The sequence below is a fragment of the Rhodococcus sp. IEGM 1330 genome, assembly GCF_033142445.1.
Lineage (GTDB): Bacteria > Actinomycetota > Actinomycetes > Mycobacteriales > Mycobacteriaceae > Rhodococcoides.
Window position 1 is genome coordinate 130653 of record NZ_JAWLSB010000012.1, and the last position, 46372, is coordinate 177024.

The 46372-nt window shown below is 64.7% G+C and carries 41 protein-coding genes and 1 tRNA gene; 16 read left to right on the forward strand and 26 right to left on the reverse strand.

From position 1 onward, the window contains the following. Positions 1-130: 130 nt before the first annotated feature. Together R4P57_RS23640 and R4P57_RS23645 are read left to right on the forward strand one after the other, a co-directional pair. Entirely contained in the window at positions 131-1306 is a 1176-nt protein-coding gene (locus tag R4P57_RS23640; RefSeq protein ID WP_317805290.1) for a glycoside hydrolase family 3 N-terminal domain-containing protein, read from the forward strand. 62 nt (positions 1307-1368) lie between these two features. Continuing rightward, positions 1369-1971 (forward strand): TetR/AcrR family transcriptional regulator, encoded by a 603-nt coding sequence (locus tag R4P57_RS23645; protein WP_032377568.1) that lies wholly within the window; start codon positions 1369-1371, stop codon positions 1969-1971. A 70-nt stretch (positions 1972-2041) separates the two neighbouring features. Here R4P57_RS23645 and R4P57_RS23650 read toward each other — a convergent pair whose 3' ends face one another. Further along, positions 2042-2899: a MaoC/PaaZ C-terminal domain-containing protein gene (locus tag R4P57_RS23650; RefSeq protein WP_037195924.1), complete on the reverse strand. Its 858-nt coding sequence runs from the start codon at positions 2897-2899 to the stop codon at positions 2042-2044. Next, a complete protein-coding gene (locus R4P57_RS23655; protein ID WP_317805291.1) occupies positions 2896-4242 on the reverse strand; it encodes a 3-oxoacyl-ACP reductase in 1347 nt (448 codons plus the stop codon). Before R4P57_RS23655 ends, R4P57_RS23650 begins: the two co-directional genes overlap by 4 nt. Positions 4243-4325: 83 nt before the next feature. Between R4P57_RS23655 and R4P57_RS23660 the strand changes: the two genes are divergently transcribed. Continuing rightward, positions 4326-5669: an acetyl-CoA C-acetyltransferase gene (locus tag R4P57_RS23660; RefSeq protein WP_317805292.1), complete on the forward strand. Its 1344-nt coding sequence runs from the start codon at positions 4326-4328 to the stop codon at positions 5667-5669. A gap of 150 nt (positions 5670-5819) precedes the next feature. Here the strand turns inward: R4P57_RS23660 and R4P57_RS23665 are convergent, their stop codons facing one another. Genes R4P57_RS23665 through R4P57_RS23685 form a run of 5 tightly spaced genes read right to left on the reverse strand, consistent with a single transcriptional unit; the run spans position 5820 to position 10604 of the window. After that, the gene (locus tag R4P57_RS23665) at positions 5820-7139 is read right to left on the reverse strand and encodes an ABC transporter substrate-binding protein (RefSeq protein WP_317805293.1); all 1320 of its coding nucleotides are present in this window, start codon (positions 7137-7139) and stop codon (positions 5820-5822) included. After that, on the reverse strand, positions 7136-8179 hold the full coding sequence (locus R4P57_RS23670; RefSeq protein WP_317805294.1) for a branched-chain amino acid ABC transporter permease: 1044 nt from the start codon (positions 8177-8179) through the stop codon (positions 7136-7138). The genes R4P57_RS23665 and R4P57_RS23670 overlap by 4 nt, the downstream gene beginning before the upstream one ends. Position 8180: 1 nt before the next feature. Further along, the gene (locus R4P57_RS23675) at positions 8181-9059 is read right to left on the reverse strand and encodes a branched-chain amino acid ABC transporter permease (RefSeq protein WP_094612991.1); all 879 of its coding nucleotides are present in this window, start codon (positions 9057-9059) and stop codon (positions 8181-8183) included. Positions 9060-9085: 26 nt separating this feature from the next. Beyond that, positions 9086-9808, reverse strand: coding sequence for an ABC transporter ATP-binding protein (locus tag R4P57_RS23680; RefSeq protein WP_317805295.1), 723 nt, complete (start codon positions 9806-9808; stop codon positions 9086-9088). After that, positions 9798-10604 carry an ABC transporter ATP-binding protein gene (locus tag R4P57_RS23685; protein WP_317805297.1) on the reverse strand — a complete coding sequence of 269 codons (807 nt, stop codon included), beginning with the start codon at positions 10602-10604 and terminating at the stop codon, positions 9798-9800. Before R4P57_RS23685 ends, R4P57_RS23680 begins: the two co-directional genes overlap by 11 nt. 163 nt (positions 10605-10767) lie before the next feature. On the opposite strand from R4P57_RS23685, the gene R4P57_RS23690 reads away from it, so the two are divergent. The 3 genes from R4P57_RS23690 (at position 10768) to R4P57_RS23700 (ending at position 15234) form a co-directional block, all read left to right on the forward strand. Next, on the forward strand, positions 10768-12072 hold the full coding sequence (locus R4P57_RS23690) for a helix-turn-helix domain-containing protein (RefSeq protein ID WP_317805298.1): 1305 nt from the start codon (positions 10768-10770) through the stop codon (positions 12070-12072). Between the two features lie 231 nt (positions 12073-12303). Next, positions 12304-14592, forward strand: a complete 2289-nt coding sequence (locus R4P57_RS23695) for a VanW family protein (protein WP_317805299.1) — start codon at positions 12304-12306, stop codon at positions 14590-14592. Between the two features lie 150 nt (positions 14593-14742). Further along, on the forward strand, positions 14743-15234 hold the full coding sequence (locus tag R4P57_RS23700; protein WP_317805300.1) for a flavin reductase family protein: 492 nt from the start codon (positions 14743-14745) through the stop codon (positions 15232-15234). Between the two features lie 207 nt (positions 15235-15441). Here the strand turns inward: R4P57_RS23700 and R4P57_RS23705 are convergent, their stop codons facing one another. The 3 genes from R4P57_RS23705 to R4P57_RS23715 form a co-directional block, all read right to left on the reverse strand. Then, complete coding sequence (locus R4P57_RS23705) at positions 15442-17277, reverse strand: acyl-CoA dehydrogenase (protein ID WP_317805301.1); 1836 nt, start codon at positions 17275-17277, stop codon at positions 15442-15444. Positions 17278-17356: 79 nt separating this feature from the next. After that, the gene (locus tag R4P57_RS23710) at positions 17357-17980 is read right to left on the reverse strand and encodes a class I SAM-dependent methyltransferase (protein ID WP_317805303.1); all 624 of its coding nucleotides are present in this window, start codon (positions 17978-17980) and stop codon (positions 17357-17359) included. A gap of 23 nt (positions 17981-18003) precedes the next feature. Next, positions 18004-19074 (reverse strand): DUF4185 domain-containing protein, encoded by a 1071-nt coding sequence (locus tag R4P57_RS23715; RefSeq protein ID WP_317805345.1) that lies wholly within the window; start codon positions 19072-19074, stop codon positions 18004-18006. A 177-nt stretch (positions 19075-19251) separates the two neighbouring features. On the opposite strand from R4P57_RS23715, the gene R4P57_RS23720 reads away from it, so the two are divergent. Further along, the gene (locus R4P57_RS23720) at positions 19252-19686 is read left to right on the forward strand and encodes a MarR family winged helix-turn-helix transcriptional regulator (protein WP_317805304.1); all 435 of its coding nucleotides are present in this window, start codon (positions 19252-19254) and stop codon (positions 19684-19686) included. Between the two features lie 6 nt (positions 19687-19692). Here the strand turns inward: R4P57_RS23720 and R4P57_RS23725 are convergent, their stop codons facing one another. From R4P57_RS23725 to R4P57_RS23745, 5 genes are all read right to left on the reverse strand, one after another. Next, positions 19693-19854 carry a hypothetical protein gene (locus R4P57_RS23725; protein ID WP_317805305.1) on the reverse strand — a complete coding sequence of 54 codons (162 nt, stop codon included), beginning with the start codon at positions 19852-19854 and terminating at the stop codon, positions 19693-19695. Between the two features lie 196 nt (positions 19855-20050). Further along, a complete protein-coding gene (locus R4P57_RS23730; protein WP_317805306.1) occupies positions 20051-20701 on the reverse strand; it encodes a DUF2064 domain-containing protein in 651 nt (216 codons plus the stop codon). Further along, the gene (locus R4P57_RS23735; protein WP_317805307.1) at positions 20698-21351 is read right to left on the reverse strand and encodes a glycosyltransferase; all 654 of its coding nucleotides are present in this window, start codon (positions 21349-21351) and stop codon (positions 20698-20700) included. Before R4P57_RS23735 ends, R4P57_RS23730 begins: the two co-directional genes overlap by 4 nt. After that, positions 21344-22402, reverse strand: coding sequence for an NAD-dependent epimerase/dehydratase family protein (locus R4P57_RS23740; protein ID WP_317805308.1), 1059 nt, complete (start codon positions 22400-22402; stop codon positions 21344-21346). Before R4P57_RS23740 ends, R4P57_RS23735 begins: the two co-directional genes overlap by 8 nt. After that, a complete protein-coding gene (locus R4P57_RS23745) occupies positions 22399-23196 on the reverse strand; it encodes an S-methyl-5'-thioadenosine phosphorylase (protein ID WP_317805309.1) in 798 nt (265 codons plus the stop codon). Before R4P57_RS23745 ends, R4P57_RS23740 begins: the two co-directional genes overlap by 4 nt. Positions 23197-23308: 112 nt before the next feature. Between R4P57_RS23745 and R4P57_RS23750 the strand changes: the two genes are divergently transcribed. Beyond that, entirely contained in the window at positions 23309-24592 is a 1284-nt protein-coding gene (locus R4P57_RS23750) for a hypothetical protein (protein ID WP_411742428.1), read from the forward strand. On the opposite strand, the gene R4P57_RS23755 is transcribed toward R4P57_RS23750, so the two are convergent. The 5 genes from R4P57_RS23755 to R4P57_RS23775 all read right to left on the reverse strand — a co-directional run bounded on the left by R4P57_RS23755 (position 24579) and on the right by R4P57_RS23775 (position 29992). Beyond that, complete coding sequence (locus R4P57_RS23755) at positions 24579-25244, reverse strand: methyltransferase domain-containing protein (RefSeq protein ID WP_317805310.1); 666 nt, start codon at positions 25242-25244, stop codon at positions 24579-24581. The genes R4P57_RS23750 and R4P57_RS23755 overlap by 14 nt on opposite strands. Then, the gene (locus R4P57_RS23760) at positions 25241-25711 is read right to left on the reverse strand and encodes a hypothetical protein (protein WP_317805311.1); all 471 of its coding nucleotides are present in this window, start codon (positions 25709-25711) and stop codon (positions 25241-25243) included. The genes R4P57_RS23755 and R4P57_RS23760 overlap by 4 nt, the downstream gene beginning before the upstream one ends. Before the next feature lie 90 nt (positions 25712-25801). Beyond that, positions 25802-26491 (reverse strand): hypothetical protein, encoded by a 690-nt coding sequence (locus R4P57_RS23765; protein WP_317805312.1) that lies wholly within the window; start codon positions 26489-26491, stop codon positions 25802-25804. 163 nt (positions 26492-26654) lie between these two features. Beyond that, the gene (locus R4P57_RS23770; RefSeq protein WP_317805313.1) at positions 26655-28241 is read right to left on the reverse strand and encodes a GMC family oxidoreductase; all 1587 of its coding nucleotides are present in this window, start codon (positions 28239-28241) and stop codon (positions 26655-26657) included. 32 nt (positions 28242-28273) lie between these two features. Continuing rightward, complete coding sequence (locus R4P57_RS23775; protein WP_411742430.1) at positions 28274-29992, reverse strand: aldehyde dehydrogenase family protein; 1719 nt, start codon at positions 29990-29992, stop codon at positions 28274-28276. Positions 29993-30181: 189 nt separating this feature from the next. On the opposite strand from R4P57_RS23775, the gene R4P57_RS23780 reads away from it, so the two are divergent. After that, the gene (locus R4P57_RS23780) at positions 30182-31369 is read left to right on the forward strand and encodes a helix-turn-helix domain-containing protein (RefSeq protein ID WP_317805315.1); all 1188 of its coding nucleotides are present in this window, start codon (positions 30182-30184) and stop codon (positions 31367-31369) included. Between the two features lie 3 nt (positions 31370-31372). Here the strand turns inward: R4P57_RS23780 and R4P57_RS23785 are convergent, their stop codons facing one another. The 6 genes from R4P57_RS23785 to R4P57_RS23810 all read right to left on the reverse strand — a co-directional run bounded on the left by R4P57_RS23785 (position 31373) and on the right by R4P57_RS23810 (position 38493). After that, positions 31373-32329, reverse strand: a complete 957-nt coding sequence (locus R4P57_RS23785) for an esterase/lipase family protein (RefSeq protein ID WP_317805317.1) — start codon at positions 32327-32329, stop codon at positions 31373-31375. A gap of 168 nt (positions 32330-32497) precedes the next feature. Continuing rightward, positions 32498-33349, reverse strand: a complete 852-nt coding sequence (locus R4P57_RS23790; RefSeq protein WP_317805318.1) for a glycoside hydrolase family 16 protein — start codon at positions 33347-33349, stop codon at positions 32498-32500. 301 nt (positions 33350-33650) lie between these two features. After that, a tRNA-Gly gene (locus R4P57_RS23795) sits at positions 33651-33724 on the reverse strand. A gap of 30 nt (positions 33725-33754) precedes the next feature. Beyond that, on the reverse strand, positions 33755-35536 hold the full coding sequence (locus R4P57_RS23800) for a bifunctional diguanylate cyclase/phosphodiesterase (protein WP_317805319.1): 1782 nt from the start codon (positions 35534-35536) through the stop codon (positions 33755-33757). A 117-nt stretch (positions 35537-35653) separates the two neighbouring features. Continuing rightward, positions 35654-37783, reverse strand: coding sequence for an Rv1355c family protein (locus tag R4P57_RS23805; protein WP_317805320.1), 2130 nt, complete (start codon positions 37781-37783; stop codon positions 35654-35656). Next, positions 37780-38493, reverse strand: a complete 714-nt coding sequence (locus R4P57_RS23810; protein ID WP_317805321.1) for a hypothetical protein — start codon at positions 38491-38493, stop codon at positions 37780-37782. The genes R4P57_RS23805 and R4P57_RS23810 overlap by 4 nt, the downstream gene beginning before the upstream one ends. Before the next feature lie 140 nt (positions 38494-38633). On the opposite strand from R4P57_RS23810, the gene dcd reads away from it, so the two are divergent. The 7 genes from dcd to R4P57_RS23845 all read left to right on the forward strand — a co-directional run bounded on the left by dcd (position 38634) and on the right by R4P57_RS23845 (position 46286). Then, positions 38634-39212 carry a dCTP deaminase gene (gene dcd / locus R4P57_RS23815; RefSeq protein WP_032396620.1) on the forward strand — a complete coding sequence of 193 codons (579 nt, stop codon included), beginning with the start codon at positions 38634-38636 and terminating at the stop codon, positions 39210-39212. Positions 39213-39381: 169 nt separating this feature from the next. After that, a complete protein-coding gene (locus tag R4P57_RS23820) occupies positions 39382-40899 on the forward strand; it encodes an Hsp70 family protein (protein ID WP_317805322.1) in 1518 nt (505 codons plus the stop codon). A gap of 55 nt (positions 40900-40954) precedes the next feature. Continuing rightward, positions 40955-42397 (forward strand): CYTH and CHAD domain-containing protein, encoded by a 1443-nt coding sequence (locus R4P57_RS23825; protein ID WP_317805323.1) that lies wholly within the window; start codon positions 40955-40957, stop codon positions 42395-42397. 80 nt (positions 42398-42477) lie between these two features. Beyond that, positions 42478-43572, forward strand: coding sequence for a hypothetical protein (locus tag R4P57_RS23830; RefSeq protein WP_317805324.1), 1095 nt, complete (start codon positions 42478-42480; stop codon positions 43570-43572). Positions 43573-43723: 151 nt separating this feature from the next. After that, positions 43724-44011 (forward strand): ANTAR domain-containing protein, encoded by a 288-nt coding sequence (locus tag R4P57_RS23835; protein WP_317805325.1) that lies wholly within the window; start codon positions 43724-43726, stop codon positions 44009-44011. Positions 44012-44151: 140 nt separating this feature from the next. Beyond that, positions 44152-45120 carry an Hsp70 family protein gene (locus tag R4P57_RS23840; protein WP_317805326.1) on the forward strand — a complete coding sequence of 323 codons (969 nt, stop codon included), beginning with the start codon at positions 44152-44154 and terminating at the stop codon, positions 45118-45120. Positions 45121-45170: 50 nt separating this feature from the next. Beyond that, positions 45171-46286, forward strand: coding sequence for a fused (3R)-hydroxyacyl-ACP dehydratase subunits HadA/HadB (locus tag R4P57_RS23845; protein ID WP_317805327.1), 1116 nt, complete (start codon positions 45171-45173; stop codon positions 46284-46286). Positions 46287-46372: the final 86 nt, after the last annotated feature.

Genomic DNA, 46372 nt, shown 5'->3' on the forward strand with positions numbered 1-46372 from the left:
CTTTGGTCCAGATTAGCGCCCCAGGGTTGGGATCAATGTGGCTTCCAGTCGGTCAGAGTGCAACAAAGCCACATTGATCCGGACCCCGGGGCGAAACCAGGACCCCGGATCTCGACTACCGTCGTATTCCATGCGACTTCGGTTTTCGGTTCGGTCCGCTGCGGTGATGACGGTCGGAGTCGGCCTGTTGGTCTCGTGCTCCACCGAGTCTGCGCAGGTCGCGTCCACGCAGTCGGCGACCCCTGCGCCGACGACCACCCCCATCGAAACGACGGTGCCGCAATCGGTACCGCCCGTCGACGGCTGCGTTGCGTTCGTCGATGGATTGTCGGAGCGTCAGCGCCTGGCTCAGTTGCTCACCGTCGGAGTCACCGGAACTGCGGACGCGGTGCAGATCATGTCCACCGAGCAGGTCGGCGGCATCTTCGTCGGCAGTTGGACCGACGAGTCGATGCTCGGCAATCGGGAAGTACCGCAGGTGCTCGACGCCTCCGTGGTGGCACCGATGGTGACGATCGACGAGGAGGGCGGGCGGGTTTCGCGGGTCGCGGATCTGTTGGGCGCTGCCCCGTCGGCGCGGGAGTTGGCGCAGACGGTGTCGGTGGACGAGGCGTATTCGATGGCGTTGACACGCGGCCAGGGGTTGAAGGATCTCGGGGTCACCGTCGACTTCGCTCCGGTGGTCGATGTGAGCAGTCAGCCCGATGATTCCGTCATCGGTGATCGGTCGTTCTCCGACGATCCGCAGGTCGTCATCGAGTACGCGGGGGCGTACGCGCGGGGTCTGGAAGACGCGGGCGTGAAGCCCGTCATCAAGCATTTCCCCGGGCACGGCTCGGGTTCGGGCGACTCGCACACCGGCGCGGTGACGACGCCGTCGCTCGACGAGTTGAAGACCAAGGATCTGTTGCCGTTCGCGGCGCTGAACAACACCGGCGTCGGCGTCATGGTCGGGCACCTCGATGTGCCCGGACTGACCGAGCCGGGTGTGCCGGCGAGCATCAGCCCGGCGACGATGGCGTTGTTGCGCGATGGCGTCGGATACGGTGCCGCGCCGTTCGACGGCCCGATCTTCACCGACGACCTCAGTGGCATGGCGGCGATCACGGCGCGACTCGGAATCGTCGACGCGGTCGAGGCGGCGTTGGTGGCGGGAGCCGATGTGGCGCTGTGGCTCACCACCGATCAGGTGCCCGCGGTGTTGGACAATCTCGAAGACGCGGTGGCGACGGGACGCCTCGCGGCGGCTCAGGTGGACGAGGCCGCAGCGACGGTGGCTCGGTTCAAGGGGGCGTGCGGGGCCTGATTGTGCGGTATTGGACCTTACTGTGGAGTAACGTCTAGTACTTCGTACGTATTGGAGGGTCCATGGCTGGCGGCACCAAGAGATTGCCCCGCGCCGTCCGCGAGCAGCAGATGCTCGACGCGGCGGTGGATGTGTTCTCCGACAACGGGTTTCACGAGACATCGATGGATTCGATCGCCAAGAAGGCGGCCATCTCCAAGCCGATGCTCTATCTGTACTACGGGTCGAAGGACGAGTTGTTCGCTGCGTGCATCCACCGTGAGGGCGTCAAATTCGTCGAGGCTCTGACTCCCGCTGCAGATCCGACGCTGACGCCGCGCGAGCAGTTGCGCAAAGCCCTGATCGGTTTCCTCGGATTCGTCGGTGAGAACCGGAAGTCTTGGATGGTGCTCTACCGTCAGGCCATCGGTCAGCAGGCGTTCGCCTCGCAGGTGCAGAGCAGCCGAGATCGGTTGATCGAGCTGACGGCAGGCTTGCTCGCGATGAGCACCAGGGACCCGGAGCAGTCGCAGAATTTCGGGCTGATGGCCGTCGCGTTGGTCGGTGCAGGCGAGGCCGTGGCCGACAGGGTGGCAGGCGGCGAAATCGAGGTCGACGCGGCCGCGGACCTACTGGAGAATCTGGCGTGGCGCGGTCTGGCCGGCAAGAAAACCGCCGCAACCTAAAGCTGCTGTCGAACTCGAAGTTATGGACGAAAATCCGGGGAAATCCGTCCACAACTTCGAGTTCGAGCAATCAGCGCAGGGTTCCCGTCAGATGCGGGTAGCCCTTCTTCGGATTCTTCAGCGACAGGTCCCAGCCGGTACCGACGGCCTCGGCGTAGGCGTTCACCGTCGCGGGCAGGACGATCGGCTTGCCGAAGCGGATGCTGTAGTTCACAGCTTCCGGGATTCGACCCTCGACGGTCTGCAGGACGGCTGCCGCGCTCCACATTCCGTGCGCGATGGTCTTCGGAAAACCGAATGCCTTTGCGCCCAGCGAGGACACGTGAATCGGGTTGCGGTCTCCGGAGATGGCCGCGTACCGGCTGATGATCCGCTGGTCGACGCGCAGGGTGCGGGTCGGGGGCGGCGGAACTTCGTCGGCGGGCGGTGCCTCGCGAGGTCCACCGGACAATGACGTCTTCTGCAGGCTCAGGAAGCTCGAGGTCTGCTTCCAGACCAGTTCGCGTCCTACCTTGACCTCACTGATCAGGTCGACGAGTAACCCCTTGCGGTGCTCGCGCAGGTTCTCCGCGTGCACTCGCACGTCCAGCGGCTCGGAGGACGAGATGCCACGGAACTGCTCGATGACGTTCTCGGCGTGTACCGAACCGATGGCGGCGAACGGAAAGCCCTTGGACACCATCAGTTTCATCACCGTCGGAAAGACGAGGGTGAAGGGGTAGGTCACCGGGAGCTGATCGCCGAAGCGCAGCCCCGTCGCGCGGCAGTACCCGGCGAGGTTGTCGGGGTCCACTCGCAGACCCTTGAGCTCGTACACCGTGCTGGGAACCGAAGACGACCTGGATCCGAAGAACGGCAACGCGCCGAGTGCGGCCGAGGTGTAGATGTCGGACGTCTTCGGCTGCGCGGTGAGCGTGACGGTGCTCATGCGCCGAGCAGGCTCTGGCCGCACACGCGCACGACCTGGCCGGTGACGGCGTTCGATGCGGGAGAGGCGAAGTACGAGACCAACTCTGCGACGTCGACGGTCTCGCCGCCCTGCAGCAGCGAGCTCATGCGTCGCCCGGCCTCGCGGGTGGCGAACGGAATCGCAGCCGTCATCGCGGTCTCGATGAAGCCGGGAGCAACGGCGTTGATGGTGATGTTCTTCTTCGCCAGCACCGGTGCGGACGCGTGCACCAGGCCGATGACGCCGGCCTTGGACGTGCCGTAGTTGGTCTGGCCGCGGTTGCCCGCGATACCTGCGATGGAGGAGACGTCGACGACGCGGCCACCTTCCTTCAGTGCACCCGACTTGACGAGCTCATCGGTGATGCGCTGCGGGGCAGCGAGATTGACGCCGATGACCGAGTTCCAGCGGGCGTCGTCCATGTTGGCGAGGGTCTTGTCGCGGGTGATGCCTGCGTTGTGCACGATGATGTCGGCACCGCCGTGACGTTCGAGGAGGTGCTTGCTCAGTACCTCGCCCGCGTCGGGCGAGGTGACGTCGAGTGCGAGCGAGGTGCCGCCGACCTTGTTGGCCGTCTGCGAGAGTGCTTCTCCGGCAGCGGGAATGTCGGCTGCGATGACGGTGGCTCCGTCGCGGGCGAGGACCTCGGCGATGGTGGCACCGATACCGCGGGCGGCTCCGGTGACGACGGCTACCTTGCCTGCGAGCGGCTTGTCCCACGAGGCCGGTGCCTGCGAGTCCGCGTCACCGACGGCGATGACCTGGCCGTCGACGAATGCGGACTTGGCCGAGAGCAGGAAGCGGAGGGTGGATTCGAGACCGGACAGGCCGGTCGACGCCGTGGGGGAGATGTAGACGAGCTGCGCCGTGGCACCGCGCTTGACCTCTTTGCCGACGCTGCGGGTGAAGCCTTCGAGCGCGCGCTGAGCGATGTGCTCGTCGACGCTCGACGTCTCCTCCGGCGTCGTACCGATGACGACGACGCGTGCGGACGGTGCCAGGTTGCGGATGACCGGCTGGAAGAACTTGAAGAGCTGCTCGAGCTCGGCGACGTTGCCGATGCCGGTGGCGTCGAACACCAGTCCGCCGTGCTTGTCGTCGTGCGGCTGCGACTGCGGGTAGTCCGAGAGCAGCTCACGCAGCGGCTCGACGAGGCGACCGCTGCCGCCGATCAGGACCGGTCCGGCCAGCGGCGGCTCGCCTGCCTTGTAGCGACGCAGCTTCTCGGGCTGCGGCAGGCCTGCTTGCTTGGCGATGAAGGCTCCCGGCGCGGACGCGAGGAACGTTGAGTAGAGATCTGGGGCTCCCTTGGAGGCTGCCACTGTCGTACCTTTCATTCAGCGCTGCTCGCTCGAGGAGCGAGGCGCACGACCGGGTGTCGACAACCAACTTACTCGCCAGTAAGATGAAACTCCACCAGGGCCTTTTTCCACGATGTTTGGAGACGTCAGTGACAAGCAAGCAGCTACGACCGGTCGCAATTGTCGGTGGCAACCGCATTCCTTTCGCGCGTTCGGACAAGAAGTACGCGCTGGCGTCCAACCAGGACATGCTCACCGCGACCATCGACGGGCTGGTCTCGCGATTCGGACTGCAGGGCGAACGGCTGGGCCTCGTCGCCGCCGGTGCCGTGCTCAAGCACTCACGCGATTTCAACCTCACTCGCGAGGTCGTACTGGGCAGCACATTGAGCCCGTACACCCCGGCCTTCGACATCCAGCAGGCCTGCGGCACCGGCCTTCAGTCGATCATCGCCGTCGGCGACGCCATCGCATCGGGCCGTATCGATGCCGGCATCGGTGGCGGTGTCGACACCACCTCCGACGCCCCGATCGGTGTCAACGACGAACTGCGCGAGTTCCTGCTCTCCCTGAACCGGGCCAAGAGCACCGGCGATCGCATCAAGCTCCTCGGCAACGTCCGTCCCGGCATGCTCGGCATCGAGATCCCGCGCAACGGCGAGCCGCGTACCGGCCTGTCGATGGGTGACCACGCCGCCATCACCGCCAAGGAATTCGGTGTCCGCCGCGAGGACCAGGACGAGCTGGCCGCAGCGAGCCACCACAACATGGCTGCTGCGTACGATCGCGGCTTCTTCGACGATCTGGTGACGCCGTTCCTCGGCCTGACTCGCGACGACAACCTGCGTCCGGGATCGACCGTGGAGAAGCTCGCGACCCTCAAGCCGGTCTTCGGAACCAAGCTGGGCGACGCCACCATGACGGCAGGCAACTCGACGCCGCTGACCGACGGTGCGTCGGCTGCCCTGCTGTCGAGTGACGAGTGGGCTGCCGAGCGCAACCTGCCGGTGCTCGCGCATCTGGTCGATTCCGAAACCGCAGCAGTCGATTACGTCCACGGCAACGGATCGTTCAAGGACGGTCTGCTGATGGCTCCGACCTACGCGATTCCGCGTCTGCTCGCGCGCAACGGCCTGACGCTGCAGGACTTCGATTACTACGAGATCCACGAGGCGTTCGCTTCGGTGGTGCTCGCCACTCTGCAGGCCTTCGAGAGCGACGAGTACTGCAAGGAGCGGCTCGGCCTCGACGGTGCGCTCGGTTCCATCGACCGCAGCAAGCTCAACGTCAACGGCTCCTCGCTCGCCGCAGGTCACCCGTTCGCCGCGACCGGCGGACGCATCGTGGCCTCGCTGGCGAAGATGCTGGCAGAGAAGGGATCGGGCCGTGGCCTGATCTCGATCTGCGCGGCCGGTGGCCAGGGCGTCACGGCGATCATCGAGCGCTGATCGACTGCAGCTTCGGCTGCACGCTGTCCAGGGGGACACAGTCCGGGGGACAGAAGGGTCGGCAGATCCGGTAATCGAGGGGTTTCCGGATCTGCCGGCCACCACGTGAAAAAGGGGCACGCATGCGCTGCGTGCCCCTTTTTCGTGTGATCAGCCGGGTATGCCGCTCTCCGGTGGTGTGGACTCCTCGCCGGTGTATTCCTCCACTGCAGAATCCCCGATGTCGGTCTGCAGCACCGGAGTCAGGTACTCGGGTACGCCGCCTCGGATCTGGAAGACACTGGCACCGGAGATTCCGAGGTGGCTCGAATCCGAATATCGGAACGGGGCCAACTGCGGTCCCTCGAAGTCCATTCCGCCGTCCTGGATGGCTGCGACGATGCCCTCACGTGTGGGGTTCTCGCCTGCCGCCTGAAGGGCTTGCACGAACGCGTATGCCTGGCTCAGTCCGTAGATGCGGTAGTTGGTCAAGGGGTCGCCGGTTCCGTTCTCGGCCCAGACCTTCTGCCACAGTTGGGTCCACGGATTCTCCGGAGAGTCGACGCCCGGGATGTACTCCAGCGAGATCATCCCTTCGAGCGACTGCGCGCCGTCGGTGACCGCACCCTGGGAGAAGCGTCCGAGCAGGGAGCCGACGAGGTCGACGTCGGAACCGATCGAGCTGTAGAACCACTCGGGGTCGTAGTTGAGCCGCATGGCTGTCAGCTGGCTCAGTGCGGTGTACGAGGGAACGTTGAAGCCGAGGATCAGATCTGCTCCTGCACCTTGCAAGGCCGCGATCTGAGGTGCGACGTCGGTGTTGCCCGAGGTGTACCGCACGACCTCGACGATCTGGTCGTCGAGATACTGGCGCACCGCCTCTTCGCTGTCTCGGCCGAGGTCGTCGTCCTGGAGGAACAGACCGACCTTGGCATCGGGTCGGTTCTTTGTGACCCAGTCACCGATGATCTTGCCCTCGACCTGGTAATCAGGCTGCCAGCCAAAGGTATTCGGGTATTTCTCGGGATCGTTGCCCCACATGATCGCGCCGGAGGAGACGAACAGGTCCGGCACACCCTCCTCGTTGAGGAAGTCGATGACAGCGCTGTGGGTCGCCGTGCCGAGTCCACCGACGACGGCGAACACCTCGTCCTGGAGAACCAGTTCGTTGACGACCTGGGTGGTGGTCGTCGGATCGTAGGAGTCGTCCCGAACCACGTACTCGATCTGTCGGCCGTTGATGCCTCCTGCGGCGTTGACGTAGTCGAAGTAGGCCTGTGCGCCCGTGGGGATTTCGCTGTATCCGGGCGCTGCGACCCCGGTCAACGGAAAGTGGGCACCGATCTTCACCGAAGTGTCGGTGATGCCGACCGTCGACCCTTCCGAGGATTCCGTCGTCTCTTCTCGGCCACCTGCACCGCACGCCGCGGCCAACGAGACCACGGCGACGAGCGCGGTCGTTCTGAACGCCACCGATCCGAACTTTTTCATTTCATTCCTTTTCTGGTTGTACGTAACTTGCGATACGTGCCCACCAATCCCAGTGGGGCGAACAGGATGACGAGGACGGTGAAGATTCCGGTCACCAGTGGCGCGAGTTCGGCCGATTGCAGACTGCTCAGGCCCAGATCGAGCCCGAAGTTGGTGACCACCGGTGGGATGTAGGTCAGCAGAACTGCCCCGATCAAGGCTCCGGAGAGGGTTCCCAGCCCGCCGATGACGACGGCGGAGAGCAGGGTCAGCGAGAGGGTCAGCGTGAATCCGCTCGGCGCCGCGATTCGTGCCGACATCGCCAGGACTGCACCGCCCGCGCCCGCACAGGCCGCACTGACCACGAACGCGAGAATGCGTGCGCGCCCGAGATCGATACCGGACAACTCGGCGGCAACTTCGTCGTCCCGAACGGCCCGCCAGCGACGTCCGATTCGGCTCGACGAGACGTTCGCCAACAGGAAGAACACGATAACCAGCAGTATCCAGCTGACATAGGCGACGAATTTCGTTCCGCTGAGCTCGTTTCCGGTGACGAAGAACATCATGTCGTCGATCAGCTCGGGCACCTTCGGTGCCGGGACGACGAGTCCTTGTTCGCCGCCGAGGTAGTCCGAGAAGTACAGGGCAAGACCCGGTACCGCGACGGCGAGCGCAAGCGTCGCACCGGCCAGGTACGGCCCGTGCAGCCGGGCGGCGGCCACACCGACCACGACACCCACCACCGCCGAGATCACGGTGGCGGCAAGCAGAACGAGGGGTACCGACCATCCCGAATCGTTGGCCCGCAACATCAATGCCGCGGTGTACGCACCGACCGCCATGAACGCACCGTGCCCCAGCGACAGCTGGCCGCTCAGCCCGGTCAGCACCGTCAGTCCGCCGGCCGCGATGGCCAGGTAGGCCACCGAGGTGAGTTGGCTCTGACGGAAGGTGCTCAGAGATTCGAGGGCGAGCACGATGACGACCAGTCCGATGACGGCACCGAGGACGTGGCGTCGAACCGGCGTTGCGGTGAGGCGAGTGAGAGTTGTGTTCATGTCACACCCTCCTGGCCGCGGAGCTGGCGAACAACCCGCTCGGTCGCAGCAGTAGCACGACGATCAGGATCACCAATGCCGCGCTGGAGACCAGATCCTGACCGAGATAGCCACTGACGAAACTGAGCCCGACGCCCATCAGCAGGCCGCCGACCACTGCGCCTGCGGGACTGTCCAGTCCGCCGAGAACCGCTGCAACGAAACCGAATACGACGATCGAGTCCATATAGCCGGGATGTACCAGCGAGCCACCTGCGATGAGCAGTCCGGCCAGCGAACCGACCACTGCGGCCAGAGCCCAACCGAGAGTGAGCATTCGACTCACGCGCACGCCGAGGAGTTTGGCTACCTCCTGCTCGAAGGCGCTCGCGCGCATCTTCAGGCCCAGATCGGTGAACCGGAAGAGCAGGATCAGCAACCCCAGGACCACGAGGACGGCGACGATCTTGAAGATGTCGTATCCGGTCAACGCCACGTTCACGTCGCCGATCCGCTGGCCGGTGAGGCCGAACGGTGCAGGGAAGGAACGGAATTGGTTGCCGAAGACGATGGCGGCCACCGCATGGATGATGATGAACAACCCGAGCGTGAGAATGACCGGGTTGATGTGCGACGAGCTGTCGACGAATCGGATGACGAGTCGCTCCGTCAAGGCTCCCAGCAGCAGACCGCACAGGAGCGCGACTCCGAATCCGATCCAGTACGAGTAGCCGGCGTCGATGACGACCAGTGCCACGTACGTGGTGATCATGGCCATCGGGGCCTGTGCGAAGTTGACGATGCGGGTCGATCGCCAGATGAGTACGAGGGCGAGCGCGAACGCGGCGTAGATCATGCCTGTGGTCACGCCGTTGATGAGGATGGTGAGCAGTTGTTGCACTGTGGCTGGCGTCCTTTCGGCTTGCTCTAGAACCCGAGATAGGCGTGTCGGAGGGCGTCGTCCCCGGCCAAGGTGTCGGCGGGACCTTCCACCGCGACCTTGCCCAGATCCAGGACGACGGCATGTTCGGCGATCGACAGCGCGCTGCGGGCGTTCTGTTCGACGAGCACGACGGTCATCGACTCGGAGTCGACGAGTCCGCGCAACGTCTCGAATATCTGCGCGGCGACTTTCGGTGCGAGTCCGAGAGACGGCTCGTCGAGCAGAAGTACCGACGGTGTCGCCATCAGCGCTCGGCCGATCACCAGCATCTGCCGCTCTCCGCCGGACAGGGTGTGTGCGGAGGATGCTCGACGACCGGTCAGGGGCGGAAACATGTCGTAGATGCGGTCGAGGGTGACGGCGTCGTGACTTCGGTTGCGGCCCATCGCGCCGAGTCGAAGATTCTCGTCGACGGTCAACTCGGCTATCACGCCCCGCCCCTCGGGAACGTGCGCAAGACCTTTGCGGGACATGCGATCCGGTGCCACGCCGACGATGTCGGCCCCCGCGAGCTCGATCCTCCCCGATACCGGTTTCAGTAATCCCGAGATGGTGCGCAGCAGAGTCGTCTTCCCTGCTCCGTTCGCGCCGAGTACGGCCGTGACAGCTCCGGCCGTGACGGTCATCGACACCGAGTCGAGGGCGGTGACCGGTCCGTATCGAACAGTCAGATCGGTGATCGTCAGGTGCGCCGCGTCAGTCCTCATGTGCCACTTCGTTTCCGAGATATGCAGCGAGTACGGCCGGATTCTCGCGAATCTCGTCGGGCGTTCCCTGAGCGATGACCTTGCCGAAATCCAGCACGTAGATCCGGTCGCACACACTCATGACGAGATCCATGTGATGCTCGACGAGCATGACCGATGTTGCAGGTCTTTCCGGTTCGGAATCGAGTGAAGGGGCTGCGAGAGAGCGGATCTCGTCGCCGAGTTCACTCATTTCGTCACTGGACAGACCTGAGGCGGGTTCGTCCAGCAGAAGCAGTGTCGGTTCGCTCACCAGGGCGCGTGCGAGTGCGACGCGTTTGCGCACCGCGTACGGCAGGCTCGGTGGCAATCGGTGCGCATAGCCGTCGATCCGCAAGCGTTCGAGGGTGGCCATCGCGGTGGAGCGGACCGCGGCATCGTCGGAGGCACTCGACGGTAGGCCGAGCAGGCCCGCGAGGATTCCGGTGTGCGCTGTTCGGTCGGCACCGACCATGACGTTGTCCAGAACTGTCATGCGATCGAACAGCCCGAGTCCCTGCAGTGTTCGGCTCATGCCGAGCCGGGGAAGGTCGTGCGGTCGTAGACGGGTCAACGGTTCGCCGTGTCGTCCGAGTGTTCCCGATTGGGGACGAACGAGTCCGCACGCAACGTTGAACAGAGTCGTCTTGCCTGCACCGTTGGGCCCGATGACGCCGAGGACTTCGCCGGGTCGCACCTCGAGACTGACTCCGGACAGCGCGACGATTCCGCCGAAGGACACCTCGACGTCCGTCAGGGTGAGGACCGGGTCCTTCATGTCGAGAGAGTTCAAGTGATCCACCTCACAATCTGTTGCGTTCACTATGGTGCGTTTCGCACAACGGGCGATATGGGCGCTGCGCACAGAATGTTTGGGTCCCTGGGCACCAGTAACGGTCAAATCGACCTGCCATGTGGGCTCAGTGCGCAAAACTGTGCAGGTGGGTGCTCCCGATGGTCGACGCGCATCGGCGCGTTCCGCTGCCCGTGGAGCGGTGACGGACTCCGACCAGGAACAGATCCGGCGCGCATGGGCAGCACTGACGTCACGAGCGGATTCGATCGCGGACTCCATCACGCTGGCGTTGATCGAGCAGGAGCCCGCCTACCTAGCCAGCTCCACTCCGGACATCGCTGGCGAGATTCGTCGCAGCACTCGCGAGCACATCAATCAAGGTCTCCGTACCCTCTCGGGGCTGCCTGCCGCGGGTGACAACGCGCGCGAGGTGTGGCGTCGTACCGGCAGGGAGCGTGCACGCCAAGGGATTCCGATGGAGCTGGTACTCAAGGCGTACACGCTGGGGAGTCGGACGCTGTGGGAGGAGCTGATGCTCGAGCGCGAGCAGTGCCGAACCAGCATCGACGAGCATCTGCTGCTCGTGGCGGGTCAACAGCTGTGGCGCGCGCTCGACAGCCAGTACGAAACCCTCGTCGAGGCATACCGGCAGGAAAGCGCCCGGATGCAGCAGCGCGATCTCGCCAACGTTCTGGTGATACTCGACGGCCTTCGATCGGGGCGAGGCGGTGATCCGGCGTTCGTCATGGAAGCACGCGCCACCCTTGGTCTTTCGGCATCGCAGCAGATCGCGTGTGTTGTCGGTCCGCTCGATGATCAAGGGTCGCCGCCGCTCCCGGCGCCCGAGGACGCATTGGATCAGATCGGTGCGGTCTCGCATTGGAACACCAGGGACGGCCACCAGTTCGCGCTCGTCGCACTCGGAACGGGATCGTGGAACTCCGTCGTCGACGCCCTCGCTGCTCGGGCCGTCGGGCCTGTGGGGGTCGCGCATTCGCCGGAGGGTCTGTCGTCGTTCGCTGCGGCGTATCGCCTCGCGGCTTTGACGGCCGAGACCATCACCGAAGACAGCGGCGTGGCCTTGGCGACGGACCGACTGCCCCGCGTGATCATGGCGGCCGATGATCGATCGTCGGAGTTGCTGGTGCGCCACGCTCTGGGAAAACTGTGGACGCACCCGGAGCCGCATCGAGGAACGCTGCTCGACACCCTGGCGCACATGCTCGCGTCGGACGGCTCGCCCACCAACGCCGCCAAGGCGCTTTACTGCCACCGGAACACCGTGATCTACCGGGTCCACCGAATCGAGGAGTTGACCGGGCATGATCTGACCGATCCGCGAGATCGGCTTTTGCTCACTCTCGCGCTGGTCAGGACGGGACATTGGACCCGAGCCGTCGGACAAGGGGACAGTTCGACGCCCCGTGAATCATTCAACCGAATGAATTGACGAGACAATTTCGCAGTCGGTGTAACGGCGTGGCGCAGTCTGCCTATATTCCCAGTGGCTCCGTGCTGCTGCCTGACCCCCGACCCGGCAGCAGCACGGAGCCTTTCCCGTTTCTGAGCCGATGGTCTCCGAGTGAGCGTCACCGTTCGGTTTGCGTAAGCTCGTGCGAGGGGTACGCCGTGCAGAAGGGCGCAACAACAACAACCAACGGTGGTCCTGGAAGGGTCGAACGTGAGCGAGGGCAACAGTAGGTCGGGTGACGCGCCCAACGGTGCCGAACCGAAACCCGACGTACCGCCGTACGACGCTCCCACCGAGGTCTTCGGTGCGATTCGCGACGAAACGGCCGATCCGAAGCATGCATCCGAGGCCGAGCAGGTCCCGAAAGCGGAGGCCGAGCAGCCTTCCGACGCGGAAACCGATGTCGATGAGCTGGGGTCGGTCGATGCAGAGGCGGTTGATGAAGATCCGGTGGCCGCAGATCCGGTCGTCGATGATGTAGAGGCCACCGAGGCCTACGACGCAGCCGTCGTGCCGGGGGACGCCGAGCCCGATCCGATCCCGGCCCCGCAGCAGCCGCCCGCAGCCGACGAATCGCCGACCGTCGCGCAGCCTGTTGTTCCCACGCAGCCTGTTGTTCTCGCGCAGCCCGTCGTCCCCGCGCAGCATGCAGCTGCTGCCGAGCCGGTTACTCCTGCTGAGACAGTTGTTTCGCCTCAATCCGAGTCGCCGGTCGAACCACCCGTGATTCCGCCAGAGGACGGCTCGCCGCAGCCCGCCGGCGGGTCCGGGTTCGTGCCGCCGTGGCGGAAGATCGCGATCGGAACCGGCGCGGTGGTTGCAGTTCTCACGCTGCTGTACGCGGCGGATTGGATCACCTCCAGCGACCGAGTGCCCCGCGGCGTCACCGTTGCCGGGATCGAGGTCGGTGGCAAGAGCCACTCCGACGCCGAAGCCCTCTTGCGCTCGGAGCTGGGTGCCCGCGCCGAGCAGCCCGTGTCGGTCGACGTCGGCGATCGACAGGTCGAGGTACTGCCTGCCGCTGCCGGTCTCGGTGTGGACTGGAACGCGACGCTCGACCGCGCCGGATCGCAGCCGATCAATCCGATCACTCGGCTGACGTCGTTGTTCGGGAGCCGCGAGATCGGCGTCGTGTCGACCACGGACGAGCAAGCGCTCACTGCTGCCGTCGACGGACTGCGCGTCGAGACCGACCGTGATCCCGTCGAAGGTGATGTCGTGTTCGACGGCGGCGCACCGATTGCCGTCGCGCCGCTGTCCGGCCGGGTACTCGACGCCGACGGGACGCGTCGAAACCTGCAGGCCGAATGGGCCTCGGGAGCAACGGAAGCCGTCTACGAAACGACACCCGTCACGGTGACTCAGGACGCCGTGGATCGAGCCTTCGCCGACATCGCCGTTCCTGCGGTCGAGGCACCGGTGACCGTAGCGGGCCGGCAGAACGTCGACGCGGTCCTTCCGACGGATCGGGTGGGCGAGGTTCTGCGCTTCGACCCGGACGGCCAGGGCGGACTGACCCCGATCTACGACACCGACATCGCCACAGGGATTCTCGCGCCGCAACTCGTGCGCACCGAGATACCGCCGACGGACGCGTCGTTCACCTTCTCCGGGGGTGCCCCGACCGTCGTCCCCGGTGAGATGGGCGAGCTGGTGGAGTGGCGCAAGACTCTCGAGCAACTGCCCGCGCTGCTGTCCGCGGACGGACCCCGCACCGCCGAGGCGATCTACGAACCTGCCCCGCCCGCTCTCACCACCGAAGCCGCGCAGAATCTCGGTGTGCGAGAAGTGATCGCCGAGTACACCACCGGCGGGTTCGAGTACGCGTCGGGCGTCAATATCGGGCTGACGGCGCAGATCGTGAACGGTGCGCTCGTGAAGCCGAAAGAAACGTTCTCGCTCAACGGGTACACCGGTCCCCGAGGCAGCGGGCAGGGCTTCGTGGAGTCGGGGATCATCGACAACGGTCGACCCGATCGCGCCGTCGGTGGCGGCATCAGCCAGTTCGCGACGACGCTCTACAACGCGTCGTACTTCGCCGGCATGGAAGACACCGACCACACCGAACACAGCTACTACATCAGCCGATACCCCGAGGCGCGCGAAGCGACGGTCTTCGAAGGTGCCATCGACCTGAAGTTCACCAACCCGAACGACACCGGCGTGGTCATCGAATCGTTCGCCGACTCGTCCAGCGTCACCGTCCGACTGTGGGGAACGAAAACGGTCGACGTCGAATCGATCACCGGTTCGCGAACCAATTTCACCTCACCGAACACGGTGACACTGCCCGCAGGCACAGACTGCGTCGCGTCCGGCGGAGGTCAAGGATTCACCGCCAGCGACACCAAGGTGATCAGCGATGCCGCGTCGGGCAGGGAGATTTCGCGGAACACCAGAACGGTGAAGTACGACCCGATCCCTATCGTGCGGTGCGTTCAGCCCGATCGCCCGGCCCCTGCAGCGGACCCCGCCCCGGAACCGGACGAAGACGAGTGATGCCGCAACCGCGAGAGGGCCATTCGAATCACGTCGATTCGGACTGTGGCGTCACCGCCCGATCGGGTGTTTGCTTGCTCTAGGTGTTCACTCGACAGAACTGCGCCCACGCGGGGGGTGCACCACGAGATCGAAAGGGGAGCTTCGTCCATGACGCTCACACGTACCGTCCTCGATCAGCAGACGCTTCGTGAGGCGTACGGGCAGTTCCCGAGCGGCGTCGTCGCGATCGCCGCGAAAATCGACGGCGTCCTGGTGGGCTTGGCGGCCAGCAGCTTCGTTTCGGTGTCCATCGACCCGCCACTCGTAGCGGTATGCATTCAGAACACGTCGACGACATGGCCGAAACTCGAGTTGGCACCCAACATCGGCGTCAGCGTTCTCGGCGAGGCACACAACGACGCCGTCCGTACCCTGGCCGCCAAAACCGGTGACCGGTTCGCCGGCCTCGATCTCACCGTCACCGACGGGGGAGCGGCCTTCATCGTCGGTGCCACCGCATGGCTGGACACCACCATCGAGCAGCAAATCCCCGCGGGTGACCACGCAATTGTGTTGCTGCGCATACATTCCCTGGACGTGCAAAGCGAAGTGAACCCAATCGTGTTCCACGGCAGCAAGTTCCGCAAACTTCAGCAATAGCGGCTGTTCGGTCCCGTCGCCCCTGCTCGGTTCTGCCCGGCCCCGGGCAGCTTGGGGACTCGCAACTCCGCACCCCAAACAAACGCGCGCGCGTTTGCGGCAGCCCGGGACCGACAACTCCGCGCCCGCGGCGACGCACCCCAGCGTTCCCGACACACGACAACGGCCGCACCCGAGAACAGGTGCGGCCGTTGCGAACTCAGAGAATCAGAATGCTGCTTCGTCGAGTTCCATGATGTCGTTGTCGATGTTGGTGAGGATTGCGCGGGTGGAGGTGAGCTGCGGGAGGATGTTCTTGGCGAAGAACGAGGCCACTGCGACCTTGCCTTCGTAGAACGCCTTGTCCTTGCCCTCTGCACCGTTGTCGAGCGCGGCGATAGCGATTTCGGACTGACGCAGCAGCAGCCAGCCGATGAGCAGGTCGCCGAAGCCCATCAGGAAGCGCACCGATGCCAGGCCGACCTTGTACAGCTCGGTGGGCTGGTCCTGTGCGCCCATGAGGTGCTGGGTCATCGAGGTGACGATGGCCTGCACGTCTTCGAGTGCGGTAGCCAGCAGTGCGCGCTCGGCCTTGAGGCGACCGTTGCCTGCTTCGCTGTCGATGAACGACTTGATCTGTCCGGCAACGTGAGCGAGTGCTACGCCGCGGTCGCGGGCGATCTTCCGGAAGAAGAAGTCCTGCGCCTGGATGGCGGTGGTTCCTTCGTACAGCGAGTCGATCTTGGCGTCGCGGATGTACTGCTCGAGGGGGTAGTCCTGCAGGAATCCGGAGCCGCCGAGGGTCTGCAGGGATTCTGCGAGTACCTGGTAGGCGATTTCGGAGCCGACGCCCTTGACGATGGGCAGCAGGAGGTCGTTGACGCGGTACGCGATGTCTGCGTCTGCGTCCGAGACCTGCTTGGCAGTGACCGGATCCTGGTGTGCGGCGGTGTAGAGGTACACCGCGCGCAGGCCCTCCGAGTAGGCCTTCTGCATCATCAGGCTGCGGCGCACGTCGGGGTGGTGGGTGATGGTGACGCGGGGTGCGGCCTTGTCGGTCATCTGCGTCAGGTCTGCGCCCTGGACGCGCTCCTTGGCGTACCCGAGTGCGTTGAGGTAGCCGGTGGAGAGGGTGCCGATTGCCTTGGTGCCGACCATCATTCGAGCGTGCTCGATGACGTCGAACATCTGCGCGATGCCCTTGTGAACCTCGCCGACGAGCCAGCCCTTGGCAGGGACGCCGTGGCCACCGAAGGTGAGCTCACAGGTGGCCGAGGCCTTGAGACCCATCTTGTGCTCGACGCCGGTGACGAAGACGCCATTGCGCTCGCCCGGTTCGCCCTTCTCGAAGTCGAAGTGGGTGGCGGGGACGAAGAACAGGCTCAGGCCCTTGGTTCCCGGTCCGGCACCCTCGGGACGCGCGAGTACGAGGTGGAAGATGTTCTCGAACAGGTCGTCCGAAACGGCGGAGGTGATGAAGCGTTTGACGCCTTCGATGTGCCAGGAGCCGTCGTCCTGCTTGATCGCTTTGGTACGGCCTGCGCCGACGTCGGATCCGGCGTCGGGCTCGGTGAGCACCATCGTGGCACCCCAGCCGCGCTGGACGATGACCTTCGCCCATTCCTTCTGCTCATCGGTTCCGTTGTGGAACAAGATGTTTGCGAAGCCGGGCCCCGCGTTGTACATGAATGCTGCGGGCTGAGAACCGAGGAGCATCTCGTTGATACCCCACAGGAGGTTGCGAGGCGCTGCCATGCCGCCGAGTTCTTCGTCGAGGCCGACGCGCCACCACTCACCGTCGTAGAGCGCCTTGAACGACTTCTTGAAGGAGTCGGGCAGCTTCAGGCTGTGGGTTTCGGGATCGAAGACGGGCGGATTGCGGTCCGTGTCCGCGAAGGACTCGGCCAGCGGTCCCTCGGCCAAGCGAACGACCTCGCGCAACATGTCGCGGGCCACCTCACCGTCCATGTCGCCGAAATTGTCGCCTTCGAGTGTCTCGTCGAGTCCGAAAAGCTCGAAGAGGTTGAACTCCAGGTCCCGAAGGTTGCTCTTGTAATGGCCCATTGCTCGTTCGCTCTCCAGTCGGTGGTGCGGTCTCGTGAGTACCGCCCAAGTTAGCTACTCGTCGGTAACTTAAGCGATATTACCCCCGATCCGGTGTGCTGCCAAGGGGAGACCTACTCGCCAGTAGCAGTGCATCGATCGCTGTGCCGCCGGTCACGTCTCGATAGCGGTTCTCGGCGGTGAGAATGCTCAACCGAGAGCCGATATCCGACGCCAAATCCTCTGGTGTGTACAGGATTTCGGCTTCCTGCGGACCGCCGACGCCGGACTCGATGTTCGCGGTGTGGTGTCCGAGAATCATGAGGATTCCGTCAGGTTTCAGCGCCGAAACTGCCGTCGATACGGCTGTGCGCCGCTCTTCCGGGGGCAGGTGGAGGTAGAACATGAGAACCAGGTCATAGTTCGGTTCTGTCGACAACTGCGTCACATCGGCGTGGACCCAGGTCAGGCGCTCGCGCACCGACCGCGGTGCCGAGGCGGCAACACGACTCGCCTTCGTCAGTGCGACCGAGGAGAAATCGACGGCGTCGACGGTCCAGCCGCGGGTTGCCAACCAGATGGCATTTCGGCCTTGACCGGCCGCGAGATCAAGTGCCCGACCACGTTTCAGCGTTGTCGCGACTTCCACCAACGTTGCGTTCGGTGCCTCGCCGTAGACGAGTTCTCGGCCTTCGTATTTGCGATCCCAGTCTGCGGCGTCCACCCGGGGAAGCCTAGTGGGGGTTCCTACAGCGTCGCGCGCAGCAGTAGCACGTTGTAGTTCTGGTAGACGGTGGCCAGGAAGTACAGGTCACGGCCGGTCGAGTAGGGGTGGATGTACGGCGCGTAGATGGAGCTGAGCTCGCGGGTGTCGACCAGAACCTCCGGCGGGCTCCACGGCCCGACGGGCGACGGCGAGCGCCGCAGCACGATCGAGTTGGCGTTGTCGGTTGTCATCATCAGGTACTGACCGAGTGTCGCGTTGTATGCGACGGAGAGTTCGCCGACGCCGCCGACGATGGGTGCGGCCGCGGCCGGGTCGCCTTTCTTCCAGTCCTGGCCGGTCCAGTACTCGTATTCGCCGAGCCGGGCGATGTCCTGTTCCTTGACGCGGGCGATGTGGCCGAGGTTGAAGCGGCCGGGCGGTGTGCCGTACTGGTAGACGTAGCCGCCGTCCTTCAGGTACGCGCTCTGCTGGAAGTTGCGGTCGCCGCCGACGCTGGGCCGCTGGGTGTCGGGAAGTGCTGCCCAGTTCTCCCCGTTGTCGTTCGACACTGCCAGGCCGGAGAAGTTGGTTTCCCAGGTTCCCGCGGGTCCCCAGTTCTTCACGGACATCAGGTTCAGGTACTGACTGTCGCCGACGGCCACGCCTGCCGTCGGGATTCGGCTGATCTCGACGAACGGGATCTTGGGGCTGGGGACGACCTCTTTGGTCTGGCCGAGAGGGTCGCGAACGATGCTGTCGAAGTTCATGCCGTCGGCGAGATCGCGGTCGTTGCTCCGCACGATGGCGTTGCTGCGCCACGACCACAGGCTGCCCTGCAGCAGGTTGGGTACGCCGAACCCGGCGGTATCGCCGAAAGCCGTCAACACCTCGCCGCGGCCGTTGTCCCACATGATGCCGAGATCGGTGCCGATCATGTTGACGTTCTGCGTGTTGTTGGGGCTCGACATCCCGGTCACCTGGGCGACGGCTTGGGCGCGACCGTTGAGCTGCGGCAGCCCGAATGTGCCGTTGAGTCCGGCAATGGGATTGACCGCGTTGGGATTGGCGAGTGCGTTGGGCCCGGTGACCAGCAGCGACGCCGCTACGGCCATGGTGGCAACGGTCAATATTTTGGAACCCACGCGACTCACGACGTTCTCCCGATTTTCGTTTTCACTCCCCGGTAATCCGAGAACCATATCAGCGGTTTGTTCTCGGCGAAATACAATGAGTGATCCGCTGTTTCGAGAAATCGAGGGAACGGGTCCGGGTGTCGTAATCTGGACAGCGTGAGTGATCTGCCCGATTCCCGGCTGGCGAGGGATTTGTCCGTCAGTGCGATGCGATTGAATCGGAGACTTCGTCTGCGCCATTCCAGCGACAGATTGCCCGTCGCTCACCTGTCGATTCTGACGACGTTGCTCCGTGAGGGGCCGATGACGACGGGGGAGTTGGCGGCACGGGAGCGGATAAAGCCGCCGTCGGTTTCCAGGTCGTCGCACGCCTTGGTCGAGTCGGGGCTGATGTGCCGGGAGCCGCATCCGACGGACGGCAGGCAGGTGGTTCTGCGGCTGACCGACGCGGGGACGGCCACTGCACGTCAGGAGGTCGCCGCTCGGGAAATCGCGCTCGCGGGACAATTGGACGAGTTGACGCCGAAGCAGCGGGAGACACTGGCCGCAGCGGCTCGTATTCTGACCGAGATCGTCGAACGGGTCGACTGATCACCGTCAGGTCTCGTGGTGGATTTCGTGATCGAGAGTGTCGACGTCCCACTCGATGGTGGATCCCAATTCTTCGGAGTCACCCCGGCGCGCGACGCGGCCGAGGACGGTGGCGACGACTGTCGCGAACACCATCCACACGGCTACGCCTATCAACAACCCGGTCATGTCACACTTTCTAGCACCTGTGTCTGTGAAACCGCCGTGAAACGGTGGTTCGGCTTTGTTGCGATTCGATATTGGTCGTGTGCGGTCCGGCAATTCGGGCAGATCGAAGCCGCTGCTCCGCAACAGGTGTGGAGGTTTCGAGCACAAAGCCGAGTTTCGACGAAAACAGACCTGTCGGAACGGACCGAAACTCCGATCAATTACCCATTTGCCTGACGGCAATACGGAATCGGCTGGTCTCCGCGCACAATTGCGCCACCGCGTCGAGATCGGACTCGAAATCGACATCGCGCAAATCGGGGAGCATCGTGATCGACGCTCCGGCAGCGGTCAGAGCATCGAGTGTGTCGGTACCCGTCGACGGCGTAGACATGGGCACGTCGAGCAAGGACCGCGCGAGGTCGGGGTTGCGCAGCCCCAGCGCCCACCAGCCACCGTCCTCGGCCGGTCCCAGTACGTCGCTGCTGCCGAGTCGCGCCGCCGCGTCGGACAGCAATTGCGCCGTGACCTGTGGGGTGTCCATGCCGATCTGCAGTACGGCTCCAGTGGTGGCCGCGTCGGCGTGTGCATTCGCCAGTCGTTCGCCCAACCCGTCGCCGCGCTGCGCTATCACCGTGAACGACGCCAGGGCCCGGATGAGTTCGTCGGAACGGGCCGCGTCGGCGAGGGTGCCGGTGAGGGCCACGACACGGCGGTCGACGTCGGCGGCCGAGACGGCGTCCAGGGTGTCCAGCAGCGAGGCCGCGGCCAGTTCGGCTGCGGCGGCGTCTCCGATCGTGGCGGCGAGGCGTGTCTTGGCCAGCCCGGGAACGGGGGCTTTGGCGACGACGAGCGCGGTGACGGTCACGAGAGCACCTTCCAGAAATCTCGCACGGCGACGATCGTCCCTTTCACCGAGCCCGAGACCTTGGACGTTCCGGCTGTCCGTGGTCGGTAGACCACGTCGTGTTCGACGACGGTCCAGCCGGCTTCGGCCGCCAGTACGAGCAGCTGCAGCGGGTAGCCCGAGCGGCGGTCGCTGACGCCGAGGTCGAGCAGTGCCTGACGGCGTACCGCGCGGATGGCTCCCAGGTCGTGTACGGGCAGCTTGTACTTGGTGCGAAGTCGAAGTGAGAGAACGGCATTGCCGATCCTGGCGTGCAGGGGCGAGCTTCCCTTCGCCGGTCGGCGGCGACCGACGGCGAGGTCCGCGTGATCCAGCGCCGTCACGAGGGTCGGCAGGTCGCGTGGATCCATCGAGCCGTCTCCGTCGAGGACGCAGACGATATCGGTGTCGGCCGCGACGACGCCTGCGTGGACTGCTGCGCCGTAACCGGGCACCGTTTCGGAGACCACTGTTGCTCCATGGGCAGCAGCCACGGCGGCGGTGGCGTCGGTGGAGTTGTTGTCCACCACGATCGTCAGGTAGCCCGTCGGAACCGAATCGAGCACTGCCGGAAGCGATTCGGCCTCGTTCATGCAGGGGATGACGACGGTGACGGATTTCGGTTCAGACACGGGGTGGTCCCGTGCCCTCGGCGTCGCGCAACGGTGCGTCGGCGAATGCGGTGAGACCGTCCCTCGGCATGATCTTCGCGCGGAATCCCAGGGTCCGTTCGGCCAGTCGGGAACTGGCGACGATGTGCCGTACATCGCCCGCTCGGTAGCGTCCGGTGATCTCGGGCGTGGGCCCGCCGCGTGCGTCGGCGAGGATGGTGGCGACCTCGCCGATGGTGATCGGCTGCCCCGAGCAGACGTTGAGGGCGGTGAAGCCGTCGACCTCCGCGTCGATCGACGCGATGTTGGCGGCTGCCACGTCGTGAACGTGCACGAAATCGCGAGCCTGCTTGCCGTCCTCGTACACGGTCGGGGCCTGACCGAGTTCCAGAGACGACCGGAACATCGCTGCCACACCGGAATAGGGGGTGTTGCGCGGCATGTGCGGTCCGTAGACGTTGTGGTACCGCAGTGCGACCACGGAGCCGCCCGTCGACACCGCCCAGGCGGAGGCGTAGTTCTCCTGTGCCAGTTTGCTCGCGGCGTACGTGCTCCTCGGCTCCAGCGTCGAATCTTCCTCGACCAGAAGCCAATCGAGAGGCTCACCGGAGTTCGGGTCGCGATTGTCGAACAATCCCGCGTCGAGGTCGGCTCGAGTGCGGGGCCGGGGAATGACCGTCTCACCGGACGAATTGAGATACCGCCCTTCGCCGTAGACGACCATCGACGATGCGAGAACCAGGCGAGAGCAGCCCGCCTCGTACATCGCGGCGAGCAGGACCGCCGTGCCGTAGTCGTTGTGGCTGGCGTAGGCCGGGGCATCAGCGGCATCGACGCCGGCTCCGACGACAGCGGCCTGGTGACATACGACGTCGACCCCGCGCAATGCGTCGACGAGTGAGTCCTTGTCGCGTACATCGAGATCGATGATCCCGTCAGCTCGCGCTCCGGGGCCGTGCGCCGATTCCAGCATGGCGTCGACGGCAACGACCTCGTGGCCGGAGACGGCAGCCGCATCGAGAATGTGACCGCCGATGAATCCGGCTGCACCGGTCAGCAGTACCCGTGTCATGGCAGTTCGATCGGCAGCGTGATGCCGGTGTGCACCCGACACGTGGGGCAGTCACCGGTGGGAGCGTCGGAGATGGCCGAGCGCACCAGTGCTTTGAGCGGCTCGATGTTCTTCTGGAATTCCGCGAACACGTCCACCGCCTTGACTCCCTGACCGGACTCGATTCCGGCGTCGAGGTCGGTCACCAATGCGATCGGTGCGTAGCAGAGTTCGAGTTCGCGAGCCAGGACCGCCTCGGGATGGCCGGTCATGTTCACGAGCGTCCAACCCTGGCGGGCGAACCATCGGCTCTCGGCACGAGTGGAGAACCGAGGACCTTCGACGACGACCATGACGCCGCCGTCGATCGCTGAATCCTGGACCGCGGACTTCCTCAACGTGGGGCAGTAGGGGTCTGCGAATTCGACGTGAATCCCGCCCTCGTCGAAGTAGGTCTGCGCACGCCCGGAGGTTCGGTCGACGAGTTGATCGGGAATCACGACGGTTCCCGGGCCGTACTCGGACACCAGGGATCCGACCGCGCACGGTGCGAACACTCGCCCCACCCCGAGCATCCGCAGCGCCCACATGTTTGCGCGATACGGCAACGTGTGGGGTGAGTACTCGTGGTTTCGGCCGTGTCTGGGCAGAAACGCGACTCGCCGACCCTCCACCTCGCCCAACGTGATCGGGGCGCTCGGAGCGCCGTAGGGGGTGTCGAGCACTACCTCCTCGGCGTCATCCGCGAAGAACGAATAGAAGCCGCTGCCGCCGATGACGGCTATCTCGGCCCGCCCCTTCGCGTCGTTGTTCATCTACTCATCCTCCATCACCGTCGGTCGATATGCTGATTCCAAGTCGTGTTCGCCTTCAAGTCCGCAGGGAGAAAAGACTATCCGTTACTGGAGAGAAGCCGTCGCCGGCACGTTGGCCGTCGTGCTCGTCGTGGTCGCGTTCGTCGTTCCGTACCTGGGAAACGAACTCGTCACCCCCATCATCAACAGAACTCCGCAGCAGGTGCGTGATTTCGCCGATGCGGCACCGCTGTTCGGCTTCCGCGAGATTCACGTGGGATGGGGAACTCCCGTCGCCGTTCTGATCGCCGTGGCCACCGTGTTGTGGGGTCCGACGGTGGCACGCCGACTGTCGTGGACGCGACTGTTGTTCGTCGTGTGGGGTGCGTCGGCGGCCTGGACGATGTCGCTGGCGATGGTGGACGGTTGGAAACGCGGCTTCGTGAACCGGCTGGCATCGACGGACGAGTACTTGCACGAAGTGCCAGGCGTCACCGACATTCCCGCCACGCTCCGCGGGTTCTCCGAGCGCATTCTGGACTACCAGGCCGATTCGTGGACGACGCATGTGTCCGGTCATCCACCCGGCGCGTTGCTCACCTTCGTCTGGCTCGACCGCCTCGGCCTCGGCGGTGGAGCCTGGGCGGCGACGCTCTGTGTGCTGGTCGGTACGAGTGCCGCTGTGGCGCTGGTACTCACTCTCGGGGTGCTCGGCGACGAGAACATCGCACGGCGTGCAGCACCGTTCGTGGCGATCGCCCCGGCGGCAATCTGGATAGCTGTCTCGGCCGATGCGTTCTACGCCGGTGTCGCCGCGTGGGGAATTGCGCTGCTGGCGATCTCGACGAAGCGCTACCTGTGGCCCGCGTCGATCGGCGCGGGAGTATTGCTCGGTTTCGGTATCTACCTCAACTACGGGCTGGTGCTGATGGGCCTGCCTGCGGTCGCGGTGTTGATTGCCGGGCGAAAGATTCTGCCGTTCGTGGGTGCGCTGATCGGTGCGCTGATCGTTGCGGGAATCTTCACGGCGTACGGATTCTGGTGGTACGACGGATACGAACTGGTGCAGGAGCGCTACTACCAGGGCATCGCGAAGGACCGCCCGTTCGAGTACTGGGGTTGGGCGAACTTCGCGGCGCTGTTCTGTGCGCTGGGTATTGCTGTGCCCGCTGCGTTCCCACGGATTCTCACGCGGTTCGAGCCGATCAATCTGTTGGTGATCGGCGGTGTCGCCGCGGTGGTGATGGCCGATCTGAGCCAGTTGAGCAAAGCCGAGACCGAAAGAATCTGGTTGCCCTTCGCGATGTGGATGCTGATCGCGCCCGCTGTGTTGCCGATCAGGACGCATCGCTTCTGGTTGGCGCTGCAGGTGATCGGTGCGTTGGCGATCAATCATCTGCTGTTCACGAACTGGTGAGCGGAGCCAGCGTCATCTGAGCGAACCAGCGCCCGTCGATCGGTGCCACGTCCACCACTCGAAGGCCGGCGGCACCGGCGAGATCCGCGGTGGCGTCGGCGCTGACACTCGACCAGGCGAACCAGTCGCCGACCATGGTGTCGGTTTCCCATCGAACGGTGCGGTGCCGAATTCCCGTGTCGCTGGGCGCATCCACCTCGGCGATGACGGCCCCGTGGGGTGCCAGCAGGTCGGCTGCCCGGCGAAGCAGACGCACCGGATCTCCGCCGATGCCGATGTTTCCGTCTGCGAGAAGGACACACGACCAGTTGCCGGTGTCGGGCAGTGGCTCGAAGAGGTCGCGGAGAACGGCGTTGCCGCCGCGTCCGATGGTCAGGTCGACCGCAGCTCGGGAGTTGTCGACACCGAGTGCCGAAACGCCGCGTCGAGCAAGCGCTTCGGTGAGTCGACCCGGCCCACAGCCGAGATCGATCGTGGGCCCGGTGCAGCGGCTGAGCATGGCGTGATCCGCGCGGCGATCCTCGGCTGACGAGGCGCTGCCACCCATCCACCGTGCGGTGGGAAGTTGCTGCCTGCTGCCGTCGGAATCGCCTATCCAGCAGGGTAGTCCGGCTGCTGCGCGGGTGAAGAGTGTATCGGCGGTGACGCTCATGCTCGGCTCCGTACGCGGGTCCATCGAATGAAGTAGGCGGCGGCGCTCACGGTGAACAACACCGCGGTCAGCGCGAGCCAACGTCCGAGAAAGGGTTCCTGGGTCAAACCGGTTGCGGCCCTGTACGACTGCGCGCCCTGAGAGAGGATGCCGGGAAAGAACATCAGGAAGGTCAGCGCAGCTCCGAGTGCAGGAACTCGAACGAAGTTCACCGGCGACACGGCCGGGCGGCGGCGTGGAATGCCGGTGACCAGTCGATCGGCGAGCGAGTAGAGCGGGAACAGTACGGCATCGTGCAGCAGTACCGATCCGAAGAACCACACGAGAACGGATTTCCACCACACGTCGCTGTTCCACAGAGTCTGCGGCCCTGCGAGTGTGACGACGTAGCCGACGAGGGCGAACGAGAGTAGCAGGCCGACCGCATGCAGCGGGTGTCCGCCGTAGATCTTCGTGAATGCTCTCATTCGGGCTCCTGACCGTGCGATGCAAACACCCGTGCGCGAGAGCCACCGTCTTTCACGGCGACATCTCGCGCACGGGCGTTCAGGAGGTGATTAGGCAGTGCTGACCGTGATGGTCGCAACGCCCACGAGCAGCCCCGGGGTCACAGCATCGGTGTTGAAGGTGCTGTTGAGCAGACCGGCAGCGGTCTCCGAGATCTTCACCTCGGTGCCCTGCAGGATTGCGGTGTTGTCGGGTCCGGTCGCGAGCGGCTGCAGGGTGCGGCCGTCGAGATCGAACAGCACTGCATCTGCTGCAGCCTCTTCGCCGTTGACCATGACGTCACCGGTGAGGATCGACGTGCCCGGGTCGATGTCGAAGTTGATGAGCTCGACCACGGTCTCGCCGGCGGTCAGCGACAGGCCGCTGCCGTCGTGCATGATCATGCCCTGGACGTAGGGATCAACGGTGCCGGGCTCCCAGTAGCTGACGTCTCCGCCGGTGATCGGGAATCGGATGGATCCGTCTGCCAGAGTGGCGGTTCCGACGACGCCGGGCGTGAGGCCCAGGGTGGTCAGCGCGCCGGTGAAGCCGGCATCCAGAGCGACTGCGGTGTCGACACCGTTGCTGAGGTCGGGGACCTCGGCTGCGGGCTCCGGCATTGCCTCGGTGGTGGCTGCCTCGGATGAAGCCGAGGACGTCTCGGTCGTGGTCGACGAGTCGTCGCTCGAGCATGCGGCGAGCGGGACGATCGTCAGTGCACCGATTGCGGTGGCGGCCAAAGCTTTACGAACAGTGAACATGTCGGTCAACCTTCCGTGCTCGTCTCTCGAGCGTTGTGGGTCATTCGGCGCTGCTTGCCGAGCGGATGGGTTCCATCTCGATCCCCTGCAAGGGAGCGTGCCCACCTGTTACCCGACAAACCGGACTGCCAAACCGGAAATTTTCCGAAGGTTCACTCGAGGATCAACGAAGGATCAAGTCCGCTGCTCGTTCGCCGATCACCACCGACGGTGCATGAGTGTGTCCGCGGATGATGCTGGGCATGATCGACGCGTCGGCGACGCGAAGGCGGTCGACGCCCCGCACCCGCAGTTCGGCGTCGACGACACTGTCGGCGTCGTTGCCCATACGGGCAGTGCCCACGGGGTGATATAGAGTGTGCGCATTCTGCTCGAGAGCCTCGGTGAGCAGGTCCGCCGGGGAGATGTTCGACGCCACCCTCGGTCGGACGATGTCGCCGAGCTCGCCCTTCATCGATGGGGTTTCGGAGATTGCAACGCAGGCCCGTAGCCCTTCGATCATGGCGCGGCGGTCGAGTCCGCCGGGGTCGCTCAGGTAGCGCGGCTCCACGATGGGCTTGGCCAGGGGGTCGGCCGATCGGAGGGTGATCTCGCCTCGGCTCTCGGGTTTGACGAGTACCGCGCCGATGACGGCGGCGTGCGAATCCTGGCCGACGAGTCCCTCGTCGAAGAACGGTGCCGGTCCGAAGATGAGTTCGACGTCGGGCAGAGCAAGATCTTCTCGGCTCTTGATGAATCCGTACGCTTCGGCGACATTGGAGGTGAGCATGCCGCGTCGGCGCGTGAGGTAGTTGACCAACTCGGGGATCTTCTCGGCGTGGAAGAGGGAGTCTCTTTCTGTTTTCCAGCCGATCAGTGCCGCCAGGTGGTCGAGGAGATTCTGCCCGACGCCGGGCGCGTGGTGTTGGACGGCGATGCCGTGGGATTTGAGCTGTTCCTGGTCGCCGATGCCCGAGAGCATCAGCAGCTGCGGAGTGTTGATGGCTCCGCCGGAGAGGATCACTTCCTTGTGTGCGCGCACGGTGTGTGTCTGTCCACCGGAGGTGTACTCGACGCCTACTGCCGCAGTGCCTTCGAACAAGACGCGAGTGGCGTGTGCCTCGGTGAGGATGGTGAGATTCTTGCGCTTCTTCGCCGGTCGCAGGTAGGCATCCGCGGTGCTCCACCGTGCTCCGCGCTTCTGGTTGACCATCGTGCGGGTGAAGCCCTTGGGCTCGGGCAGGTTGGCGGTTTCCAGCGGATAGCCTGCTTCTTCGACGGCGTCGAGGAACGAGGACGTCAGGGCGCGGGGGCTGCGCTGGTGAGAGACGACGAGTGGGCCGTCGGTTCCCGCGTCGAGTGCTGTTGTGCCCTCGATGTTCTCGATCTTGCGGAAGTATCCGACGAGGTTGCGGAACGACCAGGAGTCGTCGGACACTGCCGCCCAATCGTCGTAATCGGCGGCGAATCCGCGCACCCACATCATCGCGTTCATCGACGACGAGCCACCGAGCATCTTCCCTCGCGGCCAGTAAATGCTGCGATCTCGGAGCTCCGGCTGCGGTTCGGTCAGGTAGTCCCAATCCACCTCGCTACGAAAGAGTTTGGAGAACGCAGCCGGGATGTGGGCGAACTTGTTCTTGTCCTCGGGGCCGGCCTCGAGGAGGATCACCTCGTTGCGTGGGTCTGCGCTGAGGCGATTGGCCACCACCGCGCCTGCCGAACCTGCGCCCACCACTATGTAGTCGGCCGTCGTGCGCTGAGAGCTCATGATTGTCCTTCGGTCGTCGTCGACGCTGGGTTCTACCCGCGCAGGGCGGAGGCGAAAATTGCCGGCAGCTTGGACCAGGACGGTGCGCCCGCGAATGCGGTGAGCAGCTTGCCGGTCGATGCTGCCGTCTTGTTGGTGACGAACCACGGTGGCTTCGGGGAGATGGAGAGCTCGCCGTTGACCAGCGAGCGCGGCAGCGGCCGGAATGGACCTCGGACCACTGTTCGCTCGGCCCCGTCGATCAGTAATGCGTTGTGCACGATGCCGATTCCGCTCTGCACGTCGTCGACGGTGTGGCCGGGGAATGCGCCCCAGGTCGCCGCTGCGGTGAGGAATCCGATGGCCGTCCAGGCGTTCACGGCGATGGTGCCGTAGCGCAGTTCGGCGAGCATGGTGTCGAACTTCTCCCCGAGTCCCTTGATGGTGGCGGGGGTGCCGATGATGTTGATGCCGAGTGTTCCGGTGAATTCCTCGTTCGCGGCCTGCACCGCCTTGGCTGCGAATGCGGCTCCGCTGTAGGGCAATTCGATGATGCCCATGACCGGTGCGAAGTACTCGGTCTGCAGCAGCGGTGCGTATTCGCCGGGGTTCAGATCGGTGATGAGCACGCGGCCGCCGCGCTCGCCGAGGCGTTCGGCGGACGGGTAGGTGGCGGTGGCGTCGGACACTCGCTTGTCGCTGCCGGGGTAGTAGGGCGCCCGTGCAGGCGCGCGGTCGAGGGCGGCGCGCACGGCGGCGACGAATTCGTCGCGCTGCTTCCATTCCGAGGACAGCACGACGACCTGCGAAGCGACACAGTTGTATCCGCTGTTGTGCAGGCGTTGGGTGGCGATGTGTTCGGCCTGGAACTCGATGTCGGCACGGCTCCACTCACCGGGCAGAACGATGGTGGGCGAGACGCCGCCGAGTTCGCTGGAGATCTCCTTGGTGAGGATCGGGTCGTTGGCCGCCTTGCGAGCAGCTCCGTCCGGGCCGGGACCGAAGACGATCGCGTCGTGCGTGATGGCGCTGCCGGTCATGTGGACGTGGTCGACGGACAAGTGCTGGACCAGGTAGGTGCCTACGTCGGCCCCGCCGGTGAGCAGGCGCAGTGCGCCGATGTCGACCAGCGGTGCGAGGACTTTCTCGAACACCGGCAGCAGCGGATCCATGATGGGGTTCAGCTTGAGCGCGACGACTCGGTTGAACGCGATCAGTTCGTACAGCGCGTCCAGCGGCGCGATCGAGGTGATGTTGCCTGCGCCGAGTACCACCCCGACGCCTGCGGTGCGGGTGGGATCGAGCTGGGCGAGGCCCGCGGTCCGCTGTGCGGTTGCACGGTCGATTCCGGGCTTCAGCCACACCTCCGCGGTGAACCCGTTGAGCAGGAGTCGCTCGAAGATGTTGAGGGGCAGCACCGAAACCGTCGTGCGCCCACCGGGTGCCGTCCCGAACGTGGCACCGGCCAGTGGGCTGCTGTCGGCTTCGAGCGCCGCGAGTGTGTGTGCCATGGTGCCCAGTCCGTTCAGGAACGAGTACGGACCCGACAGCCATTCCTCTCCGACGAGGCTGGACGAGGCGTCGAGCCCCTTGATCGACGTTGCCGCCGTCACCCACTCCTGCGCGTGAGCTGTGGTCAGCGCATGCACGCGTTCGAGGAGGGCCCGCCGCTCGGCGAGGGTGAGGCGTCCCCAGTTCTTCTCTCCCTCGGACAGATCGGCGAGTGCGGCGTCGACTGCCTCGGTGGGTCCCGTCGTCGGTACGGATTGCAGGTGTGGGGTGACGTCGCTGGTCAACTTCTCGGCTCCACTCGTCGTTCGGGTACACGGCTTCCACTGTGATTGTGGTCGCACTCGGACGCGGGACGCTATGGGCCACGGGCCTCAATCGGATGCATCGGTTTGTGCCGTCGCACAATTTCGCTGTGGCGTGGCTTACACGGGTGAGGATAGAGTTCTGTCATGACCGCGACCGAGTTCGACGTGCATCCGTCACCGACCGATCTGGCCGCGACGATGCTCGACGGCGTCGACGATCTCGCGACGGAATTGGTACGGCGGATCCTGGGGGCAGAGCACGCCTACCTCGAATCGACGCTGCTCACCACCGACCAGCTCTACGAGGCCTCGCGGAGCAATCTGGCGTCGATGCTGGGCAAGCTGTCCGGTCGTGCTCCCATGCGACTCGAGTCGGCTCGCGACGCCGGTCGGCTCAAAGCCGAGCAGGGGGTACCGCTGGCTGCCCTGCTGCATGCTTTTCGGCTGGGCGGCAGGTTGGTCTGGGACGAGTTGATGGAACGTTCGGACGGCCGGGCCAGTCATGCGCTGCTGGACATGGCCGCTCAGGTCTGGGCGCTGGTCGACGTGTACTCCGACGAGGCGGCGGAAGCCTATCGAGAGAGCGCGGACATGCGTGCGCGCGAGAGCGCCGAAGCCCGTGGACGCCTCATCCGTGTGCTCTTCGCCGATCACGGCGCGAATCCGACTGCGGCAGCGGACGCGTTGCGAACGTTTCGCATTCCAGACCACGGCTACTTCGCGGTGATCTCGCAGGAGCCGTTGACCGCAGCGGTGGGGATCGACGGTTTGATCGCCCGCCTCCGTACCGCGGGTGCCGAATCGGTGTGGGATGCCGAGGTGGACGGTAGCGTCGGGCTGATTTGTGCCGCAACGGAATCGGAGATCGATTCAGCGTTGATCACGCTGAGCGAACTGTGTCCGGGACAGGTGGGGGTGAGTTCGGTCTTCCGGTCCCCGTCGGGTATCGGTGATGCCGTTGGCCAGGCTCGGTTGGCGAGGTCGTGCACCTCGGGCGAGGCCTCATCGTCCGCACCGGTGCGCTACGACTCCGTGCCGGTACCGCTGCTGCTGGTCCGCGATCCGAAATCGGGCCGGATCGCCTCGCGTCAGATACTCGGTGATCTGCTGGCGTTGCCGCGAGCCGAACGGCAGAGCCTGCTGGACACCCTGGACGCCTGGTTCTCGTGCGCCGGCTCCACCCGCGATGCCGCCGAATCGCTGCATTACCACCGTAATACGGTGTTGTATCGGCTGCGTCGAATCGCCGAGCTCACCGGGCGCGACTTCCGTGATCCGATCCAGGCCGCCGAGCTCTACGTCGGGCTCAGGGCGTATCAGCTTCTGACCTGAGGGTCACTGGCTGGCGAGGACGACGTCGAGGATTCCGGCTCCCAACGGCACCGGTACGCAGGTCGGAGCACGCGCGTTCGCTGGGTCCAGAGCGTTGAGCGCCAGCCGCAGCGCGGTGGGATCGTAGGTGAACGTGAAGTGCGCTACCTCGGTATCGGGGCACACGTCCTGCACCACGATGTTGTGCGCTCCCGGATCCCGAAGCAGCGCATTGGTGTACGGCTGAATCACTTCGTCGACCCTCGTTGCGATGGACGTGTACTCCACCCCGGGCACGGTGTCGCCGCCTGCGTTGAGTCGGTCGAGAAAGTCGGATCCGGCCATCAGTTGCGCGAGACCCGGCCCGAATTCGCCTGCTACGACACCGGTTGCACCGGGCACTGCCTGCACGACGGGCGCAACTCCGTACATGGTGCCGCCGTACGTCGGTGAGGCGATCCCCACCCATCGATCGACCACGTAGGCACCGCCGAGCCTGTTGACGAAGTACCGAGCGACCGCGGCACCCTGCGAGTAGCCGACCACGTCGACTGTGGCGGCACCGGTTGCCCGGAGTATCGACAACGTCATCGCCTTCAGTTGCGCTGCACTGTCTTCGATGACGCCGTACCCGTTGGATCTACCGTCCGGCGACGTGCCGTAGTTGATGGCGAAGACGCAGAATCCGGCTGCTTTCAAGATCGGTGCGAAGCCGGCCCAGTCGGAGTACGAAGTGGCGTCGGTGCCGTGCACCAGGACGACAGGATTCGGGTGGGCTGCGGTGGGCTTGCAGCTCATGTCGTTGGCTCCGGGAGGGGCGGCGTCGCGATTCGATGCCGCGTAGCGGATGGCATCGGCGTGATCGCGTTGCTCGGGGGCGGCAGCGGTGGGCATCACCGGCCCCGCGTGTGCGGAAGGCACAAGCAGTGCAGCGGCAGCGACGATTGCGAGGGTGATCAGACTTCGCCGTGGCCCGCGCATGGGTCGACGGTATTCCTCGAACTGTGAAATGTCCCTATGGAAAGAGGCGTGAACTGATAAAAGTCACAAGAATTGTTCCGTCGTCGACATCGCGCCGAGCGTGTTCACCGCACGGGGCCCAGCCGTAGTGGCTGAGCCCCATGGGGAGAGAACAGACTGCTCTGCAGGTCAGAGGCGACTCACGCGCAGCCAGTCGACACTCATCGTCTGCGGATACGGCGTGCTGTTCAATGTCTTGCCGACCCAGTTGTTGCCCACGGCGACGTTGAAGAGGATGTAATGCGGCCAAGCGCCCGAGAACGCCTTCCAATTGCCACCTTTCGCCTCGTACTGGGCCTGAGTCAGGGAGTACCGAGCGACTCCGTCGACGAACCAGGTGATGCTGTTCGGTAGCCAGTCGATTCGGTATGTATGGAATCCGTTATTGACCGGATCCATGCTCCCGCCGGCTTTCACATCTTGATTGGGGTTCCACTTCGAGGGGCCGTGCAAATTGAATGACGGTCCGTACAGACTGGGAATTTCGACGATGTCCACTTCCCCTTGGCTGGGCCATGAATATTCGCCACCGGGTTGTAGGCCGAGGGTCCAGAATGCGGGTAGCAGGCCCTGGGCGCTCGGCATCTTGATCGATGCTTCGATGCGCACCGGCGGCGTCACCGATTGCTTGCCCATGCTGACCACGCGGGCGCTGGTGAAGTTGTACGGTGCCCGCTTGCGGTCGGGTGCGTTCTCCCGACGTGCGATGATGTTCAGTGAGCCGTTGAACTGGTTGGCGTTGTTCCAGGAATCCGTATAGTACTGCTGCTCACCGGAACTCGCGCCCCATCGACCGGTCTGAAAGCCCCATTTGGAGGGGTCGGGTCCACCGTACCCGTTGAACTGATCTTCCCACAGAAGGGTTCCCGCTCCGCCTTGGGTTCGCGGAGGTGCGGCCTGTGACGGGGCGGCGGTCGCCGACGAGACCGCAACGGCCATCGTGGTCAGGGTGACCGCAGCAATTGTCAATAGTGATCTCATGAAGGGGATTCCTGTCAGGTCGAATGTCGCGGTAAATGTCGCCCCAATTGATTTCTAGCACGGCCAAGTAGGTGGCAAAAGTTTCTTCTCGAATGCAGGAATTCTTGCGAATACAATGAATGAATTCGCCTACGCTACCGGTCCGCAGCAAGGGTAATGGCCGATATTTAGCGATGGTCGGTTTGTTTCAGGAGTGACCGCAGTGACTCGGCGGCGTCTGTGAGTTCAGCGATACGGACGAGACGGGAGCGACTCGGATGGGCAGGAGTGGTGCGGGTGACGGCCCGAAGTGGGCGGTCTGTGGAGCCGGTGACGGGAATCGAACCCGCCTCTCAACCTTGGGAAGGTCGCGTTCTACCAATGAACTACACCGGCGTGTGGTGCGGTGTCAGGTTAGCAGGGCGTTCAGATGTCGATTCGCACGCCGTGCAGCAGGGTGAGGGCGTCGTGTGCTGCTACCGGCTCGGAGAACAGGTATCCCTGTGCGCGGGTGCAGCCGAGTGCGATCAGGGTGTTTCTGGCGCTCTGTGTTTCGACGCCTTCGGCGATGATGTTCAACCCGAATGCGTCGGCGAGTCCGATGATGGACTGGACGATGGCGAGGTCGCCGGTCTCTTTGTTGCCGAGCTCGGTGACGAAGGCGCGGTCGATCTTGAGTGTGTCGACGGGGAGTTCCTTGAGGTGCGACAGGGAGCTGTATCCGGTGCCGAAGTCGTCTATGGCCACGTGCACGCCGAGTTCGCGGAGTTCGCGCAGTGTCACGCGGGTGCGGGAAAGGTCCTGTACCACTGCCACTTCGGTGATCTCCAGGCAGAGGTCGGGCCCTGCTATCGAGAACTCCGTGAGTGCTCTGGCGACGGCACCGACGAATCCGTTGGTGACCAGTTGAACGGGGGATATGTTGACGCGCATCGCGATGTCGAGGTGGGGGATCTCGCGTTGCCAGTCGGCGAGGGTGCGGCAGGCGCGGTCGAGGACCCAGCGGCCGAGTTCACCGGCGAGGTTCGTCTCCTCGGCCACCGGGATGAATGCGGACGGGGGGAGCAGTCCGCGGGTGGGGTGTTGCCATCGGACCAGTGCTTCGACTGCGGTGATGCGTCCGGTGACGAGGTCCACCTCGGGCTGGAAGTGCAGGGTGAGTGAGTCGCCTGCAATGGCGTCGCGCAGATGGATCTCGACGTCGTTGCGGAGTTCGGCTTCGGCGTGCATCTCTTCGGTGAACAGGGCGATGTCGTGGCCGCCTGCGCGTTTGGCCACCAGGGCGGCCTGATCCGCTTGCCGCAGAAGCGACTCGGCGGTGTGCTTGCCCGGTTGGCCGAAGGCGATTCCGATGCTCGCGCTTCTGCTGATGCGTTCGACTCCGAGAGTGACGGGGGCGTTCATGGCATCGGCGATCATCTCGGCGTGGTGTGTCGCGACGCGGGCCGAGCACGGCCCGGCCAGTACCACCAGGAACTCGTCGCCGCCCAGGCGCGCGACGAGACCGGCCGACTTGCCGACGAAGCTCTGCAGTCGATCGGCGATGGTCTCGAGGTAGTGGTCTCCGGCGAGGTGGCCCAGAAAGTCGTTCAGTGCTTTGAGTCGATCGAGGTCGATGTGCATCACGGCGACGGGGCCGGGCATGGACGGGTCGAGCCGTTCGCGAAGGTGTTGTGCGAGAGCCGGCCGGTTCGGCAGTTTGGTCAGGTGGTCGTGGAGCGCCGAGAATCGAAGTTGCTCCTCGGCGATCACTCGCGCCTGTAGTTGAGAGAGCAGTGCCGCAATTGCTTTGAGCGCGTTGAGTTCTGCCTCGGACCAACTTCGGTCGCCGATCTTTATGAAGCCGAGGATTCCGGTGGTGCGTCCTGAGTGCAGCAGCGGCACGACGGCCATCGAGGTCGCGGTGAATCCCGACCCCTGCTCGACGCGTCGGCGGTAGTCCTCCTGTTCCGGATCCGGCCGAAACACTGCCGGTTCGGTCAGTGTTTCGGCCAGACGGAATACCGAGTCTGCGTCGTCGAAGTAGACCACTGCGAGTGGATCCGGATCGGGCACGCTCAATCGCGGTGGCCATTCCGCGCTGAGCCTGGTGGCCCTGGCCTCGAAATCGTTGTGCCGAAGGAAGCTGAAGTCGATGCCGAGGTAGTCCACGAGTTGCCGCAGCACGGAGTCGTAGGCCTCGCGCACCGTCGCCGCATCGACTCCCATGAGTTCGGTTGCGACGCCGGTGACGAGGACCTCGAGCGTCCGATTGTGCTCCAGGGCCCCACTCCCGCCTCTCGTAGACGCAGTGCAGGACTGTTCCCCCTGGTCTTCGCCGGAACTCTACCCCGATACAGACGCTGAAACAGGAAGTCTGCGACTATGTATCACGGTTTTCGGGGCGCAACTGAGCCGCAACACCAGTGCAACGGACTCGGTGTTTTCCATTTCAAGCAGGGCGCGGAACTCGAAACTCAACTGCTGCAGCGCTTCTGCGTGGTGCGTCGACAGTTGTCGGAATTCCTCCGTGGTACGCGCGTACAGGAACGCAGGGGAAACCGGTTGCACTGCCAATCCGCGCAAATGCGCAGTTACCCAAACGTTCTCCATTGCACATCCTCCTCTGATGTAATGTTCTGCGGTCGATCCGGGTACGACGACCACTGCAAGCGCCGAACTCGACAGCACTCGATCGCGCATATCGGTCCCCAGTGCAGTGCCGGCGTCCCAGGCATGTACGAGCTCCATGACGTCCGGCCGCTTGACGATCTCGAGCTTGGACAGGTCCGCCTCGTCGATCCCCAGCGTCGACACCTCGATTCCCCGATCGGGATCGAGATCTCCCGGCCAGCGCAACTCGGAGAACATGTCTCGGTGCAGGTGCGGTGTGAGATACCGGATTCGGTCGGCGGCGGCGAGGAGATTCGCGGCCGCCGCAATGGATTCTGGTGCCGTCAGCAGCACTGCCCGTCCACCTTCGGCTGCTGCCGCAGCGGCGATGTCGGCGGCGATGTCCGCGTCCAGGGGCGCGCCGGTGCCCATTTCCCGGTTGGTGCACCGCTCGAAAACGCCGTCGAGCAGGCGTCGATCGGTGATGGGTTGCGGGTCGCCCGCACTCAGTGTGATCTCGACTCCGTGCTCGCCGACATCGGTGCGGTCGAGCCTGCCCTGCGCGGTGGCCACCACGCGCGCGTTGAAGGCGGCCGCACCGACTGCCACGTAGCTGCCGCGGAAGGCGATGTCGAGGGTCGAGGTTCGTGAACGGTCGACCTCGATCCGCACGGTGCGTCCATCTCGGGTGAACGTCCACGGCTGGCTGTTCCCACCGGACGGCGCTCGGCGGGCAGCGTCGAGAACGAGCGCGTCGGGATCGACGGAGGTGCGGTGAGCGTCGACAGCGGTATCGACCGATGGCGGCTGCGCCCGACGCGTCGGGTTCGGGGCCGCGAGCGCGTCGAGATGGGTGTCGAGGTCGATGCGGATTCGTCCGGAGGGCAGGTCCGCTCCGGTGCCGAAGCGTCGAACGGCTGCGGCGATGGTGGCACCGCCGAGTTGAACGTCGCCGCCCAATTGCGGCCAGGTCTCGATCGTCTCGCTCACTTCCACCATCGACGCGGCCATCCGTGCCGACAGCAGCGAGGCGTCGAGCTGATCCAGCACTATCGGGATCTTGTCGCGGGTGCCCAGTCCTCGCAGGCTCGTCGAGTCGATCTCGCCGAGGACGCCGTGGAACACCGGGCGGTCGGGTTCGAGGTCGAAGCGTTCGACGTCGAGGAGTCCACGGTCGGAGGTCTCCATCAGTACCGGGATGCGTCGCGACCGGGCCGCCTCGCGGGCGCGGACCTTGACATCGAGGGAGTCGCATTCCTCGACGAGCAGGTCGAGTCCGTCGAAGAACTCGTCGATGGTGTTCTCTGTGATGCCGTCCTCGGCGATTTCGACGCGTAGATACGGGTCGATTTCGGCAATGCGTCGGGCTGCGACGACCGCTTTGTTGATGCCGAGATCGAGGATGGACGCCGGAATTCTATTGAGGTTGGAAAGTTCGATCTCGTCGAAATCCGCGAGGCGAAGCGTCCCACAGATTCCTTCGAGTGCGAGAGTGTGGGCAATGGCATGCCCGACGCTGAGTCCGATGATTCCTATCGTGAGATCTCCCAAGGAATTCTGTTCCGCAAGGGTTATTTTGTTTCTGTTTCTGTCCAGCCTCAGGTGTCGAAACGAGTTCGGTCCGAGTACGGCAACGACAGTTTTTCGCCAGGGAAAGAAAACCCACCTGTCGTTTTCGTCGAGAAGGCTCTGCTCAGGGCTGGGAAGCAGTGAGTGCAGGCCCGTTCTCTGCGTCTTCCGCTCGTCCAGAAATGTGAGGGTCGGATCGCGTCTGAGTTCGTCGAGTGCGTCGCGCTGTGTGGCGTCCGTCTCGTCGAATATCACAGGCTTCCAGTGGTGGCCGGGTGTGGTTCGATCGTTCATGATGCGACTGCTTCCGGGAGTGCGACGGCTGCGCGGCGGTGTGCGAGCAGGGTGACCGTGTTGTGCCGCATCCGGCGCCAGGTGGCCAGGTCGGCGTTGAATGCGAGTGTTGTTCTGTCCCACCAGAACACCTCTGTTCGATAGCGTTCGTCGGGATAGGGGATCGGCGCGATCTGGGTGGCGATGACCGCTCCGGTGTCGAGCCATGCGGCGCGGACGTGGGAGGCCGCGGTGGCCAGGGCATAGCGCGCGCCGAGAAGAGCCGTGCTGTAGGCGGGTGATTCCGCGATCATCGCGGTGACGGCGCGGCCGTGGGGTGCGTCCTGAGCGACCCACGCAGACTTGAGTTCGACGACTCCGTAGCCGATGCGTTCGTCGAGCATGGTGTGCACGTGGCGTAGCCCGTCGGGATATTCGGCGAATTCGATCAGTGCGTGCGATTGATCGACCGAGGAATACGGTCCTTGCACCCGCACGCCGCCGACTATTTGTCCGGTTCGGTCGATTGCGGCGAAGAACAGTGCCGTGCTGCCGCCGTCGCGAATGGTCGACATTTCGAGTGCGGTGGTCACACCGTGTCGCATGTAGCTTTCCTCTGCGCCGTCCAGGAATTGTTCCCACAACGCCGGATTTTCAGCGGGAGTGGTGGCCAGAACGAGGCATTGGGATCGGTGATCCCAGTACGAGGGGACGTCGAACGGAATTGTCATTTCACTCTTCCTGATAGGAGTTGCCCGAATGTGAATGGTTGTGCCGCTCGATTGTCCGGCTTTTCCTTTGCAGAGCTACGTGTCGTGATCGGGGCTCGGGTGTGTCGCGGGGGATCGCCCAGGACCAGTAGCCTGCAGAGGTGCTGCTCTCCGACCGTGACATCCGTGCCGAAGTGACCCTGGGAAACCTGGCGATCGAACCGTTCGACCCGTCGATGGTTCAGCCGTCGAGTGTCGATGTGCGGCTCGACAAGCTTTTCCGGGTGTTCAACAACACCCGCTATACCCACATCGACCCGTCGTTGCAGCAGGACGAGCTGACGACGCTGGTCGAACCTGCGGCCGGTGAGCCGTTCGTTCTTCATCCGGGTGAGTTCGTTCTCGGCTCCACGCTGGAATTGACGACGCTGCCGGACTACCTGGCCGGTCGGCTCGAGGGGAAGAGCTCGCTCGGTCGGCTGGGTCTGCTCACGCACTCGACCGCAGGTTTCATCGATCCGGGCTTCAGTGGCCACATCACGCTGGAGTTGTCCAACGTCGCAAACCTCCCGATCACGTTGTGGCCGGGCATGAAGATCGGGCAGCTGTGTCTCTTCCGGCTGTCGTCGCCGTCCGAGAATCCGTACGGCAGTGCTGCGGTGGGGTCGAAGTATCAGGGCCAGCGCGGGCCGACGCCTTCGAAGGCCTACCTGAACTTCGTTCGGTCGAGCGTCGAGTAAACGATCTTGCAGTTTGTTTCATTGTGCCAAAACGTGGTGAATGTCCGGTTGTGGCGGTACTCTGGTGATCTGACGTGGGTTGGGGCCTACCAGAGCGAGGTTTCTAGTGTCCGCGGTTCCCGATGTGTCCGTACTCGGCGCTTCATTGGGGTCGAGTGGTCTCCGCAGCGTGATCAGCGACAACGCTCGCCCCGGTGCTGTCCTGGAAGTGCACGAGCCCGTTGCATCCCGGCCCGCACCCAACGGGCTCGCTCCCGATCCGTGGGATGCTGTCATCACGTCGGTACACAATCTGGCGACCGAGTATGCGTCCGCGGACTTTCATCCGGTGCTCGCACTGCGCGAAAGCGACCCCAAGACGGCCTACGACCAGGACTTTTCCGACGGCGTTGTGCTCGTGTCCGAACTCGGTGCCCAGTTGGGTGCGCTGCGTGAGACGCGGGTGCTGGCAGGCGAGTGCTGCGTCGCTCTGTTCGACGTCGGCGCATCCGGTACCTCGGTCTCCGTCGTGGACATCGACAGCGGTGATGTCCTCGCGTCGCGTCGAACTGACGCACTCAGTGGTGACGGCTGCGATCGGATGCTGTGCGATCACCTCATCGCGACGTTCGGTGCGGCCGAGGCGCTGACGGTCGAGGCTCGTAGGCGGCTCGTTCACGATGTCCGCGACGGGAAACACGAATTGGCCCTGCTTCGCAGCGTGTCGATCATCGGACCGTTCGTCGGCGGACGTGCATCGCTGTGGCGTGGAAATCTCGACGAGCTCATCGGCGACGCCGTGCACCGAGCCGTCTCGATGGCCGTTGACGTGCTCGACGCGGTCGGCGCGCTGGGCGTTCACGTCGACGCCATCGTCGCCGTCGGCGGTGGTGCCAACATGCAGATAATTCGGCAGGGCCTGTTCGACGCGGTGTCGATGCCGGTCTATGTGCCCGAGCAGCCGGAACTGCTGGCGGCGCACGGCGCTGCTGGGATTGCTCGGACGTTGGGTCTGCGGCCCGCACCGGCATCGCCCGAGGTGCTCACCGATCGGTTCGCTGCCGTGGATGGGGATTCCGCAGATCTCGAGGTGGCTGCGGCCGCCCCGGTGGTCTCGAAGCGCCCGCGGCACAGCGACACCTCCTCCAAGCGGATGACCAGGGCCAACAAGACCCGGCACTTCGGTGGCGCGCTCGCTGCACTCGTCGCGGTGTGTGCAGCCGGCACCGTGGTCACTGCGGCGGCACGGACCAGCGGCGACGATCCAGCGCCGTCGGTGGACATGTCGCAGGACTCCTCGCAGACCGCTCGGTCGCAGTCCGTGGTGCCTGCCGCAGACGGGTCAGCGGCCGACCCCGCCGGGTCGTCGTTGCCGCTCGCGACCACGACGGCGCAGACCTCCTCTCCGGTCGACGCGCCGGCAACGTCGTCCTCGTCCGAAGCACCGACCACGACGGACGCGGAGAGCGCCACCGCCACTCGGCGCACCGTGGTCACGACCAGTGCCCCGTCCGACATCGAGGAGACGACGGCACCCGACAGGCCCACCCCCGATCGGTCGACCGCGGTGCCGACTACGGTCCCACCTGCCACCACGATTCGTCCGACCACAACGCGCCCCGCCACGACGACGCGTCCGACGACCACTACGCGGTCTACTCGGACATTCGATTTTCCGTTCCCGGACTTCGACTTTCCGCGACGCTGACCGGTCTGCGCTTTCCGACTCCACCGGCCCCGGTACTCGAGGCAGGATGAGCGGTATGGAGTCGATTCAGACCGAGCGCGAAGACAAGTTCGACGTCGACGCAGATTTCCAGTTGCCCACTCTCGCTTCACTGGTGCCCACCGGCGGCGCACTGGCGTCGAGCGAGACCGACCTGAGCAGTGAGTACTTCGATACTGCCGGCCACGACCTGTTGCGCCGCGGAATCACGGTTCGGCGTCGTACCGGTGATTCCGACAACGGCTGGCATGCGAAGGTCCCGGCGGAGAAGGCGCGGACGGAGATTCGGCTCCCTCTCGACACTGGTGCGCAGAATGCGGTGCCGGACGAGCTGAACGACGTGCTGCGCGGTGCGGTGATGGGCGCGCAGTTGTCCGCGGTCGCGACGTTGACGACGCGTCGAACGATTCACACCGTGTCCGACGCCGATGGGGCAGTGGTCGCGGAAATCGCCGACGACGGGGTCTCCGTCGTTCTGATCGGCGGCGCGACCGGTCCGCAGTGGCGGGAGGTCGAGGTGGAACTCGGACCCGCAGGCTCGGAGTCGTTTCTGAAGAAGGCGGGCAAGGTGCTACGCGCTGCCGGTGCTCGGCCGTCGGCGCATCCGTCGAAGTTGGATCGGGCGCTGTCGGTGGTGCGCCAGGTGCCTGCCGAACCCGGGGCGGCGCTGTTGGCGGACTATCTCGATGATCAGGCACAGGCGATCGTCGCCGGCGATGTCTACCTGCGTCGAGGGTTGGATCCGATCCATTCCACGCGGGTGGCGATTCGGCGATACCGCAGTACCCTCCGTGTGTTCGGAAGTCTGTTCGAGGACGAGCCCGCCGCACAACTCGAGGCCGAACTATCCTGGTATGCAAGCATTCTCGGCGAGGTTCGAGATCGTCAGGTACAGCGTGCTCGGTTCGCGGCGGCGTTGCGCGAGCTGCCGCCCGAATTGGTGCTCGGGCCGGTGGCGTCGCGGATCGAGAACGATCTGTTGGCCGAGCAGATTCGGTACCGCGAGGCGGCGATGACCGAACTCGACGGCAAGCGTTACCGCTCGCTGCTCACGACGCTGTCGGAGTGGTCGCGCGGGCTACCGATCGACGGCGAGGTCACCGACCGCGTGTTGGTCAAGCTTGCGCGCAAGGCAGGGAAGAAGGCGATCGATCGCACGAAGATCGCCGTGCGCGGCACCGACGACGAGGCGTTGCATCGCGCACGGAAGGCGTCGAAACGCGCGCGGTATGCAGCCGAGTTGGTTGCGCCGGTGGTGGACAAGAAGGCGTCGAAAGCGAACATCAAGCACTTCAAGACGATTCAGGAGGTGCTGGGAGAGCATCAGGACGCGGTGATCGCGACCGAAATTCTGCGGACTCTCGGCGCGCGGGCAGGGACGACGGCGGGGGAGAACGGATTCACCTTCGGCCTGCTCTTCGAGCGCGAGCGTCGTGCCGCCGAGATGGCCCGGGACGAGGCGAGCAAGTTGGAGTTCTGACGCCGAAACCGGTATATTTCCCCGATTCGAGGCTCGAAGGGTACTCTGAGTCGGAATCGAATTCGGGGGAGTCGACGATCATGGCCATTGCGCTCGGGGTGCACGTCGGTGACGACGAAATATCTGCGGCGCTGGTCGAGGCCGATCTACCCGAACTCGGCCCCGTTGCCGCTCGCACCGTCTCGATCTCCGCAGTTCCCGGCGGTATCGGTGACGCGGTCACCACGGTGCTCGGAATCATGCGGGTGCAGGCCGCACAGAACGACCTGCTGATCACCGGCTCTGCGGTGGTGTGCGACACCCTCCTCCAGTGCGACATCGTTCGTGCCGCCCTGCTCAACCATCAGGTCGGCGACGTCGAGGTGCTGGACGTCGGCGATCCGCGGGTGGATGCCGACTATTCACTGGACATCGCAGCGGCACTGATCGGCACCGCAGCCGCCCCCACCGCGTGGACGGGCGAGCCGGTGGCCGTCCCTGCGGGGACGGGTGACGAGGACCGGAGCGGTTCCGACAGCGATGTGGCCGGTACGCCACGCAGCGCGCGACTGGCGATGATCGGGTTGGGTGTCGCGGTTCTCGCCGCACTGAGCGGAGCCACGGTGTGGGCGCTTGCGGCGGCCGATCCGACACAGAATCCCGTGGTCGACACCGCAGATATCGCCGAGAAGCCGTCGAGCGGAGACGGCGAAGCCGCGTCGTCCTCGGTGGCGGTGGTCGCCGATTCGGCGGCCCCACCTCCTGGCCCGTCGGCTGTCCCGTCCGTCGAGGCCGGGTTGTTCGTGGCCCCCGTGTACGGGCCGGTGTCGGTCGGTACCTGGAGTGAAGCGCTCCCCGAGGGTGCGGTCGCCACTCCGTACGGCGAGGTGTCGTCGGGTGGCGACAACTCCGGTTCCGTCGGTTCGGGTGGCGGCAGACCCGGCGTGGTCACCGGCGGAGGCGGCAACGCAGGCAGTGGCGAATCGGACGGCGATGCGGGTGGCGGCAACTCGGGTGGCGGTGGTTCCGGCGGTGGTGATTCGGGTGGAGAGGAAACGCCGACCGTCGATCCTTCGCCCGAGCCGGAACCCGAACCCGAGGTGCCGTCCACGGACCCGTCCGAGCCGACCACCGAGGTTCCGGAGACCACTGAGCCCACCACCGATGCAGAACCGCCTGCGGATCCGGTCGAATAGCCTCCGATTCGTTGATTCCATTGTGAGCGAGCGGCTTTGATACTTGGACAAGTCCTTCGCGTGACGGGTATGTGAATTCGACTCCGACACCTGAACTTCTGCTCACGCGTCGCTACCATCGAGTGATCGACCAGTAGACGGTGAGTATCCGATGACCGAACATCCTGCAGCAGAACCGGTGACCCGCACGACCATCGACAGGGCAGTGGGTGTTCTCATCGCGCTGCGTGGCTGTAGTCCGGAGGAGGCGTTCGCCGAATTGGCGGCGCACAGCTTCCGTTTCGATGTCTCGCTCGTGCAGTCTGCCCGTTCCATCGTCGCGGCTGCGCGTGGGCTGGACTCGGCCAACGGTGTCGCCTGTGCGGCGATGACGTCGGCGCAGGAGGAATGGGGTCCACTGCTGGCGGACCGTCGAGATCCTTTCGATCACGTCGCCTGAGAACGGGCGGCACTCGTCCTCTTGCTTGTTATATCTCCCAAAACAAACCGAAAGTTCATTCAAATACCGAGATTGCTGTCCAGACGGCGGTTCGGCGGTTACTATCGGCAGGTCGGAGTAGCCAGTCGAGTCGAGGAATCATGAGAACTGTCCTTGGTGTTTCGGTGGGTTCCGCCACTGCCCGAGGAGTCGCAGTCGATGCGATCGACGAGTCGGTGCGGTCGGCGCACATCGTTCACTCGTTCGATCCTGACGACCACCTTCAGGTCGCCATCGACTTGCTCGACTCCATGTCGCGCGACCAGATGGTCGACAGAACCGACATCGTGTTGGCCGTGCCCGACGATCCCGGTGCTCGCGCGCGTACGTCTGCCTACTCCACGTACGAGGCCGATCGCCTGCTGGTCGCCTCCGAACTCGGTGCTCAGCTGCGGTATCTCCGGGGCACTGGCCAGCTCGAGGGCGCTCGTACCGTCGCGGTGTGTGACGTCGGGGCATCCGGCACCACGGTGTCCGTCGCGGACCCGGCCACCGGTACGGTCTTCAGTTCGGTGCGCACCACGCTGTTCGGAGGCAACAGCTGCGACGAACAAGTCGCCCGCTACTTGCTCTCCACGTACGGAGCGGACGAGTTGGCGTCCGATCACGCCCGAGCAGAATTGGCGGTGTCGGTACGCACGGCACGTGAGCAGCTTTCCAGGCTGCGGGTGGCGGAAGTTTCCGGACCCTTCATCGGTGGTCCGGTCAGGTTGTGGCGCAATACCTTCGACGATGTCCTCGAGCGCAGCATTCGTTCTTTGGAGGACTGGGTGGCCAGCGTCATCGTCGACGCGCCCTGTGCCGTGAACGCCATGGTGATGGTCGGTGGCTGCGCCAACATCCCGACGCTGCGGCGCCTGTTTCGTCGTGATCTGATGCTGCCGGTCGTCGCGCCGGCCAATCCGGAGTCCCTCACCGCGCACGGTGCGGCTCTGATGGCAGTCGACGCGGTCGCGTCGCGTCGACATCACCCGCGTGGTGCCGCGATCGCCAACGTTGCGCCGTCGCAACACGCCTCGATGGTGGGCATGGTGGGTTACCACGACTCACCGCGACACCGCTCGGCTTGAACCCACCGGCCTGGCCAACCAACGCCGTTGTTGGGTAGGTTGCTCGGGTAATGGTGAACAGTGGGGTACGAGATGGTGGGACAACAGTGGCAGAGCAGGTAGCGGAGTCCGGTACGGCAGCAACGGGCGGGGAAGCATTCGATCCGGCAGAACATGCTCGGAGCATGGTCGGTTATCACTACCGCACCGAGGACTACTACGAGGTGGGCCGCGAGAAGGTCCGTGAGTATGCCCGCGCAGTCCAGGACTTCCACCCCGCCCACTGGTACGGCGACGCCGCGGCCGCGCTGGGTCACAGCGCCCTTGTGGCACCCCTGACTTTCATGTCGCTGGTCGGCACCCTCGCGCAGAAGAAGCTTCTTCAGTCCATCGCCGAGGGCTACGACCTGAGCCAGATTCTGCAGACCGATCAGGTGTTGGTGTTCCAGAAGCCGATCCTTGCCGGCGACCAACTGACATGCGATGTCTCGCTCGACTCGTTCAAGACAGTCATGGGTCGCGACATGATGGTCACCAAGAATGTCGTGTCCAACCAGAAGAACGAACTGGTGCAGACCACGTACACCACGCTCCTCGTCGGTCGGTCCGGCGAGATCGATCCGGCCATCTCCGAGTCCGCGCAGAACTTGGTCATGTTCGGCGCGACGACGGACGTCAGCGGTGCCGATTCCGGCGAGAGCGACACACTGTCCACTCCGCAGGAACACGAACCTCTGATCATCGAGGAGTATCGGGGTCGGCCTACTCAGAAGTTCGACGACGTGAACGTCGGAGACGAACTACCTCCGCGCACGGTGCGCCTGACCCGCGGTGATCTGGTCAACTACGCAGGCGTTGCCGGCGACGCGAACCCGATTCACTGGAGCGAACAGTTCGCCAAGCTGATCGATCTCGAGAACGTGCTGGCCCACGGGATGCTCACCATGGGCGTCGGCGGCGGCTACATCACCGAGTGGCTCGGCGACCCGGGCGCTGTGAAGGACTACACCGTCCGCTTCACCACCCCTATCCCGGTGGACACCCACAAGGCTGCCGAAATCGTCTTCACCGGCAAGATCAAGTCCAAGGACGAGGCGACGCGTACTGCAGTGATCTCACTGGGCGCGACATTCGAGGGCAAGCGAATCTTCGGCCACCGCGCTACGGCAACAGTGCAATTGGGCTGAGTGCCTGCGGCAGTGGATGCTCCTATGAGTGTCAAGTGCTCTTTTCGAGGGGTTTTGCAGGCTTGAGGAGCCGGTAGATTTCGCGG

Bases quoted from the DNA above. Each gene is read 5' to 3' on its own strand.
- R4P57_RS23640 (WP_317805290.1), top strand. From the start codon at position 131: ATGCGACTTCGGTTTTCGGTTCGGTCCGCTGCGGTGATGACGGTCGGA.
- R4P57_RS23645 (WP_032377568.1), top strand. From the start codon at position 1,369: ATGGCTGGCGGCACCAAGAGATTGCCCCGCGCCGTCCGCGAGCAGCAG.
- R4P57_RS23650 (WP_037195924.1), bottom strand. From the start codon at position 2,899: ATGAGCACCGTCACGCTCACCGCGCAGCCGAAGACGTCCGACATCTAC.
- R4P57_RS23660 (WP_317805292.1), top strand. From the start codon at position 4,326: ATGAAACTCCACCAGGGCCTTTTTCCACGATGTTTGGAGACGTCAGTG.
- R4P57_RS23665 (WP_317805293.1), bottom strand. From the start codon at position 7,139: ATGAAAAAGTTCGGATCGGTGGCGTTCAGAACGACCGCGCTCGTCGCC.
- R4P57_RS23670 (WP_317805294.1), bottom strand. From the start codon at position 8,179: ATGAACACAACTCTCACTCGCCTCACCGCAACGCCGGTTCGACGCCAC.
- R4P57_RS23680 (WP_317805295.1), bottom strand. From the start codon at position 9,808: ATGAGGACTGACGCGGCGCACCTGACGATCACCGATCTGACTGTTCGA.
- R4P57_RS23685 (WP_317805297.1), bottom strand. From the start codon at position 10,604: ATGAAGGACCCGGTCCTCACCCTGACGGACGTCGAGGTGTCCTTCGGC.
- R4P57_RS23700 (WP_317805300.1), top strand. From the start codon at position 14,743: ATGACGCTCACACGTACCGTCCTCGATCAGCAGACGCTTCGTGAGGCG.
- R4P57_RS23705 (WP_317805301.1), bottom strand. From the start codon at position 17,277: ATGGGCCATTACAAGAGCAACCTTCGGGACCTGGAGTTCAACCTCTTC.
- R4P57_RS23715 (WP_317805345.1), bottom strand. From the start codon at position 19,074: ATGGCCGTAGCGGCGTCGCTGCTGGTCACCGGGCCCAACGCACTCGCC.
- R4P57_RS23725 (WP_317805305.1), bottom strand. From the start codon at position 19,854: ATGACCGGGTTGTTGATAGGCGTAGCCGTGTGGATGGTGTTCGCGACA.
- R4P57_RS23740 (WP_317805308.1), bottom strand. From the start codon at position 22,402: ATGACACGGGTACTGCTGACCGGTGCAGCCGGATTCATCGGCGGTCAC.
- R4P57_RS23745 (WP_317805309.1), bottom strand. From the start codon at position 23,196: ATGAACAACGACGCGAAGGGGCGGGCCGAGATAGCCGTCATCGGCGGC.
- R4P57_RS23755 (WP_317805310.1), bottom strand. From the start codon at position 25,244: ATGAGCGTCACCGCCGATACACTCTTCACCCGCGCAGCAGCCGGACTA.
- R4P57_RS23760 (WP_317805311.1), bottom strand. From the start codon at position 25,711: ATGAGAGCATTCACGAAGATCTACGGCGGACACCCGCTGCATGCGGTC.
- R4P57_RS23765 (WP_317805312.1), bottom strand. From the start codon at position 26,491: ATGTTCACTGTTCGTAAAGCTTTGGCCGCCACCGCAATCGGTGCACTG.
- R4P57_RS23770 (WP_317805313.1), bottom strand. From the start codon at position 28,241: ATGAGCTCTCAGCGCACGACGGCCGACTACATAGTGGTGGGCGCAGGT.
- R4P57_RS23780 (WP_317805315.1), top strand. From the start codon at position 30,182: ATGACCGCGACCGAGTTCGACGTGCATCCGTCACCGACCGATCTGGCC.
- R4P57_RS23785 (WP_317805317.1), bottom strand. From the start codon at position 32,329: ATGCGCGGGCCACGGCGAAGTCTGATCACCCTCGCAATCGTCGCTGCC.
- R4P57_RS23790 (WP_317805318.1), bottom strand. From the start codon at position 33,349: ATGAGATCACTATTGACAATTGCTGCGGTCACCCTGACCACGATGGCC.
- R4P57_RS23800 (WP_317805319.1), bottom strand. From the start codon at position 35,536: ATGGGAGTCGATGCGGCGACGGTGCGCGAGGCCTACGACTCCGTGCTG.
- R4P57_RS23805 (WP_317805320.1), bottom strand. From the start codon at position 37,783: ATGAACGATCGAACCACACCCGGCCACCACTGGAAGCCTGTGATATTC.
- R4P57_RS23810 (WP_317805321.1), bottom strand. From the start codon at position 38,493: ATGACAATTCCGTTCGACGTCCCCTCGTACTGGGATCACCGATCCCAA.
- R4P57_RS23825 (WP_317805323.1), top strand. From the start codon at position 40,955: ATGGAGTCGATTCAGACCGAGCGCGAAGACAAGTTCGACGTCGACGCA.
- R4P57_RS23830 (WP_317805324.1), top strand. From the start codon at position 42,478: ATGGCCATTGCGCTCGGGGTGCACGTCGGTGACGACGAAATATCTGCG.
- R4P57_RS23835 (WP_317805325.1), top strand. From the start codon at position 43,724: ATGACCGAACATCCTGCAGCAGAACCGGTGACCCGCACGACCATCGAC.
- R4P57_RS23840 (WP_317805326.1), top strand. From the start codon at position 44,152: ATGAGAACTGTCCTTGGTGTTTCGGTGGGTTCCGCCACTGCCCGAGGA.
- R4P57_RS23845 (WP_317805327.1), top strand. From the start codon at position 45,171: ATGGTGAACAGTGGGGTACGAGATGGTGGGACAACAGTGGCAGAGCAG.